Genomic DNA, 57,671 nt, shown 5'->3' on the forward strand with positions numbered 1-57,671 from the left:
AAAGCAAAGCTTCGAACTAAATGGTATTGATAAGATCGTTTCAGTTCTAGAAGCATTTGATGGTGTTTATCATCTGAGTGTTCCAGATGAGTTTACTTCAAAAATTATTTGCGATAGCTTGGCCAAGAAAGCTAAGAAGCTTTGGCCTCATGAATTTAGTCTCGACTTTATTGAACAAGAACTTCTTGCTGGTGGTGGTTTGTTTGGTCCATCAGGGCCATTCATTGTAATTGATGCTCAAGATATTAAATCAAATGCATTTGATACATTTAATAATAATCGTCATTTAATTAATGAATCAATTATCTTTATAACGAAGGGAAGGCTACCTAAGGGATTTCCTAAAGATGACTTAACGGCACTTTCTTTAAGTGCTCCTAAGCCATGGCATTTTGGCCAATACCTTGATGTTTTTGCAAAATATTTTGGTTTTCAGATCTCTGCTCAGATTAAAAACTTTATTGAAAAGTCTGTGCCTGAAAATGCTAGTGATTATTTCAACTGCTGCCATATTCTTTCTCACCATGTTGACGAGAGTGGGATGATATCTCTCGATAAGGCCAAGACTCTTATTAAGATTAAGAAATTGGATTTTTTTGATCAGGCAGATTTATTCAATCAATCAAATCTTAAAAGGTTTTATTTGAACCTTCTTCTTATTGAAGACGATTTTGGAATATATCTCGATTTTTTCCGCTCATTCCAGGGGCATGTAAATAAGGTTATTGATCCTTCATATTTGGCTGCGAAAAAAACACCTAGTAAATACGATAGGGGAATTCAGCTTGCTTCTCGTAAATGGGATTTCCAAGAATTAGTTAAATTTCAACAGAAAATGATTGATTTTGAAATCATGGCAAAGTCAAAGGACTTTTGGTTGAGAGACAGTCTACGAAGAGAATACTTAAGTCTATAGGATTAACTTCAAATAAGTACAAACACAAAAAGCGGAGAAATATCTCCGCTTCTTATATATTCAAACTTTCGAAAAAGATTAAAGTTTGTTGATTTGACCAGCAAGTCTAGATGTTTTTCTACCAGCAGCGTTACCTTTGATAACTCCGTGCTTAGAAAGACGTGAAAGAAGCTTTTGCGCTTTAACTAGTAGAGATGATGCCTCTTCTTTGTTACCTGCTTCAATAGCATTTCTTACGTTCTTTACAGCTGACTTAACAGCAGTTTTTCTTGCAGTATTTCTTTCGTTTCTAACAATTGATTGTCTAGATCTTTTCTTTGCAGATTTGTGGTTTGCCACAATCGACTCCTACGTTTAACTTGTTCAACATCTAATTAATAAGCCCCTTTTTATAATCTGCCAAGGGCCTTTTTGCAAGTGAAAAGTTAAAATTACACGATAAGTCACTATATTTTGTTGTTTTTGTTGGTTGGGCCATAGGACCAAATAAGGCCCTATTAACCAGTAATTTAATGGACGATCCCTTTTAAATTAGGTACTTTCAATGCCAATACAAAGGAGACACAATGATTAAACAAATTGCCGTTATTGGAGCAGGGCAAATGGGGCGTGGAATTGCTCAAGTTGCTGCTATGAATGACTATAAAGTTTTTATGTACGATATCAGTGCCGAGGGTCTTGAGTTCGGTCACAACTTTATCAAAAAGCAATTAGACAAAGGTGTTTCAAAGGGGAAGTGGGAGCAGTCTTACGTTGAGGCGACTCTTGCAAATCTTACGACAACTTCTGATATGGCCGACCTTAAGGATTGTGATCTATTCATTGAAGCTGCAACTGAAAACAAAGAAATCAAATTTAAAATCTTTAAACAATTAGATGAAATTGCAAAACCTGAAGCGATTCTTGCTTCGAATACTTCTTCAATTTCAATTACTGAAATTGCTGCTGCAACTTCTCGCCCAGCGAAAGTAGCAGGAATGCACTTTATGAATCCAGTTCCTGTAATGAAGCTTGTTGAAACAATCACAGGGCTTGAAACAAGTTCTGAAACAATCAACGCTGTGGAAGAAGCTGCTCAGAAAATGGGGAAGACTGTTGTACGCGCAGACGACGTAGCAGGCTTTGCTGTAAATAGAATTCTTATGCCAATGATTAACGAAGCTTTCTATACACTTTATGAAGGTGTTGCTGAAGCTAAAGGTATTGACGATGCAATGAAGCTTGGATGTAACCAGCCAATGGGTCCATTAGAACTTGCTGACTTCATCGGTCTTGATACTTGTCTTGCAATCATGGAAGTTCTTCACGATGGTCTAGGTGATACAAAGTATCGTCCATGTCCACTTCTGAAAAAATATGTAACTGCTGGGCGCTTCGGACGTAAAGTAGGAAAGGGTGTTTATGAGTACTAATTTTGAAACAATCTCATTTGAAAAAATGGGTGATATCGGAGTTTTAAAAGTAAACCGTGAGAAGAAGTACAATGCTCTTAACTCACAAGTTCTTCATGAACTAAAAGATTTCCTATCTTCACTAAGCGAAAATCATGACCTTAAAGGGATGATTTTTACAGGTGCTGGAGAGAAAGCATTTATTGCTGGTGCCGATATCGCAGAGATGAGTGATATGAGTGTTGATGAAGGACATGACTTCTCAACTCTTGGACAAGATGTAACGCTACTTTTTGAAAGTCTAAATATTCCAGTTATCGCATGTGTAAATGGTTTTGCACTTGGTGGTGGTTGCGAAATGGCAATGGCATGTGACTTTATCTATGCAACTAATACTGCAGTATTTGGTCAGCCAGAAGTTAAGCTAGGTCTAGTTCCAGGCTTTGGTGGAACACAAAGATTGTCTAAGCTTATTGGTCGCAATCGCGCCAAAGAAATCATCTATACTGGACGCAATGTAGATATTAATGAAGCAAAAGAAATTGGCCTTGTTGTTCGTTCATTTGAAACTCAACAAGAAATGCTTGATGAAGCAATGAAGACACTTGAGTCTATTGCAAAGAACTCACCAAATGCTGTAGCCATTTCAAAAATGCTTATGAATGAAGGAAACGACCTTACTGTTGAAGAAGGTCTAGATATTGAAGCTCGCCACTTTGGTGATATCTTCTCTTCTTACGATATGAAAGAAGGGACAGCTGCTTTTGTTGAAAAAAGAAAACCTGTATTTAAAGGGGAATAATAAATGATGTTAAGTGACTACCAAGAACTTAGAGACCTAGTTTCTAAATTTGCAGACAGTGAAGTTGCGCCACTTGCGGCTTCTATTGATAAGAATGAAAAAATTCCAACTGAGCTTGTTGCTAAGCTTGGTGAAAACGGATTCCTAGGTTCATATGTTCCAGAAGAGTACGGTGGAGCAGGTATGGATTACGTTTCATACTCAATTATCGTGGAAGAGATTTCACGTGCTTGTGCTTCAACAGGGGTACTAATCTCAGCTCACACATCTTTATGTGTTTATCCAATCTTAAACTTTGGTAATGAAGAACAAAAGAAAAAGTATCTTCCAAAGCTTGCTACAGGTGAGCATATTGGTTGTTTCTGTCTATCTGAACCAAATGCAGGAACTGATGCTGGTTCATTAACAACTTATGCAGAAGATAAAGGTGACTACTACGAGATTAGTGGAACTAAGAACTTCATTACAAATGGTAAAGAAGCGAATATCGCTGTTGTTTTTGCAAAAACTTCTAAGACTGATAACTATAAAGGAATCTCTGCATTCATCGTTGAATGTGACTCAGAAGGTTTCGAAGTTATGAAATGTGAAGATAAGCTTGGGATCAAAGGATCTTCAACAGCTCAAATCGCATTTGATAAAGTTAGAGTTCCAAAAGAAAATTTACTAGGCGAGTATGAAAAAGGTTTCAAAATTGCGATGAATACACTTGATGGTGGACGTATCGGTATTGCTGCTCAGGCCCTTGGGATTGGTGAAGCTGCATTCCGTTATGCAAAGCACTACTCAAATGAAAGAGTTCAGTTTGGTAAGCCACTTCACGCTCTTCAAGCGATTCAATTTAAACTTGCTGATATGAGTACAAAACTTGCTGCGTCTCGTCTTCTAATTTGGGAGGCTTCTCGTAGAAAAGATAATGGTGAAGAGTATTCACTACAATCTGCTCAGGCAAAGCTATTTGCAGCTGAATCGGCAATGTGGATTACAACTCAAGCGATTCAAGTTTGTGGTGGTAATGGTTATACAAAAGAGTATCCGGTTGAGAGATTCTTCCGTGACGCTAAAATTACAGAAATTTATGAAGGGACTTCAGAGATTCAAAGAGTGGTTATCGCTGCTAATGAGCTTAAGAGCTTAAAGTAGATAGTTGTTCAATTGAAAGAGAAGTGATACGGTTTTAACTTGTTATGTTAAAGAAAATCTTGGAGAAAGTAGGCATGGCCAAAAAAACTACTAAGAAGAAAACAGCTAAGAAAGCTGCGAAAAAAGTTGCGAAAAAAACGACTAAGAAAACAACTAAAAAAGCAGCACCTAAGACAGCTAAGAAAACAGCTAAGAAAGCTGCAAAAAAAGTTGCGAAGAAAACAACTAAAGCAGCAGCTAAGAAAGTTACAAAAAAGACGGCCAAAAAAGTTGCCAAGAAAGTAACAAAGAAAGCGGCTAAAAAAGTAACAAAAAAAGTGGCCAAAAAAGCTGAAAAGAAAGTCGCTAAAAAAGTTGCAAAGAAAACTACAAAAGTAGCAGCAAAGAAAGTTGAGAAAAAGACTACTAAAGCTGCAGCTAAAAAAGTTGCAAAGAAAACAACTAAGGTAGCAGCTAAGAAGACAACTAAGAAGGCTGCAGCTGAGAAAAAAACAACTGCAAAGAAAGCAACAACAAAGCCAACAAAAGCGAAAGCAAAGAAGGAAGAGGTTGTTGTAGAAGTTGAAGAAGAAATCGTTGAGGTACAACCAGAGCTTTTTGATGAAGATGAAATCGAAGAAGAAGAGCTTGAGGTTGCTGGTGAAGACGAGATTTTAGAAGAAGAGGACGAGGAAGAAGAAGTAATTAAAAAGACTCCACTTCCGGCAACTGAAGAAGAAAAAGTTGAAGAAGTATTCAGACTTGCTGAAACTTTAGACTACTTCCTAGGTGATACAGATGAGTGTTTAGCAAAAGGATGTGATAATCCTGCGACTACAGCTGGTTTCTGTCGTCTTCACTATATTGGATATTGGAAAGAAATTAAGAATAAGATCTCAATTCTTGAAGAAGGAATGCTTCAGAAATATGTAAAAGAGATTATTGGTAAGTACCCGATAAAAGTTATTGATGAAGTTCTAAAAGATCTTAATGATGATAAGGCATTCGTAGATGTTCTTCGTGAGATGGATATTGAAGCGGATGAGAGCTTTGACGAAGTTGATGATATTGATGCAGAAGACGATCAGGATATCGCTTTTGAAACTAAGTCATCTGTTAAAGCTATTATGGATGAGGAATAGCGTCATTGTTTGCCCAAAGGCAAACTATTGGACGCTATGCCAGCTCCCCAATCTTTAGCTAGAAAACTAATTCAACAAGCCGGGTTCAAGCCCGGCTTTGTTGTCTCAGGAGCAATGGGAAAACTACCGCAAAGAAAACGATATTTTCACAAAGTGAAAATGAGTAAATATTCTTTCTTACATGACCGAAACACGCGAGCTACGCTCTTTGTTTCTTAGGTCACATTCATCTCTGCTTCAAAACTGCCCTTTGGGGCACTTTTGCCGCAGGATGTGTCTCAGGAGCAATGGGAAAGATGTCGCAAAATAAAAGCGACACTTTAGCGAAGCTAAAGTTAGCGAATAATCTTTCTCATATGACCGAAACACGCGAGCTACGCTCTTTGTTTCTTGAGTCACATTCATCTCTGCTTCAAAACTGCCCTTTGGGGCACTTTTGCCGCAGGATGTGTCTCAGGAGCAATGGGAAAGATGTCGCAAAATAAAAGCGACACTTTAGCGAAGCTAAAGTTAGCGAATAATCTTTCTCATATGACCGAAACACGCGAGCTACGCTCTTTGTTTCTTGAGTCACATTCATCTCTGCTTCAAAACTGCCCTTTGGGGCACTTTTGCCGCAGGATGTGTCTCAGGAGCAATGGGAAAGATGTCGCAAAATAAAAGCGACACTTTAGCGAAGCTAAAGTTAGCGAATAATCTTTCTCATATGACCGAAACACGCGAGCTACGCTCTTTGTTTCTTGAGTCACATTCATCTCTGCTTCAAAACTGCCCTTTGGGGCACTTTTGCCGCAGGATGTGTCTCAGGAGCAATGGGAAAGATGTCGCAAAATAAAAGCGACACTTTAGCGAAGCTAAAGTTAGCAAAACTCTCGCAATGAAAAGCGACACTTTCACGAAGTGAAAGTTAGCAAAAAAATTTACTTAAAAAATCAGAATTACTTAGAAACCTACTCACCCTTAAATAAACTTAAAAGATAAGTGTTAATATCACCAACATCTAGTGTGGCATCATCATTTGAAGATTCAGAATAGTCCATTCCTGTGGTCGCAAATTTTTCATTAAGATCATCTGCAGAGTAACCAATCGATCCTAGATCAACTCCCATCTCTTTGTACTTTTCACGATTCTCTTCCGAAAGGATAGAGTTTTTCATCTCCATTGCTAGAGCACGCGTGTTTCGTTGAGTATCTTCGTTTTCGTCTCCACTACGAATTTCCAGGTATGAAGAAACGATATTATTAAAGTGTACGAGCTTAGAGAAATTCTCGGCTTTTTTCTGCGTTTTTTCTGCTAGTGCCGCTATGGTTTCAAGATCTTCAATTTCGCTAAATTCATCACCCTTTGTTGTATGTTTTTTGATTTCATCACTTAGAGATTGAAGAATAGCATCTTTCTTGGCCTCATAACGTTTTGCAATTTGATCCTTTACACCTTGAACAGTTGCAAGATTCTTAGCTTCATCCTCAGTGTAACCTTCTTCAATAAGAAGTTTTGCAACTTCCTCTGGATTATCTTCGATATCTTTTAGTCTTTGTAGTGTAACTTCTTCTTGTACCTTTAGCTCTCCAAGAAGAGAGTACTGTTCTTCTCTATTTGATGAAAGAAAGTTTTTACATGCCTCTGCATCAACGATCTTGCCATCTTTGTAACATTCTTCCATTGCTGCAATCTCTTCTTTTTGTCCTTTTGCAACAGCGTCCATTGCTTCACCAGAAGAAATCGTTGTAAGAGCATCAATACTCTCGTCTGACTTTTCTCGTGAATCATACATTTTTACATTTGATAAGCTATCTGTGCCTTGAAGTTTTTCAAACTTCTTTGCGATACCATCTGTTGTTGTAATACTTTGTCTTGCTAACTCAATATACTGAATGACGTTACAGGCTCTTGGGTATGAGTAGCGAACAAGAGAATCACACTTATCAACTTTTTCGTCACTATCTTTACCTGAAACATGTTTTGCACAAGTATTTATGATATCTGCACGAACGATCTTTTTCTCGCCTTGTGTGTTATTCGGGTCGGAGTTGAAAACTTTGAATTCTCCACCGGCAGCACCTGCGTAGCAAACAGCGTTGATATTACCAATACATGCTTCCCAGTTACTTGCAGATTTTAGAACTTGTTTTTGTTCACCGGTATTTGGATCTGTTCTTATGATAGTTTCATTTAGGCCAACGAGGTTTTCATTTTTAACTTTTTCTCTTACCGATTCATCTTCAGAAATGAGAGGGTAACCATAGTTCTTTGATTCAATACAGTAGCTCGTTGCTGCTGAGATAATATTTTTACCAAGTTGCGTTTTATATAATTCAAAGAATGTTTTTTGACTTGCGATTTTATCGTATTGGCCAGTTTTACTATCAAATTCTCCGTAAAGGGCCTTTTCAAGCTTTTCGATAAGAAATTGTTTTAAGGTTTCAAGTCCTTTTGATGTTCCTTTGGCCGTATCCATTGTTGTACGATAGCGCCCGGATCCATCTTTTCCACTCTGCTTCTCAACTAGTTTGTTGATTTGCTTAAGTGTTCCTTCATCGGCTTGAATTTTTCCCCATAGACAATTTCCAACTTCAACACCATTAAATGATGTTTTCTCTGATTCCTGTCGATAGCATTCGGAATACATATCCTTGACACCAGGAACACTCATGGCACTTTCAAACATCGGGTTCTGACTTGTTAGAACTTGAAGATAACGTGCTTCTTGATTGTCATTGCTATTTTTTGCAACGGCACTAAAGCTTAAGCTCGTTAGAATGAATAGGGTTTTTAACCTCATAACCATATTATACTACTCGGTTATTTGGGCAGATAACTTTAATTCAATTTGATTTAATTTAATGTGATTTTAGTAGTTTAGGAGATTAAAAAAGAGAGGTGAGTTGCAAAGAAATTGAGGACTTAGCCGTCCTCTCCAATAGCTTCTACTGGGCATGCCTCAAGAGCAGACATACACTCTTCAAGTTCAGCATCATTTGAAGGCTGAAGCTTAACGAAGGCATGGCCTTCGTCGTCATTCATTTCAAAGAAGCGAGGAGCCTCCATCACGCAAGCATCACAGGCGATGCATTGGTCATCAACATAGAACTTTCCATCTACATTTTGATCAAATTTTGCGCTTTTGTCGGCCATCTCACTTCTCCAAATTATTTAAAATTACTGTGGTAATTGTGCGTATTTATTTTGCTTAAAAGTATATTCTTTTCCTAACTTATCTAGCAGAGTTTTTAGAGTTTGTTGAGCACTAATATTAGTAAGTGCGTTCACATCATAACCCTTTGAATCTGTTGATTTTGCAGGAGTCGTAGCAACAATTGTTGTTTGTGTAGCGTCTTCAAAAGTAAATAGACCCGAGTCTTTTGTGAAAACTTCAGCAACTTGTTTCTCATCAAGTTCACCTGTTGGTCCAGCACCTTCAAGTTTATTGATATTGATTTCTTTAATACCAAGTCCGTACTTCTCTTCAAGTGACTTAAGTGCTTTTGAGTTTGAAGCTGCTTTTTGTACTTCTTTAATTGCTGTTGCCATTAGAGGAGCAACATCTTTTTCTTTTTGAAGAATTTCTTTTGCAATATCTCTTTGGTGATCTTCAATTTTTGCAACTACCGCTTCTTTACGATCTTGAGCGTAAATGATGTGGTAACCATATGAAGTCTTAACTGGCTGAGAGATTTCACCTTTCTTAAGAGCAAATGTTGCTTTTTCAAATTCTGGAACCATTTGTCCACGCTTAACCCAGTTAAGGTCTCCACCGTTCGTTTTACCTTGTGGCTCTTGAGTATATTTCTTAGCGAGAGTTACAAAGTTCTTAGTGTTAACTTCTTTTCTGATCTTGTTTGCTTCTTTAAGTGCTTCTGCTTCATTTCCATTTTCAGTAGAAATTAAAATATGTCTTGTTCTAACTTGCTCAGGTTGACTAAGTAGAGGCAGCTTGTCTTTAAATAAAGATTCTACTTTAGCCTTATTAGCTTCTTCTTTTAGAAAAGCTGTAATATCTGAAGATGAGATTGTTACAAGCTTTCTTACGTTTGCACTTTTGATTGTAATAATCTTTGCATTTCTCTTGTCATTGTAAAGTTCATTTAATTCTTTAGTAAGAGCTTTTGAAACAGGAACATGTTGAACAATGTTTTGTAGTTTCGTCAGTGCAATTCTTTCTTTTTGTTCTTCTTCATAATTTTCTGGAGTGAACTTGTTATATGAAAGAAGAGTTTTATATTTATTGATATCGAACTGCTTATTTGTTTGGAAGTAAGAAGTGTTTTTAATTTCATTAATTACTTCATCTTTTGAAACAAGAATCCCAAGATCTTCAGAAAGAACAACTCTTAGTTTTTGGAAAACTAAATTTCTGATCGCGTTGTCATAAACTTTATATTGGCTCATTTGTTGAGAAGTAAGAGGTTGGCCTCCACCAATAAACTTTGAGTAAAAATCAGATTGTCTTTGTACTTCCATGTTAAAGTCGCGAACCTTAATATCGTGACCAGCAACACTACCAATTGAATCAGGTGTTCCCGTATTGAAAAATGGGCCTGAAACCATGAATGAAATAACGATAATTCCGATGAAAAGAGTCAGGAATATCTGCGATGATTTTTTCTGAAAATTAGATGACATTTTACCACTCCATGTAATTTTAATTTTCGTTATTATCACTTAAATATGCTACTCCGTAAAGAATATTGGCAGTTTAAATAATCCTGTGTACTCTTTTAATATAAAAAAAAATAGCAACTTAGGATTAGAATGAAGCTAATTGCATCGGAAGGATCTCGAACCAAATTAATCATAAACCTAGTTGTTCTATCACTTGCATTTTACGGCGTGTCAAAGCGTAAGGCACCTTACAAAGAAGCCTCAATTTTTGAAAATGTTATGATGGACACGTTGGCACCTCTTCAAAGAGGCATTTCAAATGCATACAAGAATGTAGCTTCGTTCTTTGAAGACTATATGCTTAATGTTAATGCGTCGAAAGAAAATGTTACTTTGAAAGAACAAATTGGTTCGTTAAAGCAGGAAGTATTTGCGTTAAAGCAATTAGAACAAGAAAACCAACGCCTGCGTCAAATCTTAAATTTTGGTAAAAAAATTAAACATGAAATGATTTCTGCTCAAGTTGTGGCATGGGACTCTTCAAGTGACTTTAGAGTTATTCGTATTGATAAAGGTTTCAAGGATGGTATTAAGTTGCAATCTACAGTTGTAACTTCAGATGGAATCGTTGGCTACGTTTATCGTTTAACAGATCACTTTGCCGACATTCTAACAATACTTGATCCAAGTAACCGCGTTGATGTTATCGTAAATCGCACACGTTCATACGGTATTCTTGAAGGTTATTCTGGATGGCGTACTGTGATGAAGTATGTGGTACGTACAGATCCTGTTCGTTTGAATGATCTTGTTATTACTTCAGGACTTGGAAATATTTATCCTCGAGGAATCCCTGTTGGGATTATCACAAAGATTGAACGAGAGAGTTATGGGATTACTCAACACCTAGAAGTAACTCCAACTGTCGACTTTTCAAAACTTGAAGAAGTCGCTGTTCTTGTTCCTTCAGAGGACCAAGACAAGAAACGTGTGGAGTGGGAAGCTCTAGAGAATAATGCTCAACAAGGAGATGGGAGATGATTAAGTCTTCAGATATCCCAATTCGATTATTAATAACTGTATTAATCCTAATTGTACTAGAAGTTTTGGCCAGTGCTTTCTTACCACTATTTGGCCTTAACAAATACATGATTCCATTTAATGTTCTTCTTGTTCTTTATATTGGTTTTAAATTGGAAACTCCGTATCTTGCAATTATCATTTTAATTCTTCAATTAACTCATTCACTTTTTTCAATTGAAGGGTGGGAGTACGGAACAATTTCGGGAATCTTAATTTGTATTGTGATTGGATACCTAAGAGATCTTCTACACTTTACAAGTAGCTTTATCACGATGCTGACAGTTTTTCTCTTTCAGGTTCTGTGGTTTTTTATCAGTTCATCACTACTATATTTAAAGTTTGATAGCTTCGATTATATTGTGCAGAAATTTTGGCGCTTTATTCCTGAGAGTATTATTTTATCTTTATTAGCTCCTATCTTCTTTTCATTACTTGATAAAGTTTGGAGAACGAAGAGTGAAGGCCTTATGGGGAATAATGTCTAATGTTTGCTGAAGAAGAAGTAGTTCGGTCTCATAAGACTAGGGCCGACATTCTATTTACTTTAATTACACTCGCGTTTGCGATTATTTTAATACGTTTATGGTACCTTCAGATTTACCAAGGTGATCTACTGTATCAATATTCAATTCAAAACCGCTTAAGAAAAGAAACAGTTAAGGCACCAAGAGGAATGATCTTTTCACGTAATAATCAACTAATGGTTGATAACGTACCTCGTTTTGACTTAGTTATTATTCCACAATACTTAGACAATAAGAAAGAGACGATTAAGAAGCTTGCTAAAATTCTTGAAATGACTGAGAAGGAGATCTACTCAACTCTTAAGAAATTTCGTGGGCAAGCACGCTATCGTCCTGTTCGTATCAAGAAAAATATTTCTAATAAAGAAGTGGCCATCATTGAAACAGAAAATGAGAAGCTTCCAGGTGTTCAAGTTGAAACATTTATTTCTCGCGAGTATCGAGATAAGGAAGTAGGCTCACACTTGCTTGGTTATATCGGTGAGATTTCTCAAAACCAACTACCTCGTTATCGCAAAAGAGATAATATTGATTACAAGCTTGGAGACTTTATTGGTCAAGCAGGTGTTGAAGAAAGATTTGATCAGGACCTTCGAGGAGAAGATGGTTATCAAATTATGGAAGTAGATGCTAGAGGGCGTATGCGCCGTTCTATTGGAACTAGTAATATTCTTGCGGGCATTGAAAATAAGAAAGCAACACCAGGAAACAACCTAAGATTAACAATTGATCGTGATATGCAAAAAACTGCTTATAAATCCTTAGAGGGGAAAGTTGGTGGTGTTGTTGCTGTTGACGTTAGAAATGGTGAAGTCCTAACGATGGTATCTCGTCCTTCATTTGATCCAGGGCAGTTTTCTAAGGGGCTAACTTCAGAGTATTGGAACTCTCTTATTAATAATCCTGACCGTCCACTTCGAGATCGTACAATCCAAGATCACTATGCTCCAGGTTCTACATTTAAAGTTTTTACAGCGATTGCTGCTTTAGAAGAAGGCATCATTAAAGCTAAAGATGAAGTTATGTGTGGGCCACGCTTCCGCCTAGGTCGTCGTACTTATAATGACTGGAAAAGATCAGGACACGGAATAACTGATTTATACAAATCTCTAAGAAGATCTGTTGATGTTTATTATTATAAGATCGCAGTTGAATTGGATATTGATGTACTTGCAAGATATTCGAGAATGTTTGGGCTTGGTGAGAAGACAGGTATTGCACTTCCAAGAGAAACAACAGGTCTAATTCCTACTCGTGAGTGGAAAGAGAAACGCTTTGGAGAAAAGTGGCAAGATGGTGAAACGGTAAGTTGTGTTATTGGACAGTCTTATGTTTTAACAACTCCACTTCAACTTGCTGTTTCTTATGCTGCGATTGCAAATGGTGGGAAGGTTTATAAGCCTCAAATCGTTAGAGAAGTTTTTAATAATAAAGGTGATATCATTAAAAGCTATAAAGAAGATCTAGTTCAAACAGCAAAGGTGAGTGAACAAACTCTGATTGATGTAAGACAGGGTCTTTATGAAGTGGCCAACCACCCAAGAGGTACTGGCTGGTGGGTTAGAGGTACTGGTGTAAAGATGGCCGGTAAGTCTGGTACGTCTCAGGTTATCTCGATGAGTACAACTGAGCTATTTCAAAAATGTTCTGAGAAACCATATAACCAGAGACACCACGGGTTATTTGTGGCTTTTGCTCCATATGAAAATCCTCGTGTTGCAGTTGCAGCTGTTGTTGAACACGGTTGTTCTGGATCAGGTGCTGCAGGACCTATTGTTCGAAATGTTCTAACGACATATATGAAAAAGTATATGCCAGATCTTCATAAGATTTATGCCAAGGAAGATCGCAAAATCATGTCAGACTTCTTCGCTGATAGAAGAAAAAAGCGTGAAGAAGCGGAAAGACTTAGGGCCGAAAAAGAAAAGAAGAATGAAGATTCTGATGGTGATGACGAAGGTCAAACTGAAGACTAAAAAAGTGAGAACTTAATGGATTTATCAAATATTAAAGAATTTTTTAAAAGATATGACTTCTCATTCTTTCTTTTGAGTTCAGTTATCTTTTTCTTCGGAATTCTTAATCTATATTCAGCAACACATGCGTCTGCCTCTACTGCACATGCTAATTTATTTAAAGTACAAATTGGATGGTATGCTCTTTCGATTGTAATTGCTTTCGTTATTAGTTTTATTAATCCACAAAACCTTTATCGTTTCGCATGGCCTATTTATCTATTCAATATTGTTCTACTAATATTGGTTATTGTTCTTGGTCATAAAGGAATGGGGGCAAGACGTTGGCTAATGATTGGGCCAATTAGATTCCAACCATCTGAGTTAATGAAAATATCTGTTATTTTCGTACTCGCTAGATACTTTAGAAATTATGCTCCTGATAGTGAACTTGGACTCAAGGATTTAATTAAGCCTGCTATCCTGGCATTTATCCCGACGATCTTAATTGTAGTTCAACCGGACTTAGGAACAGGACTTCTTATTCTTCTTATTTTCTTTACGATGGTTTTCTTTAGAAAACTTAAGTGGAAGACACTTTTAATTCTCGCTCTTGTTGGTCTTGTCAGTGGTGGAGTGATGTATCAATTCGGTTTAAAGGAATATCAAAGAAATCGTATTAAAACCTTTATTAATCCAACTGCGGATGCAAAAGGGACTGGCTATAATGCTATTCAATCAAAGATTGCTATTGGGTCTGGAAAAATATTCGGGAAGGGACTTAGAAAGTCCTCACAGGCTTCCCTGAACTACTTACCTGAAAACCATACTGACTTTGTATTTTCTATTTATAATGAAGAGCATGGCTTCTTTGGAGCAATCTTATTAATTGGGTTATATCTTTTCTTGTTTTTTAGATTTGTGTGGCTCTCTGTCAACGTCAGTAGAATCTTTGAGTCCGTCACCATTATCGGGGTCATGAGTATATTCTTCTGGCACACCTTTATTAATATGGGAATGGTCATGGGGTTATTACCTGTTGTTGGTCTGCCTCTTCCTTTAATGTCTTATGGTGGTTCTTCACTTTTGACATTTGGGGTTTGTATTGGAGTAGCGACTTCTATTTCAAATACAAGACGCTTCTTTTAGAGGAGCGGGATTTTGGCATCGATAATGCATCTATATTAGTAAAACAACTTAATATGGAGCAAATATGCTAAAAAAGATGATCAATTTTTTAACACTTGTCTTAATACTATCCGCGCCACAGGCCTTTGGTGCTGGTTTCGATAGTGAGTTCGAGTTATTTGATCGCCTTAAAGAAGATATGTGGAATCTAGGTCTAGATTTCGAATATGTGCATACAACTGATATGAAAATTCCGAATACTGATGTCATCGATGGGGGAGCTCAAGGGAGCGAGGATCAAATTATCGTGAAATCAGTACCTTATGAGTTAATTCACCGTTTTGAGAGAACATTTTAAGATTTGATTAAAATAGTACTAATATTTGACTATGTCTTTTTTATCTCGCTACAATATTCGTGTTAGTGAGGTATGCAATGAAGCACGTATCTGCAATTGGAAGTTTACTGAAGAAGATCTATCGTATCTACAGTAATCACATTCTTAGTTATCTACAAGACAAAGGCTTTACAGACTTAAGGCCAAGCTTTCTTGAAATTCTAGTTTATATTTGTGAAAACGAAGGACCAACTATCAAGGAGATTGGATCTTCTTGTGGCCTAAAAAAACAAACAATGACAAGCCATCTAAATGAATTACAAAAGCGTGGCTATATCGTTCGTAAATCTTCAGAAGTTGATAAGCGTGAACAACGCGTTTACTTAACTGAATATGGTGAGAAGTTTAAGTTCTCTCTCTTTGATGTTCTTGAATTAATTGAAGGTAATTATTCGAGAAGAATTGGAGAGGTTGAGCTTGAAAGAATTCAGTCTACTCTTGAGAATATGCACAACAAATTAAGTAATGTTGAAAGGCAAACTCTAGAGTCGAGAATTCAACTCAACCTATCTCTCGATTTTTAAGAAGTTTAAGCTACTTTAACTACAACTGAACCTTGAGTTGCCGGCCAAAATTTATAGCCGCCGGAAACGTTATTTACGTTAAAGAAACCTTTCTTTACTAGCTTTTCGCATGCTTGTATTGATTTAAGTCCATCCTCACTAATCACTAGGATAGGTGTTGTCTTATTTGTAATCTCAACATAGCGGTGATCGAGTTCTTCATACGGAATATGAATAGCACCTTCAAGCTTTACAGGTTTTTCATAATCCTTAGGTGTGATATCTAAAATAATATAATCCATATCCTTATCTTCGTAGACATCAAATGCTTTGCGAGGAGAAAGGTCATTATATGGAAGTCCCATTAAGATCATATTATCATCGATGAATTCACCATTTTTTACGCGAATTAAATGATTTCTTTGAAGTGAAACAGAGAAGTCGACCTTTTCGTCAATCTTAGCAAGGTTGCGTTCAATATTAGTTAGTCTAGTATTGATAAAATCTAGCATTTGAAAATATTTTAAATCCACGAAAATCCTCCTCGTTCCAATTTCTTATCGGCCAAATAAAAAGTGGAATGAAGGACTGTACCCTTATTTAGAAGAGAGGGTAAAAATTTCCGTAATAGATATTCCCAGTAATAACCGTTGTTAAGAAGCATGAAGTGAAGAGAATTGCACCTTCATAAATACCATAACCAAGTTCAACACTAAGGTTTGAATCGTCAGTATCATCCTTCTTAAGCTGTAGATCATCTTGAATTGAGAAGACCCAAATAAGGCCTTTACGAATAATTGGAATGATAATAATAGAGAGTAGGATTTTTAAAATAACTTGAATCGTGTACCACTTAATATCTTGCAGAGAGTGATCAAGTGATGATGAAATAATCGTACAAAGCCCTAAAATAAATCCCATGTATGAGATGGCAACCGCCAAGCTTTTTTGCACAAGTAGTCTATTAAAAGAGAGCTTTGAAATAATCTGAAATGTCTTTGAACAGAATCCAATGAGAACCACAGCAAAGAGCCATAGAAAAAGCGTCATAATAAGAGAACTATTTGAAACCTTAATAACAGTTTTTAAAATATAGGCCAAAGAAATTGAGTGAGAAAAACATATAATAGCGTAAGCATAGTTTTTACGACGTAAAATTTCATCAGCATATTCAAAGTTATAAAGAACAATACTTTCTAAAATATACAGTGAAGCTAGGTAGAGTGCGATTACCATTATCGACTCTAAAAATAATTGTCCAAGTGCAAAATACATTCCATCTGAAACATTTATTACAATATTCGAATAAATTATTCCGATTCCAATAATTCTTCCAAATAGGTGAATTGTATCAGTGGAGTTTTTTGATGGAGAGAATTTCTTTAGAATTTGATGTTTAATTGATGGAAAGAGAATTAAATGAGCTTGCTTATAAATATAAATAATAAAGCAAATAATTAGTGCAAAAATAATTCGAATAATTAATTTATCGTATAACTCATTCATTCTTTTGTTCCCACTTAGGTAAACTTGTATATTTCTTAAGTATGTCTTTTAGTGTTGTTTTATTTTCACTTTTTTTCTTGAACGCATAGTGTGCCGTAGTCACTGTTCCGTTTGTCCCAAATTCATTGTTTAGGCCATAGAAAGGAGAGCTTGCCTTTTCTAAGACAATCATTCTGCGATAAAAGTCATATGTTGGAGTAAATTCACCCCAGTGAAAGATTTGAGGAAAGTTTTTGTAGGTGCGGTGAAAGCGCCATACTTTTTGTCCTGAATCAGATGTTCTCCATGTTCCATAAGCAGGGGAGCCGATATAGATTGAACCCGGAGGCATTGGGACTGTTGAGCTTTCATCATTTTCATATCTTCTAAATAAAGACATCCCAATATTATTTTGATTCTCCAAGAAGAACTCTCGAGAAATCCTGACGTTAATTCTTTGGGGTGCTTTGAAGGCATGAATGATTTGGTATCGATGGTGATAAGTCTTAATCAGAGCACCAGTAGAAAATTCTCTTTCAAGAATAACTGAAATTGGTGAGCCCTTAAATATATTTGCATACGCATTCGCATTAGGAACAAATATTGTTCTCTTCTCAGACGGAGAAAAACTCTTCGATATACCGAGATAAAGCAAAATTAATAGCACATAAAGTGAAAACTTATTCATATCTATTTATTATAGACGGGCCCCATGAGGCTAGTCCAAAGATTCAAAGATTAATTTGAAGAAATAATTTTATTAATTTCTGCTAAATTCTCTTTGCTTAGTTTGTCCATGTCACAATGAAGTCTATTAATTGCGTGAGACTTCGAAAATTTATGGAATAGATCAGTTGCTTCGTTAATATCGAAGTATTCAGTCATTCCACCCATTTTTGAATTCCTTACAACTTTCATCGTGTATTGCCCCTTGTCCTTTGGTCTATCTGCTGCATAATACTTAGATAAACGTCCAGTTGAAGATGAGCGAATAACTTCCAGATTGATAGACTCTAGATAGGCTTGAACCTTCTCAAGAGTTGCCAATTGTGAAGAGTTGAAAGATTCAAAAATCTTTTCAGGCGTTTGATTGTTAACAATGGCCTTTGCGTAAGGATTATTTGAGTGTCTTAAAATCTTCATAAGGTGATAATCGTCGTGCTCAATATATTTTTCAATATCTGCCGGGATTAAATATTCATATGGAGAAGTTTTAAAATAGCGTTGTAAAAGTTTTTCAAGGCAAACTGCACGGTAGTGGAAGTAAACCATGATGAACATGTGGTAGCGACTTAGTAGGAAGTCATCAAAAGTAATAACTGCTCTTTCTGAAATACCAAGTGTAGCTTGGCCATCAATAATTGCAGGCTCAAGATTATCAAGAAGCCAGTCAAGATCGTAAGAACCATAACTAACTCCGCAGAAGTAACTATCTCTTAGAAGGTAGTCCATGCGGTCGCAGTCAAGTTCACTTGAAACTAATTGATGGAGAAGAGGGAAGTAGCTAATTCCATCGATTTTAAAATAATCGTGATCACTAGTTTCACCGCGAATTAAATCAGCAATATACTTTCTTTCAACTCCAAAGACTCTTTCAACTTCTTTTAGGCTATGAGCAAGGGAGCTATCTGCGATAGCTTTGATTGTATAATCTTCGTGAGTCGCTTGACGCTCACTATTTTTATCGCGATCAAGAAGATACTCTTGAGGAATTTTAAGATCAGTAAGCTTTGGCATTACGACTTCTGTCGAGTGACTTAAGGGCGCGTGGCCAATGTCATGCAGAAGGCAGGCAAGCTTGAAAGTTTCTTTAATCCTTAAGTGTTCTTTTGTGATGATTTGATTTTTGAAGAGACGGTCAAATGCCATTTCTCCAACTTTCATTACACCGATCGAGTGGATGAGGCGAGTATGAGTGGCACCTGGGAAAATATATTCAGAAAATCCAAGTTGCTTAATATTGCGAAGACGTTGGAAAAAGTCCGCGCGAATGATTGGCTCTTCTTCTTTAAGAATATGAATTGATCCGTGGACCGGGTCTCTTACTTCCATTAAAAATTCCTCAAAAATTAATTAATCTTATCTTTATTCGCAATCAGCCAATTAATGATATCTTGAGATTCGAACATCGGCTTATCATCGATATAGAGACATGGTACAGTTCTTCGTCCTGTAGTATTAATATGCCTTTCTAGGGCCGATGTGTCATTCATTATATCGCAATAAGTTAACTTAATCCCTAATTGATCAATAACATCCATAACGCGATGGCAAAATGGGCAGCCTGTATAGTAAAAAAATTCTAGTTTCATAATTTCGTTCCAAATAGAAAAAGCGGCAAAAGCCGCTTTTCTTATATTTATATTCGATATCAATAGATTTTAGTAAAAATCGTCCTCGTCTTCTTCCTCAGATGAGTCAAGGCCAAGTGCATATCTCTCATCTTCGTCAAGTTCTTCAGTAGAGATTTCTTCTTCTGGTGAGTCAAATGCATCGTTGTATCCCCAGCCAAAGCTAAGGTCATCTTTCTCATCTTGCTCATCATCAGGATTATACTCTTCTTGTAGGTTTGGTCCTGGCTCGTTGTAATCTTCCGCAGCTTCAAGTCCTACACTATCTTCAGTCTCTTCGATCGTTTCAAGCTTTGACTGTTCTGCCACTGCAAGCTTATCTTCTAATTCATATTCTTTTAGAGAGTCTGCTAATTGAGAATCAAGAGCATCTTTGTGCTTCTCTTTGTATTTTGCAATTGCTTCTTCGCGAGAAAGACCTTTGTTATCGGCAGATTTTTTTACAGTTTTCTTAGCGACTGTTTTGGCCGTTTTTGGAGCGGCTTTCTTTGTCGTTTTCTTTGCAGCTTTTTTTGCAACTTTCTTTGTTGCTTTCTTTGCAACTTTTTTTGCAACTTTCTTTGTTGCTTTCTTTGCTGTTTTTTTGGCTACTTTCTTTGCTGCTTTCTTTGTCGCTTTTTTAGCCGCTTTTTTTGCAACTTTCTTTGTTGCCTTCTTTGCAGTTTTTTTAGCTACTTTTTTTGCAACTTTCTTCGTTGCCTTCTTTGCAGTTTTTTTAGCTACTTTTTTTGCAACTTTCTTCGTTGCTTTCTTTGCAGCTTTTTTTGCAACTTTTTTTGCAACTTTCTTTGTTGCTTTCTTTGCAGTTTTTTTGGCTACTTTTTTTGCAGCTTTCTTAGTTGTTTTTTTAGTTACTTTCTTTGCCGCTTTCTTTGTTGCTTTTTTTGCAACTTTCTTCGTTGCTTTCTTTGCAGTTTTTTTGGCTACTTTTTTAGTTGCTTTCTTTGCAGTCTTTTTGGCTACTTTCTTCTTTGCCATATATACCTCGCGAAAAAGTTATAAATCGTCCTTAGTATATAAAAGAAATTAAAAATTTCGCAAGTTCTTTTTTATTTATAATGGCCCATTTAGGGCCATTTTAAAGGGGACTTGGTTAATTTAAGTAAAGTGATTAGAAGTATAAATTCGAACCAAATTCTTGCAGTTCAGTTCTTGGCAATGGGTTAGAAATGACATCTCCCGTGGCCTTAACATCTTCAGGGCTTCTTGGAGTTTCACCTTCTGGCGAGAAGCCTGCTTGAAACTCCATGTAATTTGATTCATTCTTCGCGTAACCTGACGCAGTATCTGTAATCGATGTTAGGCTAATAAGCTTTGTTGAATAGGCGTTACGGCGATGATTCTTATTTTTACTGGTGAATGGATTTACTGAACGTCCATTATTTTCCCCGCCATAATCTTTCCCAGGAGCATATGCCGTCCTTAGGGAGTTATTATTTAGTGACGGTGAAGGAGGGTTCGCTTCATTGTTCTGGCGGTAAGTCGTAATGTAGTAGAGGTTAGACTGTGTTTGTTGAGCCTTAGTGTTAATATACGTCTTTACGGCCCCTAATAGTGGGATCGTTTCACAGTTGTCTGGCTTTGCTTCTTCATCCTTTCCTAGAATGAAGTAAGTGAAGCGTGAGGCAATACTTTGTTTTTGGCACTGCGGAATCGGGAGGGCAACAGTAGTCGTTGTTGGGTCGCCATCAACATCTGGATCAAAGATTGCCTTTGAGGCTTCAATATAGGCCGTAGGATCTTGAGCACTAGTATTTCTTACTTTCGTTGCATAGAAATCCAGGGCCTTGCGATAAACGATAACAGCATCACTTAGAGTATCAATATAATCAGTTAGAACACCAGTCAGGGCCTCCCTGTCCTTATAAAGTAAAGTAGAGTGGAAGAGTGGTGCAAAGTAACCAATAGTTTTGGCCGCTGGATCAATATAGCGCACTGATGGAAAGTGATCGGCCGTCATATCTGTTTCTAAGCTGTTAACTGTTGGAACTAAGTAATTGAGAACATCATAATTTGTCGGAGCACGAACATTTTGAAAAGCTTCGATAAGATTTTGTGCTGTCACCCCGGCCTGATTTACCGTGTAGTTCGGAATATTTGCCCTTAAATCAACAAATTGCTTTGTTGTGAAAAGCCCTGCTTTCTCGCCAGTGATATTACTTGGGTTAGGATTGTAGGCAAGGGTTGGAAGGTCTGATTCCGAAGTCGTTTGCGAATTCAAATTATAGATCATATTCGGTATCGTAAATTTCACATCAACATTTGATGGAATCCCACCAATTGCAGCAGTTGTGTCAGCAGCATCTAGAAAAAAGTCTGAGGTTGCCGGTAGTGGTAGGCCCTGAATTTTTACACCATCAGTAGGGTCATCTGTTGTTCTTGGGTCACCAGTTGTTGTAAAGCCCATAATGAAGTTAGCACTTCTTGAACCAGAGGCATTTGCAATACGCGCTGAATTTGAACTCGATTCAGCATAATCTTTTCCAACTGTTGGTGAAACGAGGGCCGGCCCAATACGGCCACCAAAAGGCTTTGCTGCCGCATATGCTGCCATATCGATAAAGCCATTATTTTCTAGGAACGAAAATGGATTAAGTAAACCAAGGTACTTAGCTTTGGCCTTAACTGCATAATATGTCACAACTTTTGGATTCTTATAGAAGCCTAGAATATAGCCAGGTACAGGTAGTGAAGTCTTTGTCGATGCACATGACGCTTCTGCAGCTGTTCCGCTTGAATCAGGAACAGCAATCGTTGAAATCCCTTCAGTTGTAGGAGCAAAAGTTGTAAAGAACGTCGTGAAATTCATAATCATCGGTACAAGATCAAGATAGCGCTTTGATGAAGCAACTAGCTCACCGCCGTTATAACTGGCATCTTGTGGGATTAGGAAACTAGATAAAGATTGTGGTGAAGGTGTGAACGTCTTTGGAGCTAATTCATAAAGCACTAAAGACTTTGCAAATGCACCGTCGAATGTTGTTTTAAAAATTCCACCACCAAGAGTTTTTGCCGCGGCCATATAGGCTTTCAGTGGTCGATCGTTAATTGGAATTCCTGTCGATTGATTCTCCATAAATAGTTGCTCAGGGTTAACGCAACCAGTGGCAGAACCACCACCACAAATTCCTTGTGTAATAGGTGGGCGGTTTACGATCATCTCAAGATTTCTAATTCTAAGAGCAAGCTCCATTGATTCAATCCACGCACCTGTTCGATCTGCTGCTGCAATAGGAACATCATTTTGTGAAACACCGGCAGCAAAAGCGTAATTCTTTGCGGCCGAAAAGTTATAAGTTGAACGAACCATACAGTTCTTTGCTTTTAAATTAACAAAGGCATCCATTGTTCTTTCAAATTCTTCACTAACATCTGGAATCCCTGCGACGTGAAAGCGAGGAAGACCAGGGATTTGATAAATTGTACAAAGGTTTTCGTTATTACCAGAGCCAAAGTGAAGACAAATAGAGGGAACGTTGTAATGGTCACCCTTAACACCACTACTAAAGTCAGATCCACTTTCATCAAAGCGCTTCAAGGCAAAGTTCATTGTTGTTGTTGAGTTAGCATGAGTGTTCTCATTCGCAAGTTGGCCAAGAACGTAGTACTTAAACATCCACTCTTTATAAGTATTTCTCATCTCCCAATTAAGGTGAGCAATATTTGTTAGTTGTCTAGCTTGAGAAGCGGCTCCCGACCAGGCAGCAGTATCAACTGCATTTTGCAGATTGATCTTGGCCTTTACGAAGAGTCCAACATTCACCACAAATGCGATGAATGAAAAGATTGCCACAAGTGTAACTCCAAAGAAGATACTAATTTGGCCTTTCGTGTTCTTAACTAATTTTTTCGAATGTGAATGTTGTGGTTGTGTCATAATGCCTTATTTTTCCGGTAACTTAATGCTACCGAAAGTGGCATTTATGCGTCAATTGATATGAACACTTTCTATTTCTAGTTAGTTGCACCGAGTTAAGTTGGCATTGAACTTGTAATAGAAATAGGTACCAAGGATATGGTGCCTAATCCCTGGAGTAGAACGTTTGTACAGGCAAGGCTAACCACCTTAACCATGGCCTTTCGGTCATCTTTAAGTACTTGTTTTTGTGAGTACTTATCTCTACCAGGCTTATGGTCTTGTTCGAATCACGGATGAATAAGAACAGGGCCTGGTACCTTTTTTACCTGCTTAATTCTCAGCGACTAAATTGGTAAAATTAAGGAGTCGAAGTATGTTTACTTTGTCGATGCTTAGGAGGGCGATAATTGAAGACATTGAATTCATTTAATCCATTAGAGACGCGTACTTACAAATTTAAGAAAGCGCATATTGAATTCTTCTGTCCTCTTTGTCGCACTCAAAGGGCAGTTGTCACAAACCCTCACATGAATGCAAAAAACTACCTTCAGGTATTCATGCTTACAGTTGCTACAACTGGTGTACTTTATCCATTTATTAGCTTTGCAGGAATCTTTTCTTTCTTTCTATTCTGGGCAGGCTTTGAAGCAGCGCTTAGACTAAACTTCAAAAAAGAAATTCCATGTCCTCACTGTGGCTTTGATGCTGCTTGGTACAAGAAGGATGTGCGTATCGCGAAATCAAAAGTAAAAGAGTTTTGGCAGACTAGAGGTGGCCATGCTCAAATTGCTCCAGAGAATGTTGAGCAAGCTTTTGCAGACATGTATTAAAAAAATTTAGAACCTTCAATTTTTAATGAATATCATTTCAAGCTCTTGACGCAAGTTGTCCTTTTTTTTGTATTTGCATAGCTATTTATGACTTCTCGATAGGGGAAAGTCGTATTATTGTAGTAATGTATTCAGGTAATACTCAACCTTGCGGTTATAGCTGAATTCTTAAGTATTGTTTCAGCTATACGCGAAGAAAATTGGAGGAACAAATGAGTGTAAACAAGGTTATTTTAGTAGGACGTTTAGGACAAGATCCAGAACTTAAGTACACACCATCTGGGATGGCTGTATGTAACTTCTCACTAGCAACAGGTGAGTCTTGGACAGATAAGAACGGACAAAAACAAGAAAGAACTGAATGGCACAGAGTTGTTGTTTGGGGAAAACTTGCTGAATTATGTGGTCAATACCTAGCAAAAGGTCGTCAAGCTTACTTAGAAGGTCAACTTCAAACAAGATCTTGGGAAGACAAAGACGGTAACAAGAGATACACAACAGAAATCAATGCTAGAACAATTCAATTCCTTGGTGGAGCAGCTCCATCTGCTGGTCAAGGTGCTTCAATGGGTCAGTCTAATAACAACAACTCATTTAACCAAGAAATGCCTCAGCACGATGATATGAACCAAGGTTACGATATTTCATCGAACGCTTCATTCACAGCTGATGACATCCCATTCTAGAGATTAATTTAAATTTCTATATATGACTAAGGCCTGCTTTTGTGGGCCTTATTTATTTCTAAATACCTGAATTTTAAAGTAAACATAGAACGACTAAAGAAATCTTAACTTCGTGGCGATAAGTGAGTTGATGAGTCAGTTAAGATTTTTAACATTTCTAGTTATTCTTGCTTCATGTGGTTCTTTTGAGCAGCATGGGGGCCTTCTTCCTCTAAGCAAAGTTGAAAGTAATGAGATGCTTTTAACTGAAAGTGAGGAAGCTGAGTATCGTTACCTTGCAGACCTTTATGGGATCTCTGAAGAGAAACTTGATATCAAGGGGGACACTCCTAAGCGAGTTGTGCAAACAGAGAAAGACTGGCAACTTGAAGATATTAATCTTAATGAAATTGAAAATAGCTCATTTGTTATTAGCGACTACGAAGTAAGCTTTGTTGAAGATAAGTTTAAAAATGAAGCTCAACTAGTTGCAGAGGCCAAGGCCGCTGAAGCTGCTAAAAAAAGAAAGTCACGTGGAATTGCTTCTGTTCCAGAGGTAAGCTTAGTTCACAAGAAGAGAAGGCCAGCTTCACTCTTTGCTATGGCAAAGAAATCAACACCTGAATCAATTCGTTACTATATTGCTAAAAAAGGCGCTGATGTAAATGAGAAGAATAAGAGAGGTGATACTCCACTTCACATTGCTATCAAGAATAAGCGCTTCGATAATGTCCGTGCTTTATTAGGAATGAAGGCCGATCCAAATATTCCAGATGCGAACGGGAAGACTGTTGCCCAATATGCACAAGAGTTAGGAATAGAATCAATTTTAAAATTAATGAAGAAGAAATAAAAAAAGCTCCCTTCGGGAGCTTTTTTTTATTTTGTATATTCTTAGAATTTCTTTGAATTTATTTTGCAGCAGGAGCTGTTTCTTCAGTCGCTGGAGCAGTTTGTGCTGGAGCTGTTGTATCAGAGTTAAGTGGAGCTGCGATTGGCGCTGCACTATCAAGTAGTGATTTAGACTCTTTACCAGATTGAATCTTAGCAAGAAGAATACAGTTACCTAGGAAAAGAACAGTAAGTACAACTGTAATTTTACTTAGGATATTTCCTTGTTGGCTACCTGTGAATACGGCTTCTGAAGCACCACCTAGAAGACCTGCTTCCGCACCCTTACCAAATTGTAGAAGAACTACGATGATTAGAAGTACTGAAACAACACCGTGAAAAATCATTAAACCAGTAACCATAATTTATTTCCTTTCAATATAAATAGATAAATTAACAACAATTTATATCAACACATCGAGGCCATGACAAGTACTGTCTATGACCTGATGAGTTAAAAAATTATGATTTGATAATTATTTAGTTTGGACAACCAGTGAAAATTTGCTTTTCTAGATTGAAAAGATAGCAGTCACGTTTCTTGTAAGCGTTTTTAAAGAATAGTGGTGCTGCATTTGAAACGGCCTTTCTTACTTTATAGATTTCAGGCCAAGTAAGGGAAACAGGCATCTTTGTGTGAAGATAAATATTTCCGTTGTACGGTTTAGCGACGCGATCCCAAGCTTCTTGAGAAGGCTTATCATTGTCATCTCTATTTAGGAACCAAAGATTATCGAATTCACCTTTAAAGTCCTTAAAAAGCTGTGCAAATACTTCACCTTTATACGTGAACATATTGTCGAATTGAGTAAGCTCCGCTGTTTCTGAAATATTATATGAACCACTCATAAGGTTTGTCTTAGAGAAATCACTCTCATCATAATCAAAGATCATGTACTTGTGGTGATTAAGGGCCCAGTGACGAGGAGATGGTGCATGAGAGTAGTACTTAATTCTTACTGGTGCGACCTTATTCTTATTACCTGGAAGCTTCTTCCAATTGTAAACAAAGTAAGGAGTCATCTCTTTTGATTTTGTGCTTGTTTTATATTCTTGATTGTCGGCAACGATCTTAACATCAACACCTCGCTTAACAGCGTCCAAAAGTGCATCTGCTACATCTTTAATTACAAGGTGATTAACATTAACCAGAATATTCTTTTGAGATTCATTGATTAGCTTAATCATAGCATCGCGAACTAACCAAGTTTTCTGACCAGCTACCTTTTTAGGAGACATTCCTAAGTAGCGTCCAGTCTTGTAACTTTTAGAGCTTGGAGCATATTCTTTGTATGTGAAGTTCATTGAACTTGAAACGAATGAAGGATTCTCTTCTTCATTTGGAATATTCTTTAGATCTAAAAGATCAAGTGAAGCTAGGTTTTCTTCACTAACTTGTGAAGTGTAGATATCTTTTCCTGAATTCCAAAGAAACTTAAATTCTCGATTTAAAGTTTTAATTGTAGTACGACCTTCTTCAGAAGAGTCATTGTTGAAAATAAAGTTTTCAGAGTAACGAGATTTTGCACCACCTGAAAGGTTCGCACTAGAGTTGAATGCCCATTTATCATCAACGATTGAAAATTTCTCGTGCATTTTTTTGTAAGCGAACTTAACACCGCATCCGGCATCTTCAATTGATTTGGCATAATCAATTACGCGAGAACTACTTTTTAAATTAGGGTGAAGAACAACTTTTACATCGACACCCGAAAGGCATGCAACTTCAAGGTTCTTTGTTACTGTTGAGTCTGACCAGCTGTATACCGTTAGCCAAACTTTCTCTTTTGCGCCTTCGATTGCTGTATAAATTTGATTAAATGCTTCTTCACCTTGGTGTGGTGAGAAGAGGGCCCAGAAGCTTGTCCCAGCGAAGATATTACTTGCAATTAATGTCGTAAATAGCAGTTTTTTCATTGAGTCTCCCTACAGATTTGAGCATGGTGTATCCCACGCGATGCAAAATGAGAAGGTTATAAGAAATAATTTCAATAAAAAAGATGGTCACAAAGTGATATCAGTAACTTAAATAGATAATTTTTTTGACCTTCGGTAATCCCTTCTTTACCATTTTTATATGGGAAGAATTAAGAGACTTTGGCCATGGCTGGCCTGTGCTGCAGCGGTATTTTCGATCTCTGGAAATAGCTTTGCGAGTAGTTTAAAAATTACAACATTCAATCTACGTTGGTACGGACTTGGGGGAGAAATCTCTGGTCAAAGAACTGACGAATATCGTGATCCTTTTATCAAAGAATTTTTAAGCACGAAGTATATCAATACAGATATTTTTCTTTTTCAAGAAGTTATCGACACTGAACGATTGGGACAATTAATGGATGGCCTAGGTCACCACTGTGTTTCTTATCGTCATGAACAATTTAATCACCAGCACTTAATGATTTGCTTAAAGAAGTCACTTGATATCGTTCCTGAAAAAGGTGATGACGATTTTACTTACTCTTTATTAGAAAATCGTCCGTTTTTAAGACCTGCTCTTTATGGAAAGGTTATCGATCGTTATTCAAAACAGCCGCTTATTCACTTAGTTGGTCTTCATTTAAAAGCTGGCCCAGATGGAATTAGTGAACGCTTAGAGCAAGTTAATAACTTAAATAAGAGAGTACTAGAATACCGTGAAGCTAATTTGCCTGTAGTCATTGCAGGTGATCTTAATACTTATAGAAATACTCGCTATGAAGATAAAGAATCTGACTTAGTCGTTTTAGGTGAAGCATTCAATACAATTAATGTGACAAGAAGAACGAGTGACTATGATTATACTTATCGTAATGGTGGCTCAGGAAATGTTTTTGATCATTTCTATGTTTCAAATACAGTTGAAACAAAGTACGTTGAAATTTGGCGTGCTTGTAGTGGAAGTAGTCGAAACACAAAGAGACTTGAGAATCTTTCATGGTATCAGCGATTTATCTCAGATCACTGCCCAGTTTCATTAAGAGTTGATATTCAGTAGAAAGCTTAATTGTTAGTAAATTTTAACATTCGAATTTAACTTTAATTAGGCCTAACTGTTCATTTTTTTATGCTACTTTTTGTGGCATGAAAGCTTTAATTATTTTATCACTTACTGTTTTAACGTTTGTTTCTGCGCATTTCACGTATGCACAGGATGTGAAACCAAACGTTGTTTTATTAACCTCACTAGAAACACCAAAGGTTTGGTATCGTCCAAAAGGTTGGAAGATTGACCCCAAACTTGAAAAAATCTTCAAGAAGCACTTTAAAAAATCAGGCTACAATATTGTCATAAAGCATAGTGTGGATTTTCACGAGCTTCGCCGACAACTTCATAATCCAAATAATATCGCTGTTTTTTGGGCGTCTCATGCTGCAGGAACAAGTCAGAATACGACAGGTTCAAATAATATGGGAGCTGTCCTAAGTATTAACGGAAAGGATGTTAAGGATCTATTTAAGTCAGTCCATCCTAATATTCGCTACCTTGGTCTCGTTGGTTGTGATGCTCAGGGAATCTTAGATGAAATTTCACGTGAAGGACATTACCGTTATAATCCAAACCTAAAGACTCATTCATTTACAGAGAAAATCGATGCTAGAAAAGGACTTAGAACTTCACTAAAGGCATCGGTTGGACAACTCGGATATACAAAAAGAAGACTATTCTTCTTAAAAAAGAAGTCTCTTATTTTCCGTCACGATTTTTATGGAAGAGAGGATTTATTAAAAGTTAATCAATACTTTCATTGCGCAAAAGAGAATGGATATCTTGTTAAAGGTGTTCGTACATTAACTCAAGATTCGATGGAAGTTGCTATTACGAACCCTCAAGGTATTCTTAAAATTCTTCCGGCAGGAAAAGCTGGAGATCGCCAAGAATTTCAATTCTATCTACCATACCACCCAGAGTTTGCTCGTCGTGATATGAAAATTAATGTGGATAGTCTCATTTATTTTGGAGAAGAAAGAAAATATTTAGGTGAGTTTGATTTTTCAACAGAATGGGGAACAGACTGGCGTGTCTTTGCTAAGCCCGACGGAACGGTCTTAGGAGTTACTAAAAATCTATACTTACCAAGGGGAAGTTTGCCATCATTCGATGATGTTCAAACCTACAAGGAACTAAGTTGTAACGATACTGAAGAAATGAAAGTTCACGTCTTTTAATTAAGCGTGCAGACCCATGTAGCTGTCCGCTTGTAGGGCAGCTCCACCAACAAGGCCTCCGTCAATGTCTTTGCATGATAGGAGGTCTTCTACATTTGAAGGCTTAACTGATCCACCATAGAGAATCGATGTTTTATTTCCATCAATTGATAGATTATCATTTATATACTGACGTATATAGGCATGAGTTTCTTGTGCTTGCTCTGGAGTTGCTGTTACTCCTGTTCCTATTGCCCAAACTGGCTCGTAAGCAATAATAACGTTTTCACTGTCAATATCAGCAAGACCTTTACTTAACTGCTCTGCTAAAACCTCTTCGACTTTTCCGGCTTCTCTTTGCTCAAGTGTTTCACCAATGCAGAAAATAACTGTTAGGTCGTTGGCCAGAGCAATCTTTGCTTTTGCATTTAAAGTTGCATCGTCCTCATTGTAGATAGAGCGACGTTCAGAGTGTCCAATGATAACAAAATGTGCACCGATATCTTTTAGTGATGCAGGTGAGATCTCTCCCGTAAATGCACCGCTATTTTCTGTTGCACAATTTTGAGCACCAATTTTAAAATCATCAGTATTTTGCAGACAAATAGGGATGTGGATTGCTTGTGGAGCAATCCATGCTTCATGACGAAGTTTCGCGCTGTCGATAGCATCAAAGAAGGCGATAACGTCTTCAGTATTCTGATTCATCTTCCAGTTTCCTACGATATACTTCGTTCTCTCAGTCATATTTACATCCCTTATTATTACTTATTTATTCAACACCAAATTTTAGAGCACTAATACCTGGAAGGCTACCTTTCTCGATAAACTCAAGAGAAGCGCCACCGCCAGTCGATACATGACTCATTTTATTCGCAAGACCAGACTTATTAACTGCACTTACTGAATCACCTCCACCAACAAGAGTGTAGGCATTTGACTCGCTTAAAACTTCAGCAATAGCAAAAGTACCTTTTGCATATTCTTCATTCTCAAAAATACCCATTGGTCCATTCCAAAGGATTGTCTTTGCTTCACGAAGAATAGAGCTGTACTTTGCAATTGTTTGCTCACCGATATCTAAACCCATCTTTCCATCAGGGATACCAACTTTATCAACTGCTTCCGGCTTTCCACCAAACTCACTTGAAACGATATGGTCAATCGGAAGAATGATTTTATGTGCCGTACTTTGAGAAAAAATCTTTTTAGCAAGGCTTACATCTTCGTCACTGCAAAGTGAAGTTCCAACCTCATTTCCTTTTGCTTTTAGGAAAGGGTAGGCCATAGCTCCACCAATAATAAGATTAGAAACACTTGAAAGAAGTCTTTCAATGATTTTAATCTTGTCACTAACTTTTGCACCACCAACGACTGCAACAAATGGTGTCTCAGGTCTTTGCGTAATTTTTGAAAGAGCTTCGATTTCTTTCTTCATAAGAAGTCCTGCATAGGCCTTGTTTTTGAAGAAAGCATTAATTTCATAAGTTGAAGCGTGTTTTCTATGAGCAGCTCCAAATGCATCGTTAACATAAATGTCAGCATACTCAGAAAGTTTACGTGCAAACTCACGATCGTTTTCAGTTTCTTCTTTGTGGAAACGAAGGTTTTCAAGAAGAATGATCTTATTTGAGTTTAAAGTTAGAAGAGTTTTAATTCCGCGATCAAGACATGACTCAGTTAACGTTACTTCTTCACCCAGTTTATCTGCAAGGTAAGTTGCAACAGGCTCAAGAGAGAAGTCTGAGTTTACTTGTCCTTTAGGACGTCCAAGGTGAGACATCATAATTAACTTAGATGCTCCTTTGTCTAGGATTAGCTTGATTGTTTCAAGAGCATTATCAATTCTTGTTGTATCAGTAATCTCTTTAGTTTCTTTATCTAGAGGAACATTGAAATCAAAACGAACAAGAACTTTCTTGTCTTTGATTTTTGAATCATCAATGCTGTCAATAAATTGTAATGCCATAGTTTTTCCTAATTTTTTTTATTAAAGTTGGCTACCGATGAAACCTGCAAGGTCGATAACACGGTTAGAGAAACCTGCTTCGTTATCATACCAAGTAACAACTTTTACACTCTTTCCATCAATTACTTTTGTTAGATCAGCGTCTACACATGAAGACTCTCTCATACCCATGTAATCAACAGATACTAGTGGTTGTTTTTCAAAACCAAGAATACCTTTTAGAGTTGTTTCACTTGCTTCTTTTAGAGCTGCGTTTACTTCTTCTTCAGTAACTTCTGTTTCAACATTTACAGTTAGGTCAACAAGAGAAACGTTTGGAGTTGGAACGCGAATTGCGAAACCATCTAGCTTTCCTTTAAGTTCAGGAATAACTAGACCAACAGCTTTTGCTGCACCTGTTGTTGTTGGAACCATTGATACTGCTGCTGCACGAGCACGACGAAGGTCTGAGTGTGAAGCATCTAGAAGACACTGGTCACCAGTGTAAGAGTGAACAGTAGTCATGTGACCGTTGATTACACCAAACTTATCGTTTAGTACTTTTGCAACTGGTGAAAGACAGTTAGTTGTACAAGATGCATTTGAAACAACTGTGTGTTTTTGAGCATCATAAGTGTTTTCGTTGATTCCCATTACAATTGTGTTATCAACGTCTTTACCTGGACAACATAGAATAACTTTTTTAACAGTTCCTGTTACGTGCTTCATTAGTGATTTTTGATCTTTGAAAACACCTGTTGCATCGATTACGATATCAACTTTATCTTGTGTCCAAGGAATTTCACTTGGGTCTCTATACTTGTGAAAAGAAATCTCTTTTCCGTTAATGTGCATTTTGTGTGATTCATCTACACTTACTTCACCATTGAAACGACCAAATACTGAATCGTATTTGATAAGGTGAACGTAGTCGTGGATATCACCTGGTGAGTTAACAGCAACGACTTCTAAGTTTTCAATGTTGCGGTTAAAAATTTCTCTAAGAACTGTACGACCAATACGGCCCATACCATTAATACCAACGCGGATCTTTCCAGACATACCTGACTCCTGTGCTTAATTATTAAAAAAAATACCACTGTAATATGCCACAATCGAGAGAGATTGCCTACCGAAAGCACATATTTCTAGGAGGATGCGACGTTTTTGCTCACTGCCCAAAAAATAGCTGAACAGGCTATAATTTTACTAATGCAAACAAGTTCAAAAATGCCATCAAATATTATTCACTACAAATCCAAAGCGGATTATGAAAGTGGTGTTAAAAGCGAGGCCCCTGTCCCTGAAAAGCTTGTCAAAAACGCAACGAAAGTTGTGGAGAAAACTGCCAAGGTTGCCGAAGCCGCTGCCAAGGCATCAATCTCAACAGATGCTCTTGCAATTGCTCAGGCCGGAAAGAAGTTGGCTGTAGATGCTGTGACAACAGTTGCAAAGTCTGCTGTTAATGCACCTGAAGAAGCTAGTGAAGTAAAAGAAGTTAGTCCAATTAAGGAGCTACTTCCAATAAATAAGCCTGCAATTTTCTTTTTAGAGGGACTTCATCTTTCAACTCTAAGTTCTAAAGGAGGACTTGAGGATATCGCCAAGTCATTTAGTGATGGCGAATTTGTAAGTTGGAGTGATGAAGATAAGGTTTTGGAAGAAGTTTTAAGAAGGCCAAAGGATCAGCCAATTATTCTCGTAGGTCATTCTTTAGGAGGGGACGCTGTTGTTAACCTCGCTAATCGCTTAAATAGTGCGGAAGCAGGATTTCGAAGTGTGGATTTGCTCGTGACACTCGATTCAGTTGGCTTTGATAATGATATCATTCCAAAGAACGTCAAAAAGAATCTTAATTTCATGCTAGATCGATCTTTTATTTTCAATGATGGCCCTAATGTCGCTCGTGATTTTAAGACGACTGATGTGATTAATATCCTACGTCCTGAGGGGCATACGAAAATTGATGAAGCCCCAGATGTGCATCGCGAAATTTTTGAAGAAATCACCCAAGTTTTAGACCAAAACTATCTGGCCAAGAGAAAGCAACAACTTGCGGGCCTTTATCGCGCCTTCTATGAGATGAATCAGCAAAATAACTCATAATCCTTTCTAGTCTTTATCTTCTGATTATGCTATGAAGTGTCATGATTCAGACTCTTTTGTTATTATGTATCGCTTTGGCCAGCTCTTGCTTTGCAATTGTTGGGGGGGAAGCTGTTAATAAAGGAGAGTATCAGAGTGTCGTTGCTCTCGTTAGGCTTGGCCGTCCATTTTGTACTGGAGTGGCATTAACGCCTACTCATGTCCTTACTGCCGCTCATTGTCTTGAGAATAAAAATTACAAATCAATTCGTATCTATACTGGAGCAGGAAAAATTATGACTGCGGCTTCTTCAAAAGAGAACCTTGATGCTCAGTATAGTGTGGCCGCAGTGGAGCTTCATCCGAGCTTGAAATTCAAATATCCAAATGGACCTCTAGCAGACTTGGCCAGCTTGAAAACAGTTGATCTTGCTATCTTAACAACTGATGCTCCTCTTCGAGTGAAGAAATTCTACTCTCTTTTAACTGATCCCAAAGAGATTCTAGAAAAGATCGCTCCTGGAAAGCTTACGACAGCGGTTGGATTTGGTTATACTGGCGAAATCGGCTTTATGCCAATGGACTCTGCCCATGCTCATATTATTTACGGTCAAAAGAGAAAGGCCATAATTCCAATTTTTGAAGTCTTCTTTAACGAGATTGATATGAGAAACAAGCAAACAGATACTTGTTATATTGATAGTGGTGGACCTGTCTTTGTTGATGTTAACGGAGAACTAAAAATTGCTGCCATTGTATCTGCTTCATTTGGCTTTTGTGCGGAAGGCAAGTACGCAACACTTTACTCTCTTGCATACCACTCTGTTTGTTGGATTAAGAAGGTTACAGGTATCTCTGATGAGCATAGTGGCTTCCACTGTGGGCGAAATATAAAAATAGCTCAAGAATGTTACGGAATTAAGAATGAGGAAGATCTTCGTAGTTGCGCAGATAAGTACTCTGATGAAATCCTTCGAAGCTATCCTTAGCTGAATATTCAGTAACTTAGAAGATCAATTCATTTTGTTAACCATTTATAAAGATTTTTGTGAATTATATCTCGCGGGCCGCGTGTTATAATCACGCGATGGAAAAATCAAATCTCTCTAATATAAAGAAGCTCTACGAGCACAAGAAAAAAGTTTGTCATGATACTGAAATCAAACCTGAGGTTATTGAGGATTTCGTTGAAGAGGCCCTCAATATAATTTTGCCAGGTTCTGTGCGAATGCAATTTCTAAATTATGAAGACTTTGAATTGTATTTCAATCGCCACATCATTAATACGGATCAAATTTTTAATCATTTGAAACTTGATGCGCATGTCAGAGAAAAGTTAATAGCGTCGTATAGCGAAGAATTAGTGACGTTGGCAAAGAAAATAGAAATTGATGCTATTGCGCTCTTAGAAGGTGATCCTGCAGCACAAAATATCTGTGAGGTTGTTCTATGCTACCCAGGACTTTTTGCAATTGCCTCTCATCGTCTGGCCCATTTTTTCTATGAAAAATCTTTAACAATCTTTCCTCGAATGATTGCAGAATATGCACATAATAAAACAGGTATTGATATCCATCCAGGTGCACAAATTGGAGATTCATTCTTTATCGATCATGGAACTGGTGTCGTTATAGGGGAGACCGCAGTTATTGGTAATCGAGTAAAGATTTATCAAGGGGTAACATTAGGTGCTCTCTCAGTGAGTAAGGACTTACAAAATACGAAACGCCATCCCACTATTGAAGATGATTGTGTGATCTATGCTCACGCAACAATCTTGGGAGGAACGACTGTTATTGGTGAGGGGTCAACGATTGGTGGTAACGTTTGGCTAACACAAAGTGTGAAGAAGAAGTCTATTGTTTATCATAAAAGCGAAGTTCACTTAGATGTGAAGGATCGACAATTCAATATAGAGGAGCTTACATATGAAATTTAATAATATTTTGGAATCTGTTGGAAATACACCACTTGTAAAAATAAATCGTCTCTTTCCTGAGGCAAATAAGAAAAATATAACTATTTATGCGAAGCTTGAGCGCGCAAACCCTGGTGGTTCAATTAAAGATCGAATCGCAAAGAGAATGATTGAAGACGCGCAAAAGAAGGGCCTTGTCAAAGAAGGAACGGTAATTGTTGAGCCTACTTCTGGTAACACTGGAGTTGGTCTTGCAATGGCATGTGCTGTTCTTGGTTACCGCTTAATCATTACAATGCCAGAGAGTATGAGTTTAGAGAGAAGGCGTCTTATGGCACTTTTTGGTGCAGAGCTAGTTTTAACTCCGAAAGAAAAAGGTATGAAGGGAGCGATTGAAAAGGCCCAAGAAATTTGTGAGCAAGAAGCAAATTCATGGATGCCAATGCAATTTGATAATCCATCAAATGTTGATGTACACAGAGATACAACGGCCAAGGAGATTCTCGCTGATATTGATGGAAGTATCGACTACCTTATTACTGGAGTAGGTACTGGTGGACATATTACTGGTGTATCAGAGGTCTTAAAAGAGAAGTTTAATAACCTGAAGGTTGTGGCGGTTGAACCTGCGGATTCTCCTGTTCTCTCTGGAGGTGAGCCTGGGCCGCATCCAATACAGGGAATAGGTGCTGGTTTTGTACCTAGTGTTTTAAATCGAGAACTTCTTGATGAAGTTGTGACAATTAGTAAAGATGAAGCCTTTGAATTTGCAAGAAGTGCTGCCCGTCTTGAAGGCATCCTTCTAGGAATTTCAAGTGGTGCTTCACTAGCTGCAATTGAAAAGAAAATTAGTGAAATGCCAGAAGGCTCAACAGTATTAACATTCTGTTATGATACTGGTGAGCGCTACTTATCGACTGAAGGATTATTTTAATTTAAAGAATAGATTTTCGGCGTTGCTATTAGCAACGTCGATTAATTCTTGAGGATCAATTCCTTTATGAGTTGCAATAAAATCTGCAACACATGGAAGATAGAACGGAGCATTCTCTCTTCCTCTAAATGGAACAGGAGTAAGATACGGAGAGTCCGTTTCTAGTAGCATTTGCTCGACTGGAACAATATCTAAAACATCACGAACGTTAGTAGCATTCTTAAATGTAACAATTCCATTAAATCCAATATGAAAGCCTTCACTAAGGCAAAACGAAGCAAGCTCAATTCCTGAAGTAAAAGAGTGGATAACTCCTTTTCTTTTTAGTGTAGTTGAGAAGTTTTTTAAAATGGCCTTAGTATCTTCATCTGCTTCACGTGTGTGAATAACAACTGGCAGGTCACTATCACAAGCAATTTGCAGTTGCCTTTCAAAAGATTCTTTTTGAATGCTCGGATCTGAAAATTCATAGTAGTAATCTAGACCAATTTCTCCAACTGCTACAATCTTAGGGTTTGCTAAGTTGTCTTGAATTTCTTGATAAGTTTCTTCTGTAATGTGTTTGGCCTCGTGAGGATGAATTCCTTGAGTACCATAGACGATATCATTGGCCGTAAGCTCTCTAACTTTTTTAAGATTGTCTGGAGATACTGCAATTGTCACAACTTTATTAACACCATATTCCTGGCATTTGTTAAGTGTATCAATTAATTCTTGGCCTTTGAGATAGTCGAGATGACAGTGGGTCTCTATTGGACCCACTGTATATTTAGGAATAATTCTTTCTTTTTTTTTACTCATTAGTTCTTAGCTTTATTTTCTTTAAGAAGGTGATCCATAATCGCTGTGTAATCACTTAGTGGCCTAACACCTTCAATTTTTACACCATTAATTAGCTGAGTTGGTGTTGATTGTACATTAAAAGAATTTGCCTGAGTGATCATATCCACGACTGCCTGCTTTGTTTCAGGCTTTGCCATACACTCAGTAACTCCAAATTCCTTACCTTTATCGCTAATCCATTCAGCAGTAAGGTTTGCTTGGTTTTCAAAAATTGCATCATGTACTGATTTAAACTTTTGAGGTCCTACACAACTTGCAAGATAAGCAGCTTCACAAGCTAGTTGATGAAGTGGTCCACTCATTCCCGCATTACAATTGTGATCTAGTGGGTAAAAGAAATATTGGATATTAATTTTCCCTTCATACTTTTTTTCAATCGTTGGAAGAACTAAGTTAAGTGCGTTACAGGCCGGACATTGAAAGTCTGAAAAAACAGACATCTGGATTGGTGCATCTTTAAAGTCCTCTGAAGAAGAAGCTAGACGGTAAGGTGATGCTTTTTCTGGAGTACCTAAATTATTTAGGTTCTTAAACATTGCAACAATTTGTGCGCTTCTAGCAGTTGAATTTTCAACCTTTGAATTTGTAAACGCATAACCAATTGAACCACTAATAAGCATACAGACAGCAGCAGTTGCAAAGAATTTAATATCAAAGTCACGAGCTGCCTTATATTGAAACATCAAAGCTAATGCTAACCAAGAAGCAACGTAGTAAAGAGTACAGAATGGACAAAGTGTACCAAGCATTACAATTGAGTAAATAAATAGTACTAAACATCCAATACCGTTTAGAAGAAGGAGAAGAAATAAGCTTCCTTCTGCATGCTTACTATTTACCATATAAAAAAGCATAACCATGGCACCCATAACAATTCCGAAGATTGAAATAGGAACGCCTGCAATATTTGAAAGAGGTGAAAGTGTTGCAGCATCACATGTTAAGAAAGAGTTGATGTTACAGGCCGAAGCCGAACCAAATCCTACCGGAAACTTAATTTGGTAGTAGTGGTTTGTTAGATAAATTGAAAGAATAAACATCGACAGACCTGCGATGAAGAATAAAACTTTCTTGTTAAAATTTAGGCGATTTAAAAAACTATCAGTCATATTTTAATTCCTTTTTAAAATATTATAATTTCTCTTGGTTGTTTGGTTTCTTCTAAAGCTATTATAGTTGAGATTTGCGAATGTGCATATATTGGTAGATATGACATAGGCCTGTGGAAAATGTTCAGCAATTTGCTTCTTCACCTCCATCTCTAAGCTGAATGTTAATCTGCCTTCTACCATGTCAAAAGCTTGGGAGTTAGGAAAATTTTGTTTAAATTCTTCGCTAACCTCATAATTTACAGCACTTATATGAGGTCCAATGAGAATAATGTGAGGCTCTATTGCCTTAACTTCTTTATTTAGAATGATTTCTTGTGCAACTCCACGCCATCCAGCATGAAGATTGGCCACGCCAAACTTTCCTATAATGGCAATTGGTAGACAGTCAGCAGTTTTAATGGCCAATGGTTGGCTCAGTTCAAGTTTAGAGACAATCCCATCGGCCTCAATACTATTTGTGGTAGGTGTTTTAACTACAATATCCGAATGGATTTGCTTTACTTCATCAAATTCAAAGTCTGGACGATCATCGTAGGTCTCAAAGAGAAAATCACCAATTTTTTTTTGATAAAGTAGCTGTGCCATTTCTACTCCGAGTCTGATTCAAGAAAGTTTAGAACCTCTTGAAATACTGGTGGGGGAGGCTCTTCAAAGTAGAGCTTCTGTTTCGTAATTGGATGAACAAATCCAAGAATTTTTGCATGTAAAAATGGATGCTCGTAATCTTTGATAATGGCCTTAAGTCGATTATCAATTCTTAGAAGGTCATTCTTTGGAACACCGTAAAGTGGGTCCATTAGAATGGGAGCATTTAGTAGCTGGCTTAAGTGAACACGAATTTGATGTGTTCTTCCCGTTTCAAGCTTTAATTCAACATGGCTTAGATTTTGGTAATATTTTAGTACTTTAAAATTTGTAATAGAGTTCTTTCCACCTCGTACATCAACGGCCATCTTTAAGCGATTATTTGGATGACGTCCTATAGTTGATTCAAGTCTTCCTTCTGGTGGAATTTTAGTACTGACGCTTATGCATTGATAGTAGCGGTCAATATCGTGGGCCTGAAATAATTTTACAAGTTCTTCATGGCATTTCTGGTTTTTTGCAATCACCATAACACCACTTGTTCCTTTATCAAGTCGATGAACAATTCCTGGACGCTTTTCATCTCCAACACCTTGAATGTCTTTACAGTGATGAAGAATAGCGTTTACAAGAGTTCCGGTATAATTACCTGGGGCAGGGTGGGTAACCATGCCAACTGGTTTTACAACAATGGCAAGATGCTCATCTTCAAAGAGAATTTTTAAAGGAATATTTTCTGCTTTTGCTGTAGCCTCTCTTGGAGGAGGTATATCAATAGTAACTTCAGTACCTACTGGAGGCATTTTTTTTAATTCGATTTTATTATCAGAAGTAATGGAGCCTTTTTTAAAAAGCTCCTTAAGAAAACTACGAGACTGTTCAAGCTTACTCGCAAGAACTTGATCGAGCCTAGTAAACTCATCATGGTCTTCTTGGGTGATCGTAATAACAAACTTAGAATTTTGATCACTCATGACAGCTTAGTTGCCTTCTTTTAAAGCTTTAACTCTTTGTAGATAAGAGTTTGCAACTAAATCTGGATTAAGTTTTAGTACTTTCGCATATTGATAAACAAATCCTCTAACGTAAACGATAGCAGGCATCTTATCAACTTCTTCATTTTCAATATACTGTAGGAAAGTTTTCGATATTTTTGTCATATCAGACATACGACTTACATCTACTTTCTTGTATTCACGAACTTTCTTTAAGAATTCACCAGTATACTCACTACATTGCTCAATTTCTTTTTCAAATTCAGCATTTTGCTCGTATTCAAGTCCGTAGCGTTTTTTGGCAACGAGACGATTCATTTGATTCGTTACTTTTATTGTATTTTCATCAGCAGGCTTTGACGTTGGAATATAATTTGTATCATCTTCGATTACAATTCCACGAGCTTGATTGTATTTCTTTCTTTTCGTTGGATTGCTTAAAATATTGTAAGCTTCCTCGATAAGTTCAAGTACTTTATGTGCCTCTTCTTCTGATAGGAGAGAGTAAATGGCCAGACTATCTCCACTATAGGCTGCTCTTGCGGCCGCATATGCTTTTTGAATATCGTCTGCCGAAGCATTAGGTGCTACTTCTAATACTTCATAATAGTTCTTCTCTTTACTCATTTATTCCTCATTAATATATTAAACAATTTTCTTCGTTAGATTTAAGATTCTGTTGATTACGTGCTCAAAATTCTTTACTAGTGCAGAATTAGGAAACTCAAGAATAAGAGGTCTCTTCTTCTTCACACTTTGCCAAACTGTTGCATCGTACTCAAGAAAGCCAACGTAATCTAAGTTAATGCCAAAGTATTTCTTAGAAATAATTCTCATGGCAAAACCAATATCGATATCAGCTTGAGTTCGGGCCTGGTTAATAACTAGTTTCGGAGTAATTGCTTCAATTTCTCTTTTTAGTTTTAGACCTTGAGCTTCATTTATTTGCATGGCCTTTTCAATAATTTCAGATGGAGTGCGGTTTTCACCTACTTTTCCATTAAGAACTTTATCAATAAGTGGTCCAAGCTCTAGGAAGTCATCAACTGATTGCAGCTTGCGATGATATATTGACTTGATAAAACGATAAGTGTTTTCAATTGATGTTGGCTCTGGAAGAGTTACTAAGATTCCTTGGTCAGCTCCTAGGAAGAAGTCCAAAGTATTATTAGTTGTTCCCGCACCAAGATCCAGAAGTATATAGTCGGCATCAAGTTCACGAAGATCATTTAAAACTTTTGATTTATGAGCGGCTTTTAAATTGGCCATTCCTAGATTATCTTGAGCACCACTAATTAAACTTAAATTCTTAAGTGGAGTAGGAGTAATAAGATCAGAAAGTTTTGTATTTGGTTTTGTGAAATAATCACTTAAAGTTTTTGATGGAACATTTACGCCAAGACATGTGTGAAGGTTAGCACCTCCAAGATCCATATCAATGGCAATTACCTTCATTCCCATAAGGGCAAGGCAAATTGACAAGTTTGACGTAACAAGACTTTTACCTACGCCACCTTTTCCGCCACCAATGGCCCAGATTTTCTTGCCATTATTTGATGCACCTAGATATTGACCAGCATCTGCTAAATGTGAATTTGTACTATTATTCAAAATACGTCCTTGTATTACTTGCTTAACTTTCCATCATTATAGCCAAAATTAAAAAGCCTCGAAAAGGTCTTTATTTTATTTTTCTAAAATTATATATTGTTGTAATGGAAAGTATTTATAGATTCCCAAGTAAGTTTGAGCCGCACTTATTACGAAAGTTAGTTCATATTTTTGCAGGATTGGGAATTGCCTCAATTTATCTAATTTCAAATCTAGATTCATATAGGTTTTCAATTATTGTTCTTAGTGCAAGTGCCGTGTTTACTCTAATTGAAATTCTTCGATTGAAATTTGATGGAATTAATCAGGTATTCGTTAACTCTTGCCGAGGAATCTTAAGAGATACTGAGGTTAATGGATTTACAGGAACTCCTCTTTTTCTTTTGGGGATCGGGCTTTCATTCTTTCTCTTTGATGAACAAATTGCACTTTTAGCAACTCTGATTCTTTCATTAGCTGATCCGGCATCTTCATTTGTTGGAATTCGTTATGGGAAGAGAAAGGTTATGCAGGATCGTACTTTTGAAGGGTCTTATGCGTGTTTCCTGACAACATTTTTGATTGTTGCATTCTATGGCCTATTGTATTTTCCACTGAGTCTGAAAATTGTAATCTTTGCTTTTTTTACTGCAATTGCGACAGCTTTTGTTGAATTGTTATCAACTAAGATTGATGATAATTTTACACTTTCATTCTTTAGCGCATGCGCGATGGCCTTAATCAATATATTAGTGGCCCTTGTTTAATTGGCCTGCTTAAGCTGTAGCTTTTCACTAACAAACTCTTCAAAAGCTTGGGCCACGATTGGGTCCTCGTGATAGATGTGCTCATCAGTAATCAAAGAATTTAAAATCTTGATTTTATCATTGATATTATTTTGTTCTAAGAGAAGCTGTCTAATTTGACGACTCTTGATGATAAAGGTTGCCACGTAGTTAATAATTTGATCTGGCTTGTTAAGTGTTTCGATAAAATAGTCGCGATCCTGATCGTTGGGAATATTTGTTTCTAACCAGTTATAAAGGATGCTTTCAAGACGATAAAATTCATCAATATTACTCATCACACATTCATCATCCTTTAAAATAGTCACATTATACATTGGATATGGATTTGATTGAGTAGGGTAATTGACTTGGCATTTGCCAATACAGCGAACGAGTACTTTCAAAGTGTTCCCATCGACTCTCTCAATCATAAGAGGCTGTCCCATTCCAAAAACTTCACATGGATAAGCAAAGTATGTTTCGAAATCTTTTTCCATTGCCAATGAAATACCAACGGGATTTCCTGCACAAGTAGCTTCTTCAAAAATATCTTGAAAAATGTCATCAACGACATATAAAGGAAGAGATGTTCCCGGGAAAAATACTATATTGGGAAGAGTGATAACAGGAATTTCAATTCGTTCTGGAAAGTTTAAAGTCATGCTTTATCATAGCTTTTATAGGCTCTTGAAGCTTATTAAACCTTATTAATATTGGTAAATCTTCTTTGCTCATGCTGTAAAGTACGATAGCATATACTAATGATTCTAAAGCAAATTCCACATTTAGTTACCACTGTTTGGGGTGGTGAAAAGTTAAAAAAATATAAAGACCCTGAGGGGATATTTGAAGGTCCATTGGGCGAAACATGGGAAGTTTCAACTTTAGAAAATGGCCTATCTCTTTGTGAGAATGGCCAAAGCCTTGAAGAAGTTCTTGAAGGAAAAGTATTAACTTATTTAATTAAATTTATCGATACAAGCCAAAATTTATCGATACAAGTTCACCCTGATAATGAGTACGCTCATATTCATGAAGATGCGCTTGGAAAAGATGAATGTTGGTATATATTAGACGCCGAAGAAGATGCAGGGATTTATCTCGGTCTTAAAGAAGGTGTCACAAAAGAAAGACTACAAGAGGCCATCGAAAGTGGAGAAAATGTAAATGATCTCCTCAATTTCATAAATGTTCAAAAAGGTGATTTCTTTAATATTCCTGCTGGATCAATCCATGCCATTGGTGAAGGAGTAACTCTTGTCGAAGTTCAACAGAACTCGGGCGTTACCTATCGTGTTTGGGATTGGAACCGTATGGGTCTTGATGGTAAGCCTCGAGAACTTCATGTGAAGAAGGCCATGGATGTTATTAATTTTAATCCAAACGCTAATGTCGCGGAATATTTTCAATATAAGAATCTTGATAAGAGTGGACTACTAACAAGCAATAACTATTTTAATGCTAGAGTGAAAGTTCTAGGAGCAGGAGATGAGAGTGTTCTGTCGTTAAATGGTATAAGTTCAATTGTCGTTTTAGAAGGTACTTGTGAAATTGATGATACTGAAATTAAAGAGTATGGGTCTGCGGTAGTTAAGGATATTGAGTCCGCTATCTTGAAGGCAACAACGGACTCTAAGGTTTTAGTTGTAAAACAAGTTTAGATATTATTACAGCTCAGTGGGTAAGTTACTTCGTGCCCATTCTTTGTACGAATAGAAATATAAGTATTCATCTCATTTGAGTTCGTTACATCATCAAAATGAATTTGATATTTCTGGCCAGCAAGTTGGTAGTGCTTTGTTACAGAATTTCCAACTTTGTGAGTGCGTCCGATTAGGGCCTGTGCAGGAGTACGACCTTCTACTTGAATCTGATTTCCCTTTAGATTGAATTCAATATTCTTGCGCATAGTTGAACACTTAAAGTTGACTGCCGCGTGAGCAGAGGCCGTAAAGACTAGTGAAAGTGTAATTAGGCTAAGTAGTTTCATATTCCCTCCAAGATTTAGACAATCTATTAAGAGCAGGAATGATGCCAAGTAATTATTTGTGATATCAGTATGTTAGGTGTCCTAAGAAGGTAAAATGATTTTGCAACTGTCTAAAACTTATTCAAAATCCTTAAGGTAATACTCTGCTAAGTCCTCGTCAGATACCTCTTCATTCAAATCTTGCTTTCTAAGTTCTAGAGGAATATTGCTCGAGTCATCATCAGCTTTTTCGTTAAAGCCAAAAGGGCAATGAAGACAGCCACTTTCACAGCAGTAGCCACGACGTAAGTGGAATTCTTTTGTAAAAACAGTATTACCGTCTTCATTAATATAGAAATCTTTTTTGGAATCGTCGTGAGAGTTTGTCATAGGCTCTAAAAAAGTAAGGCCCCTAATTCAGGGGGCCTAAAGTGTGTGTGGTGTTTTGCAAAACGGTCACTCTTATATCTAATAAAATTTATTACATCAAGGAAATTTTCAAATTTGATCACTATAATGCAACACGCATTTAGATTCCGTATTGTAAGTAGCTAAAAATTAAAATACAATAAAATCTAGACTAAATTTATTAATAGTAACAAATGGAGCTGTCCTGTGACTAAACCTTGGCTTAAGCACTACCAAAATGGTGTTGCTGAAGAAATTAATCCTGAATTATATCCTTCAATTCCAGCATTATTAGATGAGAGTTTTACTAAATTTGCTAATAAGCCATCCTTCCATTGCATGGGAAAGACTCTAACTTATAAAGAGATTGATCATCTTTCAAAGAAATTTGCTTCTTATCTTCAAAATGATCTTGGGCTTAAAAAAGGTGACCGTGTCGCTATTATGATGCCTAATATTCTTCAATACCCTGTTGCTCTTTTTGGTATTCTTCGTGCAGGTATGGTTTGTGTAAACGTAAACCCTCTTTATACTGCTAGAGAACTTGAGCACCAATTAACGGATTCACAATCAAAAGTAATTATCATTTTTGAAAACTCAGCTTCTGTTCTTGCTGAAGTTGTAAAGAATACGCCAATTGAGCACGTACTTGTGACTCAAATTGGTGATATGCTTAAATTTCCAAAGTCACTACTTGTAAACTTTGTTATTAAGCATGTTAAGAAGATGGTTCCTTCATGGGATCTTCCTGGCGCTAAGTCATTTCTTGAGGCACTTGATAAAGGTGATGAGTCAAAATTTAAAAAGCCAGAAATTAATAGTTCTGATCTTGCTTTCCTACAGTATACAGGTGGGACAACAGGTGTTTCTAAAGGTGCAGAACTTATCCACCGTAACATCGTTGCAAACCTACTGCAGGCAGGCGAGTGGATTTCACCAGTTGTAAAAGAAGGTGAAGAAATTATCATTACTCCTCTTCCGCTTTATCATATCTTCTCACTTACAGCGAACTGTTTTACGTTCTCTAAAATTGGAGCACTAAACGTTCTAATTACTAACCCTAGAGATATTCCAGGATTTGTAAAAGAACTGAAGAAGTGGAAATTTACAGCATTTACTGGTGTAAACACACTATTTAACGGTCTTTTAAATAATGAAGACTTTAAATCAGTTGATTTTTCAAAGCTAAAATTAACTCTTGGTGGTGGAATGGCTGTACAACGTGCTGTTGCTGAAAGATGGAAAGAGGTAACAAAAACTCCATTAATTGAAGCCTATGGATTAACTGAAACATCTCCAGCTGCTTGTATCAACCCAATGGATCTTAAAGACTACAATGGAATGATTGGTATCCCTGTTTCATCAACTGATGTATGTATCAAAGATGATGATGGAAATACTCTGAACGCTGGTGAGGTAGGTGAGATCTGTATTAAAGGTCCACAAGTTATGAAGGGTTACTGGGGACGTCCTGAAGAGACGGCAAAAGTAATGACTCCTGATGGTTATTTTAAATCTGGTGATATTGGTGTGATGGATGAAGAAGGTTTCTTCAAAATTGTTGACCGTAAGAAAGATATGATTCTTGTTTCAGGATTTAATGTTTATCCAAATGAAATTGAAGAAATCGTAGTTACTCATCCTAAAGTTTTTGAATGTGCTGCAGTTGGTGTACCACATGAAAAATCAGGTGAGATCGTAAAACTATTTGTCGTAAAAAATGATCAGTCTCTAACTGAAGATGAGCTTCTAGCATTCTGTAAAGAAAACCTAACTGCTTATAAGAGACCAAAGATTATTGAATTTAGAACTGAGCTTCCTAAGTCAAATGTTGGGAAGATTCTAAGAAAAGATCTAAGAGGACAATAACCTCATTAAAATAAAAAGGGAGCTAATCAGCTCCCTTTTTTATAACTTTAAACTTTTTAATTGTCTGATTGTATCTTGATTATAAGTATTAATTCTCAACGTCGAATAAGCAGCTTCCTTCACAACAGCATCAACAAATTCTGGCTTTGTCGCTCCTGTTAATGCATCCGTCATATCAGTTGGATGTTTTACTTTTTTAAATACTTCAGGATTGATTCCAATAAGTAGGTGTAGGCGATTGATATCATCGACAGTCATTGGTTTGTGAAACTTTTTAGTTAATCCTGCCTTAGATTTCAGCTTTAGAAATTCATACTTCGTGTTGTAATAGAGTGTAAAGATCACAGGTAGACATGCACTATTACATCCTGTCGTCGTATTTACTTCTCTAATAAATCCAAGCTTTTTACCATTTTTATCATAAGCTATTTGAATCGTAGTATTTATGGGATTCTCACTAATCGTATCAGTAATACTGGTCTTCTTCAGGTCTTCTACACTTGGGAAGATCTCTTTGTGGAAACTAATATTATTTGCAAAAGAAAAGGAGAATGATAAAAAGAAAAGAAAAAATATCTTAAACATAGGCTCCTCAATGAGATTTTTGTTATTAGCGTTAATTCTTTTTCATTCTATGACTTTTGCCCAAAAAGTGCAACGTGACGTTAAGGCCTCAACAGGCCTCGATGAGGGACAATTCGTCATTGTTCCAGGTCCTTCTTATATGCCAAGCACTAAACTAGGACTCGATCTTATTGGGATGTATCTCTTTGATGCAAATAGCGGAAAGTATAAGAATAGTACAAAGACTGTGCCACCTTCTATTATAGGTGCTTATGGAAAGATTACGACAAATGGAACCGCAATGGGGGCTATTGGAACGAAGCTTCATCTCGGTGAAGATAAGTGGCGTATCACAGGTGGTTATCTTGAAGGAAATATATTAAGTCAGATGTTTCAAGCTGAACTTGAGCGATTCCTTGATACATCTAATAAGATTCGTGCTGTTATTGTTAATGTTAACTATCGAGTGTGGGGTGATCTCTTTATTGGTGGTGGGATCATCTGGAATGAGGTTATTTTTAAGGCCGATATAAATCCTGAGAATTATGCAACAAATACAGGTCTTAAATTTAATTTATTCTATGATACGAGAGATAATACATTTTCTCCAACTAAAGGCTTTTACTTAAATACACGAACGAATTTCTATCGAGAAAATCTTGGAGGAGATGATAATATCACTACGCTAGAGGCAACTTTCTCGCATTATATTTCTCTGGCAGAAAATACGAATCATTTGTTTTCATGGCTATTTGATTCAAGCTTTAATCTAGGTGACACAAATCCTAATTATAATTATAACTATGGTTCACGAGGACCGCGAGGTTACACTGGAAAAGTGTATGAAGGTGCTAATATGATACGCTTTGAAGGTGAGTATAAGCACTACTTCCAATCGATTATGGATGGAAAGTTTGGTCTAGCTGGATTTGTCGGAGTTGGTTTTACATTTGGAGGAGAGTCAAGAGTTGGAAACCAGATTCCATCAGACTTATTTGAAGCCGATCCACTTACACATATTGGGACAGGAATTCGTTACAAAATTCTACCTAAGCAAAATCTCAACTCGAGAGTCGACATCGCCTATGGCCGAGAAAAAGAATTTACGATGTATTTTGCCTTAAATGAGGCGATCTGATCGAATCACATGAAGTAGACACTATGTTCATTTTTTAGACACCATGTAATACTGTAAGTAGCCAAAATTATTGATCTTTTGTCCCAGTTAGTTGGCACTGTGATTGCACTATATAGGGCATGAAACTAAAAAAGCTAATCTCATTCATTATTATTTCTCTTTGTTCATTCCAAATGGCGTTTGCTCAGACGATCGAAAATGCTCGATCTGTTGCAAGTGTTTATGACCTAGAGGAAGTTCTTTCAGAGCTTAGTGAAATTAAAAAGAATCTTCGTGGAAATGTTTCAAGTGATCTTTCTGAAGAAGAGCTTGGTCAAATTGCACAAGGCTTTCAAGCACAAAGTGCTCAAGAATCAGAAGGTGAAGCTGAGTTTCAAACTGAATTTATTACTTTTCTTGATTCAATCAAGAAGAATTCTTGTGGTGTAAAAGATTATCAAGATGAGCAAAGAGCACAAGAAGCAAAGAAAACTTCTCGTGGAGAAAACCTTTTTTCAAGCATTGCTTCTGTTCTTGCTGAAGTTGAAGTTGATGCAAAACTAAATCGTACTCAAAATAGAAAAATCGATACTTACTCTAAGCAAGCATTAAATTACTTCACAAGAGCGAAGTCACTTAAGACAAAGATCGAAGACATTATTAATAACACAAATGAAGCTTATGCTGATAAAGAGCAGCTTCTACTTGCTTATAACGATTCAGTTGTTAAGGGCCTATATGATATTAAGGTTATCCTTTCTCCTTTTAGAAATGTGTCTGAAATCAAAATGGATCAAATTCTTCCAAAGTTAACGACTGACTTTATTGAAGAAGAAACTGAGCTTTATAATTTTCTTGTTCACGGTGAAATGAAAGATAAGATTTTCTTCACTGTAAATATTGATGGAAGTGATGTTGAACTAAAGCTTAATTCATTTTTAAATTCTAAAAGAGATGTTGTAACAGTCAATGAATCTCCAAGTGCAAAGAGTTATCTACGTGCTTTAAGAATTCTAACGATTCAAATGATGGCAACTCAAATTAAAAACTACGACCTAATGATCGAATCTGAAGAAGATAAGATCGTGATTCCTAAGAGCTGTCGTAGTGAAGTTAATGGTTCATGGCCACAACTTTTAGAACTAAAAGTTGATGAATCAGTTGCAAAAACTTACCTAGATAACCTTATTAATAACTCTGGCCTTTCATATGATGAATCTAACCTTGAGCTTATGAGCGTTAGAGAGGCTGAGCAACTTAATCCTTTAGCTGAAACAATGGTTGCTTCAACTACTGTTGAAAATTTTCTAAGAGCGGCAAAGGGAAAAGAAGCTACAAACTTCTATCAAAAATATTTGAAAGCAGGTTTTGATGAAGTTAATGCATACAATAAGTTTGTTGATATGAAGATGGGTGAGATCGCTCAAGCCTATAAGAAAAATATCTACTCTTATAAAAGAGGTACAAGAACGCAAACTTCTAAGCAAGTAACAACAAAAGATATTGGCCTTATCAATGATATTATTGGTGTTGTTCCAGAATCGAAGACTATTGAAGTTGATATTTACGAAGGTGACCAGAAGTATGTTGAAAATATTTATCCTTCAGCAATTAATGCTTCACCATACCTGGCTTCTAAAATGGCACAAGCTAGAACTGAGAATTTAGAAGATATTATTAGTGATTCAATTAAAAATGAATTAAAGAACAATAAAGTTGTAATTGAGTTTCCTTCTCTCTATTCTCAAGAGTCATACCGTAACTGGGGACTAAATACTCTTTATCATAAAGCTCTTGAGCTTCAAGATTCACAAGAGTTTAAGGTTGGTTCTCGTCACAATACAATGCTTTTTGGTTTTTGTTACAGAAATCCAGCTCAGATTTGTAAGGGACTTTCAAGAAAAGATAATGTTCTAAAGAGAGTTGTAAGCTATATTGACTCTTTAAAGATTGATGGAAAATTCATTCCTGTTGCACGCCTTGATCAATCAAAAGTTAAAGAGAGTTATGTTACTCTTGCTAAAGTATTTGATTACCTAAGAACTGGTCCAAAAGTATTTTCTGAGCTTGTAACAAATGAATATGATTACTTACTTGACCAAATGCAGGCCCTTAATCCTCTTGCAAAGGTACGATTAGGATACTTAGTTGCTCGTGAAGAGCTGCAAAATATCAGAGATGGGCAGGTTAAGACATATAAGAAAACTTCTCGTGGAATGAGAGTAGATTATAGCTATAAATGTTTTAATAATAATATGAAGGCTTATCTTGAAAACCTTGAAGAGGCAGCTGAAATTCTTAAAGTAAACCGTAGCATCAAACCTAACTTTCTAACGAATGAGTTAAAGAAAGATGAATATGCGAGACTTTGGAACACAATATTTGATGAGTTCAATAAAGACACGACTCAGATCATGACTGCTGAACTTAACTCTGGAAAAAAAGCATTTGAGTTAATTGACTCTTTATCAAATAAAGTAACTCTAGATCGTAATCAAATTGAAGATGCTGCCAATGAGACAATTGATGGCCGTCTTCTATATCAAACAACTGAGGATATCAACGAGCGCTTACAAGAAGAAGATGTAGAGAAAGTAGCATTCTTTAAAGAAATCTTAGCTGCTAAGTCACACAAAGAAAGATCAGCAATTTTTGATTCTCGTCCAGATAGTATTGATATCTTCGATGACTATGAATTAGTACATAACTTTCTAAAGTTAAATATGGATCTTAAGACTCCTGTATACAAAGAAATCTTAAAAAGATCTGCACTTAAGCGTCAGCAAGATACTTATAAGAAGCTTAATAAATTCTGTCAGATCGATGAAGATGATATCGATAGTTTAAAAGAAAACTTTTATGCAACAGTTAAGATCCAAGATCAACTAAATCAACTACTAGGTATCCCAGCTGTACCTAAAGAGTTAATGGATAGAATGGATGACTGGAATAGCGACGAGAAGTGGGCAATGTTTAATGGTGTATTTGGCTTCCTTTTAGGTATGGGTGCCGTACTTGCTGCAGGTTCATGTACACTTGTAACTGGTGGCCTATGCGGTCTTGCTATTGCAAGTGCTGGTGCAGTTGGATTTGGTATGCAAGCAAATGCCATTCGCTTAGAAACAAAAGTAAAATTTCGTGCCGATAGAAGTGAGGAATACGTAGGTGAGATGGCCGAGCTTGGTTACACAGATTCAAACTCAACTGAAAACGTAGCAAAAGGATGGATGGCCGTAGCATTTGAAGTCATTGGAACGATTTCAATGATCTCAATTCTTACTAGAAGTGTTTCAGTTGGTTCTAAGATCTTTAAAGAATCTCTAAAAGCAATTGTTAAGAATCGCTCTCAACTTGGTATTAAAGAAGCCTTAAAGCAGTCTGGTAAAGATGCTTCGGTTATCGTAAATGAGTCTGAGGTTGAATTTGCAAAGCTAGTTCTTGGTCTTAAGAAATATAGTGATGTATTTAAGAAAATGCTTTCATCAAAGTCGATGGATGATATTGCTCAAAATCTAAGAAATCTTGATCTTGATGAAGAATTTGTCGAGAAAACTCTTAAAAAAATGGACCGTATTGAAGCTAATTACACTGCTGGGAAGCTTTCTCAAGCAAGCTATAACAAAGCAATTAAGAATATTGTTGCAAGTGTTGAAGAAGCAATTACTCGTTCACATGGTGGAATCTACCGTTATACTAGTGATGTTGCTGTTAATTTAAATTACTCTCAAGTAGATGAAGCACTTGGAAGTACAGTTTCAAAGCTATTTAATGGAAGTCCATTAGAGCTTAGACACTATATGGGAAGTTATGTGAAGAGACTTAACTCTACAACTTTCAGTAACTCTTCTAAGGCAGCTCGCTCTAAGCTAAGAGTGAGAAAAGCAGACCAAGGTCACTACATGAGAGGGACAAATTGGATCGTTCGCGCTTGGAATGAAAACACTGCAAACCTTGCTAAGAATCGTCGCCAATTCTTAAAGATTTATGATGAATTACAAAGACTTCCTGAAGCAGAGCTTGCTGATTATATTGCAAAGAATGCTGATACTCTAACTGAGATTTTTGTAAAGATTCCTCTTAGAAAGAGAGACTTTCCATACATGCTAATTCAAGGTGCTCCTCACACTGGTGGATTCTTTGGAAAAAGACTACCTGTGATTTCAGCAGTAGGAGAGGGTGTTCTTATGAGAAAGATCTTTACTGCTCGTGCAAGACTTATTTCAGAAGTTGCTCGTCGCTCAGCACGTGAAACTTTAGGAATGAAGAAAGTTCTTATGGCCGAAACAGTAGGAGATATTTACCGTGGACTTGAAGTTTCAGTTCTTGAAGCTCTTCCTAAGATGAGTAAGAAGGAAGTTACTGAAGTTGAAACGATGATTGCTACTGTTAAAGAAAAGGCTATCTCTGGAATCGTTAGAAACCTAGAGAATGACCGCGCAGCTGTTAAATTCATGAATAAGTATAATGTAAGCTTTGATGGATTAACTCCAGAACAAACATTTAGTGAACTTAATAGAATTCTTTATTCTCCAAATGGAACAGTTGAGAACACTCTTTCACGCTATCTATGGGCAAGTGCAGATGTTGAAGGACTATTTAAGTCTCCAGAGTTTTCAGGATTAGCCTATAAAGTTATGAGAGATACAATGAAAAAAGAAAATATTGGAAGCTTACAACGCTACCTAAATGCTCTCAAAGTTCTAAAGATAAAGGACAATGGATCACTTGGTAGCGTCGAAATTTTTTAATTATTTAGAAAAACACTTAGTATCAGGATCTCTTAAATATTCAATTAATGCCAGCTTCTTTTGACGAGTTGCTGGTGTTCTCGCTTCATCAGCTTCTCTTTGAAGTACATCAAAGAATGCATCCATCGTACCTTTTTTAGTCTCTTTCATTTCATCAGAAGTTGCTTTAAGAAGACGAGTTAACTCCGTCATTTCTGCATCGCTGAATCCACTTGATAGAAACGAATAGAACTTATGTCCATTTGTATTGCTAAATAGGTCAACCTTTCCACCACTAACTGAAACATCTCTAATTGCAGAGATTAGATCTTTCTGCACTGGTGAGCCTACTTTTTCGGCAGTTAAGAAATATAGTAATGATTCTTCATCCGTTGCATTTAGCATTGGTGTACGGCTTGACCATTTTTGTGTCTTTACGGCAGAGTTTATCTGACGAGACATTTTTACTGGTGAGCTATAACGAGACATCACTTTAAAAATTCTTTGAGAATAATCATCTTTCATTTCAGATAAAACAAAGTTGAAACCAGCATCAGATAAATTTTTGTTCACACAAGGTGCACATGAAAGGATACCACTTTTGTTATACCCATAACGTTGTGATAGGTAGACAAAGTTATTGATAGCATTTTTGATTTCCTCTGGAGACGCGGAATCTTTTGTAAATACTTCTTCCATTCTCTGAAAACGGGCCTTGTCCTGCGATCCCGAAACCATCATCTTAAGGGTATTCATACTAAAGTCTTCTTTCTTTCCAGTGTGAGAAAGATCCTTCATTGCCAATTCAATATTATTCGCAACAACAGACCTCACTTCTTGGTCTGCGATTCCACTCTTAATCAAAAGCTCATCTAGGCCGTGACCTGCTGACTTAAATACACTGAATACCGAACCAAATGACAACTGGCTCGTAAGCATTAGGAATACTATTTTTGATGATAATTTCATTCAAACCCTCTTCTGATAATTTCTTAACTAAAATATCGGCTAATTTTGATCAAATATTTAGTAAGATGCTATGTGTCGGTGGGGAGAATCCTCAAAATACGAAGGAAATCAGGATGTTATGAAGATGAACAATCCTTGAATTAAGAGAATCGCTTGGGTACAATGACGCCTCACTTTGGGGAACGTATTATGGTAAACTTATTTAAGGTATTAGTTTTATCTACTTTTTTACTGCCAAATTTGGCCGTAGCAAGTATCGATGGAGCAACAGAATCTGAAATTGAAACCTGTCGTCGTCTAAGAACTTTCCTCGCTGGTGGCGTTGGTGAAGTTGAGTGCCAAACTGAATATCAAATCTATTCTAAATTCGTTGGAAACTATAATCGTCAAAGAGTTAAGAAAGAGTCCAAGCAAGTTCGCATTGGCGCTTTTAATTTATTTAAGCCAGGTGCAACTCAAACTGAATACAAAGATCACGAGTTAGTGGCAGAGATAATTAATCATTGGGATGTTGTTGCTGCTGTTGAGTTAACTTCAAATAATGGCCTTAGTAAAAGACACAATGATGCAATTGTTGAGTATTATACAAATCGTCTTGCTGAGCTTGAAACAACTAACACAGATGTAAATGCACTAACAACAAGAAATGAACTTGCTCTAATTCGCGAGCAATACGATTTTCCTGGATATATTCTTCTTTTAAAAGAGCTTCAGAAACTTGATTCTTCTTGGTCACTTGTTCTATCTGGTAAACAAGAGGGAAGTGAGAATGCTACAGTAAAGGAGCTAACAGGTTACTACTATAGAAGTAGTGTTGTTGAGCTAAAGAAGACGGATTACTGCAGCGATCGTTACGGCCGTAATGGTAAATTTGGTTGTCTTCCAGTTTTAGATGAAAAGACATTTGGACGTGATGTTGATGGTCTTTTTTCACGTAGGCCTTTTATCTCGACATTTGAATCAGGGGAGTTTGATTTCACTCTTCTTTCAACTCACGTCATTCACAATGCTCCATCAGATGAAGCACTTCAAAAGAAGATTTTGAATAATGTTTTTGGTGTTGATGACTATAAAGATATTGGTCCAGGTGTAACACAACTTAAATACGCTCGTTTTGCGGAAGTAAGACTAATGGCAGAATTTGTTGATTACCTAAGAAAGTCTTACTATGAGCAAGACTATATTATTTTAGGTGACTTTAATTTAGAAAGTTCAAATAATTACTGGGAAACCTTCTTCAAGGATTTCAATAATCTTGAAATTAGAATTGAGGGAGCAACTTCAATGGCCGTTGGTAAGAGTCTTTCTGATGGGACGATCACTCATGGGACAAAGAGTAACTATGACCACTTTCTATTTGATCCTAAAGAAACGACAAATTGCCAAGGTGATGGAGCTGCTAAAATCTTTAACTTCATTGAAGGTGATTTTTCTCGTCTAATTAATAGAAGATACCTAATTCGCTCAAATGCAATGTACTACTCAACAACAAGAGAAAAAGATATGTACCGTCTAAAAGCAGGCGGACGTGAAAAAGTTGAATCACTTGTTAGTAATTATGTACGTTCAATTGAAAATAAAATGACAGTTAAAAGCGGTCAGCTTGTTAAAAGATTTGATATCGAAGAAAGCAAGCAAGAGTTCTACGATCGCGTGATCGATTCTCAGTTATTTGATAAGACTTATTACAGCTATCTAAAAGAGGTAATAAGTGATCACTTACCAATCTACATGAATTGCTCAAATCAATACGACAACGACTAAATTTATCAGTGCTTAGGCATTGGTCGAATTTGGGGAACAACGAAATAGAAAGCCTCCGTATGGAGGCTTTTTTTATTATCTAAGTACTTAAAAATACATTGCTTTGGGCCGTATTTATCCTAAACGGCCTATGAAATATGTTCACAATAGAAGATATTTAGCCTTATTCGTTCTAAGATCAATTTATTAATCAACTTAATGAAAGGTTTTACTATGAGCAAAGCTAAAGAACTTATTTGTATGACAGCGCTACTAATGGGGCTGACTTCTTGTCAAAATGACAGTGCAACTATTGAGAAAGTAGTCGAGGCAAGTAGTAGTAATATCATCATCGGAAATGATGATCGAAGATCAACGATTGATAATTTAAATAAAACTTTCTATCGAAAAGTTGGCCAGTTAAGGTCTGATCTGAAGCTTGGAAACTCTGGAATTAAAAAAACTGCAACATGTAGCGCGACACTTATAAAAAATAAATTTGTTATTACAGCAGCTCACTGTGTATACCTCTCAGATACAAGTAACTTACTTAAGAATACATACTTTTATCCAGGGATCGATGGTGTCGATAATTTTGATAGCGGACGTTATCCAGTTGTTCGTGTCTATCATCCTGAACTTTATGATAATGAGAGTTTTTCTTCTTCTGAAGATATTGCAATACTTGAGCTTGGTGCTGGCAGTGATGGACAACACGCAGGGCAAAGGGTTGGAACACATGGCTACTGGGGAACAGAATCATTCCCAAATGGTGAAACACTAACAATCGGCTATCCAGGAGATAAGCCGAGTGCAAAACAATTTTATGAAACAGGTTGTGATATCACTAATAGTAATTATAACCATCTTTCTTTAAATGTAGAATGTGATGTTTTTAAAGGACAAAGTGGTTCTCCAATTTTTGTCTACAACTCACAATACGATAATTTCTTTATTCATGGTGTAATCACTAGTGAGAGTCCTAGAATGAACTTTGGAAGTTTCCTATCTAAAGAAAGACAAAAAATCATTAATACAATTTTTGATGGAAGCTTTTCGACGAGTAATGAATTTGAAGAAAAGTGGATAACAAAGAAAATTGAACAGGATCTGCTAGTTCGCATCCTTGTTAAAAATACTTGTAAGAGTAATGAGGCGAGAGTCGCTTTAAATTATAAGAATATTGAAAATGAGTGGAATACAGTAGGCTTCTACACTGTTGGTGCAGGTGAAACAAAAGAGCTTGCAGTAAGTCCAAACGGAGTTTTCTACTTAGCTGCTAAGAACAGAAGCTGGAAGTCAATTATCAGCGGTTCTTACTCATTTGATTTACCAAATAGTGGAGTCCAGAAATTTAATAAGTATTCAACTCAAAAGTATGGGGACTACGTTGTAACAGTACCGTGTTACTAATATCGAGTGGCTTAAAGAACAAAGAAGTATGCCTTAGCACTAATAGCTATTGGCCTCAATAAAAAATACTTTTAATAGCATTTCATGTACCCTACAATAAATTAAGTTTTAATTTACTTAAGGGTTTATTTTGAGAAATCTTCTTTCTTTATGCTTACTTGTCTTAATTTTATCGTCATGCACAGAGAGTGACATCGTTGTAGGTGTAGATGTTAATCCTCTGGAGAGCCTCTCTGTTGAAGAAGCATTCTATGCTCAGGCCATAGGTACTTGTACAAATAATACTCGCCAGCATAGGGCCTTGATGTTTACTGGAATT

The 57,671-nt window shown here is 36.8% G+C and carries 55 protein-coding genes (2 of these 55 cut by a window edge); 28 read left to right on the top strand and 27 right to left on the bottom strand.

What is annotated here, in order from left to right; all coding sequences use genetic code 11:
- Positions 1 to 916: the 3' portion of a hypothetical protein gene (locus C0Z22_RS08050; RefSeq protein ID WP_146037839.1), read on the top strand. The gene continues 53 nt to the left of window position 1, outside the view; only the last 916 of its 969 coding nucleotides appear in the window; the start codon falls outside the window, past its left edge; its stop codon occupies positions 914 to 916.
- A gap of 78 nt (positions 917 to 994) precedes the next feature.
- Here C0Z22_RS08050 and rpsT read toward each other — a convergent pair whose 3' ends face one another.
- On the bottom strand, positions 995 to 1,255 hold the full coding sequence (gene rpsT, locus C0Z22_RS08055; protein ID WP_103217846.1) for a 30S ribosomal protein S20: 261 nt from the start codon (positions 1,253 to 1,255) through the stop codon (positions 995 to 997).
- A 227-nt stretch (positions 1,256 to 1,482) separates the two neighbouring features.
- Here rpsT and C0Z22_RS08060 point away from each other — a divergent pair, with 227 nt between their 5' ends.
- The 4 genes from C0Z22_RS08060 (at position 1,483) to C0Z22_RS16100 (ending at position 5,373) form a co-directional block, all read left to right on the top strand.
- Positions 1,483 to 2,328 carry a 3-hydroxybutyryl-CoA dehydrogenase gene (locus C0Z22_RS08060; protein ID WP_103217847.1) on the top strand — a complete coding sequence of 282 codons (846 nt, stop codon included), beginning with the start codon at positions 1,483 to 1,485 and terminating at the stop codon, positions 2,326 to 2,328.
- On the top strand, positions 2,318 to 3,109 hold the full coding sequence (locus C0Z22_RS08065; RefSeq protein WP_233189710.1) for an enoyl-CoA hydratase/isomerase family protein: 792 nt from the start codon (positions 2,318 to 2,320) through the stop codon (positions 3,107 to 3,109). Before C0Z22_RS08060 ends, C0Z22_RS08065 begins: the two co-directional genes overlap by 11 nt.
- Before the next feature lie 3 nt (positions 3,110 to 3,112).
- Positions 3,113 to 4,252: an acyl-CoA dehydrogenase gene (locus C0Z22_RS08070; protein WP_103217849.1), complete on the top strand. Its 1,140-nt coding sequence runs from the start codon at positions 3,113 to 3,115 to the stop codon at positions 4,250 to 4,252.
- Positions 4,253 to 4,326: 74 nt separating this feature from the next.
- Positions 4,327 to 5,373 carry a hypothetical protein gene (locus C0Z22_RS16100; protein WP_199177539.1) on the top strand — a complete coding sequence of 349 codons (1,047 nt, stop codon included), beginning with the start codon at positions 4,327 to 4,329 and terminating at the stop codon, positions 5,371 to 5,373.
- Between the two features lie 950 nt (positions 5,374 to 6,323).
- Here the strand turns inward: C0Z22_RS16100 and C0Z22_RS08085 are convergent.
- From C0Z22_RS08085 to C0Z22_RS08095, 3 genes are all read right to left on the bottom strand, one after another.
- Complete coding sequence (locus C0Z22_RS08085) at positions 6,324 to 8,156, bottom strand: hypothetical protein (protein ID WP_146037840.1); 1,833 nt, start codon at positions 8,154 to 8,156, stop codon at positions 6,324 to 6,326.
- 122 nt (positions 8,157 to 8,278) lie between these two features.
- The gene (locus tag C0Z22_RS08090; RefSeq protein ID WP_021268351.1) at positions 8,279 to 8,509 is read right to left on the bottom strand and encodes a ferredoxin; all 231 of its coding nucleotides are present in this window, start codon (positions 8,507 to 8,509) and stop codon (positions 8,279 to 8,281) included.
- 24 nt (positions 8,510 to 8,533) lie between these two features.
- Positions 8,534 to 9,997: a SurA N-terminal domain-containing protein gene (locus C0Z22_RS08095; RefSeq protein ID WP_103217852.1), complete on the bottom strand. Its 1,464-nt coding sequence runs from the start codon at positions 9,995 to 9,997 to the stop codon at positions 8,534 to 8,536.
- A 129-nt stretch (positions 9,998 to 10,126) separates the two neighbouring features.
- Here C0Z22_RS08095 and mreC point away from each other — a divergent pair, with 129 nt between their 5' ends.
- The 6 genes from mreC to C0Z22_RS08125 all read left to right on the top strand — a co-directional run bounded on the left by mreC (position 10,127) and on the right by C0Z22_RS08125 (position 15,587).
- Positions 10,127 to 11,017 carry a rod shape-determining protein MreC gene (gene mreC, locus C0Z22_RS08100; RefSeq protein WP_103217853.1) on the top strand — a complete coding sequence of 297 codons (891 nt, stop codon included), beginning with the start codon at positions 10,127 to 10,129 and terminating at the stop codon, positions 11,015 to 11,017.
- Positions 11,014 to 11,544 carry a hypothetical protein gene (locus C0Z22_RS08105; protein ID WP_103217854.1) on the top strand — a complete coding sequence of 177 codons (531 nt, stop codon included), beginning with the start codon at positions 11,014 to 11,016 and terminating at the stop codon, positions 11,542 to 11,544. Before mreC ends, C0Z22_RS08105 begins: the two co-directional genes overlap by 4 nt.
- A complete protein-coding gene (mrdA, locus tag C0Z22_RS08110; protein WP_103217855.1) occupies positions 11,544 to 13,559 on the top strand; it encodes a penicillin-binding protein 2 in 2,016 nt (671 codons plus the stop codon). Before C0Z22_RS08105 ends, mrdA begins: the two co-directional genes overlap by 1 nt.
- A gap of 15 nt (positions 13,560 to 13,574) precedes the next feature.
- Positions 13,575 to 14,687 carry a rod shape-determining protein RodA gene (gene rodA, locus C0Z22_RS08115; RefSeq protein ID WP_103217856.1) on the top strand — a complete coding sequence of 371 codons (1,113 nt, stop codon included), beginning with the start codon at positions 13,575 to 13,577 and terminating at the stop codon, positions 14,685 to 14,687.
- A 64-nt stretch (positions 14,688 to 14,751) separates the two neighbouring features.
- Positions 14,752 to 15,024 (top strand): hypothetical protein, encoded by a 273-nt coding sequence (locus C0Z22_RS08120; protein WP_103217857.1) that lies wholly within the window; start codon positions 14,752 to 14,754, stop codon positions 15,022 to 15,024.
- 77 nt (positions 15,025 to 15,101) lie between these two features.
- Positions 15,102 to 15,587: a MarR family winged helix-turn-helix transcriptional regulator gene (locus tag C0Z22_RS08125; protein WP_103217858.1), complete on the top strand. Its 486-nt coding sequence runs from the start codon at positions 15,102 to 15,104 to the stop codon at positions 15,585 to 15,587.
- Between the two features lie 5 nt (positions 15,588 to 15,592).
- Here C0Z22_RS08125 and C0Z22_RS08130 read toward each other — a convergent pair whose 3' ends face one another.
- From C0Z22_RS08130 to C0Z22_RS08160, 7 genes are all read right to left on the bottom strand, one after another.
- Complete coding sequence (locus C0Z22_RS08130; RefSeq protein ID WP_103217859.1) at positions 15,593 to 16,099, bottom strand: rhodanese-like domain-containing protein; 507 nt, start codon at positions 16,097 to 16,099, stop codon at positions 15,593 to 15,595.
- A gap of 67 nt (positions 16,100 to 16,166) precedes the next feature.
- Positions 16,167 to 17,072, bottom strand: coding sequence for a hypothetical protein (locus tag C0Z22_RS08135; protein WP_103217860.1), 906 nt, complete (start codon positions 17,070 to 17,072; stop codon positions 16,167 to 16,169).
- Positions 17,065 to 17,739: a hypothetical protein gene (locus C0Z22_RS08140; RefSeq protein ID WP_103217861.1), complete on the bottom strand. Its 675-nt coding sequence runs from the start codon at positions 17,737 to 17,739 to the stop codon at positions 17,065 to 17,067. Before C0Z22_RS08140 ends, C0Z22_RS08135 begins: the two co-directional genes overlap by 8 nt.
- A 50-nt stretch (positions 17,740 to 17,789) precedes the next feature.
- Complete coding sequence (locus C0Z22_RS08145) at positions 17,790 to 19,103, bottom strand: HD domain-containing protein (RefSeq protein WP_103217862.1); 1,314 nt, start codon at positions 19,101 to 19,103, stop codon at positions 17,790 to 17,792.
- A 17-nt stretch (positions 19,104 to 19,120) separates the two neighbouring features.
- Positions 19,121 to 19,363: a glutaredoxin gene (locus tag C0Z22_RS08150; protein ID WP_103217863.1), complete on the bottom strand. Its 243-nt coding sequence runs from the start codon at positions 19,361 to 19,363 to the stop codon at positions 19,121 to 19,123.
- Between the two features lie 69 nt (positions 19,364 to 19,432).
- Complete coding sequence (locus C0Z22_RS08155) at positions 19,433 to 20,380, bottom strand: histone protein (RefSeq protein WP_103217864.1); 948 nt, start codon at positions 20,378 to 20,380, stop codon at positions 19,433 to 19,435.
- 133 nt (positions 20,381 to 20,513) lie between these two features.
- Positions 20,514 to 23,279, bottom strand: a complete 2,766-nt coding sequence (locus C0Z22_RS08160) for a Tad domain-containing protein (RefSeq protein ID WP_103217865.1) — start codon at positions 23,277 to 23,279, stop codon at positions 20,514 to 20,516.
- 389 nt (positions 23,280 to 23,668) lie between these two features.
- Here C0Z22_RS08160 and C0Z22_RS08165 point away from each other — a divergent pair, with 389 nt between their 5' ends.
- The 3 genes from C0Z22_RS08165 (at position 23,669) to C0Z22_RS08175 (ending at position 25,609) form a co-directional block, all read left to right on the top strand.
- Positions 23,669 to 24,091 carry a hypothetical protein gene (locus C0Z22_RS08165; protein WP_103217866.1) on the top strand — a complete coding sequence of 141 codons (423 nt, stop codon included), beginning with the start codon at positions 23,669 to 23,671 and terminating at the stop codon, positions 24,089 to 24,091.
- 212 nt (positions 24,092 to 24,303) lie between these two features.
- Complete coding sequence (locus C0Z22_RS08170) at positions 24,304 to 24,777, top strand: single-stranded DNA-binding protein (protein WP_103217867.1); 474 nt, start codon at positions 24,304 to 24,306, stop codon at positions 24,775 to 24,777.
- A 130-nt stretch (positions 24,778 to 24,907) separates the two neighbouring features.
- Positions 24,908 to 25,609: an ankyrin repeat domain-containing protein gene (locus C0Z22_RS08175; RefSeq protein ID WP_103217868.1), complete on the top strand. Its 702-nt coding sequence runs from the start codon at positions 24,908 to 24,910 to the stop codon at positions 25,607 to 25,609.
- A gap of 58 nt (positions 25,610 to 25,667) precedes the next feature.
- Here the strand turns inward: C0Z22_RS08175 and secG are convergent, their stop codons facing one another.
- Both secG and C0Z22_RS08185 read right to left on the bottom strand, forming a co-directional pair.
- On the bottom strand, positions 25,668 to 26,009 hold the full coding sequence (gene secG, locus C0Z22_RS08180; RefSeq protein WP_103217869.1) for a preprotein translocase subunit SecG: 342 nt from the start codon (positions 26,007 to 26,009) through the stop codon (positions 25,668 to 25,670).
- 118 nt (positions 26,010 to 26,127) lie between these two features.
- Positions 26,128 to 27,564 carry a phosphatidylserine/phosphatidylglycerophosphate/cardiolipin synthase family protein gene (locus C0Z22_RS08185; protein WP_103217870.1) on the bottom strand — a complete coding sequence of 479 codons (1,437 nt, stop codon included), beginning with the start codon at positions 27,562 to 27,564 and terminating at the stop codon, positions 26,128 to 26,130.
- Positions 27,565 to 27,724: 160 nt separating this feature from the next.
- On the opposite strand from C0Z22_RS08185, the gene C0Z22_RS08190 reads away from it, so the two are divergent.
- Positions 27,725 to 28,624, top strand: a complete 900-nt coding sequence (locus C0Z22_RS08190; RefSeq protein ID WP_103217871.1) for an endonuclease/exonuclease/phosphatase family protein — start codon at positions 27,725 to 27,727, stop codon at positions 28,622 to 28,624.
- Between the two features lie 86 nt (positions 28,625 to 28,710).
- Complete coding sequence (locus tag C0Z22_RS08195) at positions 28,711 to 29,796, top strand: hypothetical protein (RefSeq protein ID WP_103217872.1); 1,086 nt, start codon at positions 28,711 to 28,713, stop codon at positions 29,794 to 29,796.
- On the opposite strand, the gene tpiA is transcribed toward C0Z22_RS08195, so the two are convergent.
- Genes tpiA through gap form a run of 3 tightly spaced genes read right to left on the bottom strand, consistent with a single transcriptional unit; the run spans position 29,797 to position 32,785 of the window.
- On the bottom strand, positions 29,797 to 30,522 hold the full coding sequence (tpiA, locus tag C0Z22_RS08200) for a triose-phosphate isomerase (RefSeq protein ID WP_103217873.1): 726 nt from the start codon (positions 30,520 to 30,522) through the stop codon (positions 29,797 to 29,799).
- 25 nt (positions 30,523 to 30,547) lie between these two features.
- Complete coding sequence (pgk, locus tag C0Z22_RS08205; RefSeq protein WP_103217874.1) at positions 30,548 to 31,744, bottom strand: phosphoglycerate kinase; 1,197 nt, start codon at positions 31,742 to 31,744, stop codon at positions 30,548 to 30,550.
- A 21-nt stretch (positions 31,745 to 31,765) separates the two neighbouring features.
- A complete protein-coding gene (gene gap, locus C0Z22_RS08210; protein WP_103217875.1) occupies positions 31,766 to 32,785 on the bottom strand; it encodes a type I glyceraldehyde-3-phosphate dehydrogenase in 1,020 nt (339 codons plus the stop codon).
- Between the two features lie 150 nt (positions 32,786 to 32,935).
- Between gap and C0Z22_RS08215 the strand changes: the two genes are divergently transcribed.
- The 4 genes from C0Z22_RS08215 (at position 32,936) to cysK (ending at position 36,660) form a co-directional block, all read left to right on the top strand.
- On the top strand, positions 32,936 to 33,829 hold the full coding sequence (locus tag C0Z22_RS08215; protein ID WP_146037841.1) for a hypothetical protein: 894 nt from the start codon (positions 32,936 to 32,938) through the stop codon (positions 33,827 to 33,829).
- 41 nt (positions 33,830 to 33,870) lie between these two features.
- Positions 33,871 to 34,797: a trypsin-like serine protease gene (locus tag C0Z22_RS08220; RefSeq protein ID WP_103217877.1), complete on the top strand. Its 927-nt coding sequence runs from the start codon at positions 33,871 to 33,873 to the stop codon at positions 34,795 to 34,797.
- 98 nt (positions 34,798 to 34,895) lie between these two features.
- Complete coding sequence (gene epsC, locus C0Z22_RS08225; RefSeq protein WP_103217878.1) at positions 34,896 to 35,747, top strand: serine O-acetyltransferase EpsC; 852 nt, start codon at positions 34,896 to 34,898, stop codon at positions 35,745 to 35,747.
- Entirely contained in the window at positions 35,737 to 36,660 is a 924-nt protein-coding gene (cysK, locus tag C0Z22_RS08230; protein WP_103217879.1) for a cysteine synthase A, read from the top strand. The genes epsC and cysK overlap by 11 nt, the downstream gene beginning before the upstream one ends.
- On the opposite strand, the gene C0Z22_RS08235 is transcribed toward cysK, so the two are convergent.
- Genes C0Z22_RS08235 through C0Z22_RS08260 form a run of 6 tightly spaced genes read right to left on the bottom strand, consistent with a single transcriptional unit; the run spans position 36,652 to position 41,806 of the window.
- On the bottom strand, positions 36,652 to 37,461 hold the full coding sequence (locus C0Z22_RS08235; protein ID WP_103217880.1) for a TatD family hydrolase: 810 nt from the start codon (positions 37,459 to 37,461) through the stop codon (positions 36,652 to 36,654). The genes cysK and C0Z22_RS08235 overlap by 9 nt on opposite strands.
- The gene (locus C0Z22_RS08240) at positions 37,461 to 38,612 is read right to left on the bottom strand and encodes a thioredoxin domain-containing protein (protein WP_103217881.1); all 1,152 of its coding nucleotides are present in this window, start codon (positions 38,610 to 38,612) and stop codon (positions 37,461 to 37,463) included. Before C0Z22_RS08240 ends, C0Z22_RS08235 begins: the two co-directional genes overlap by 1 nt.
- Before the next feature lie 3 nt (positions 38,613 to 38,615).
- Positions 38,616 to 39,200, bottom strand: coding sequence for a polyphenol oxidase family protein (locus tag C0Z22_RS08245; RefSeq protein ID WP_103217882.1), 585 nt, complete (start codon positions 39,198 to 39,200; stop codon positions 38,616 to 38,618).
- A 2-nt stretch (positions 39,201 to 39,202) separates the two neighbouring features.
- Positions 39,203 to 40,174, bottom strand: a complete 972-nt coding sequence (locus C0Z22_RS08250) for an RluA family pseudouridine synthase (RefSeq protein ID WP_103217883.1) — start codon at positions 40,172 to 40,174, stop codon at positions 39,203 to 39,205.
- A gap of 6 nt (positions 40,175 to 40,180) precedes the next feature.
- Positions 40,181 to 40,822 (bottom strand): helix-turn-helix transcriptional regulator, encoded by a 642-nt coding sequence (locus C0Z22_RS08255; RefSeq protein WP_103217884.1) that lies wholly within the window; start codon positions 40,820 to 40,822, stop codon positions 40,181 to 40,183.
- Positions 40,823 to 40,840: 18 nt separating this feature from the next.
- Entirely contained in the window at positions 40,841 to 41,806 is a 966-nt protein-coding gene (locus C0Z22_RS08260; protein WP_158246858.1) for a P-loop NTPase, read from the bottom strand.
- Positions 41,807 to 41,910: 104 nt separating this feature from the next.
- Between C0Z22_RS08260 and C0Z22_RS08265 the strand changes: the two genes are divergently transcribed.
- Positions 41,911 to 42,552 (top strand): diacylglycerol/polyprenol kinase family protein, encoded by a 642-nt coding sequence (locus C0Z22_RS08265; protein ID WP_103217886.1) that lies wholly within the window; start codon positions 41,911 to 41,913, stop codon positions 42,550 to 42,552.
- Here C0Z22_RS08265 and C0Z22_RS08270 read toward each other — a convergent pair.
- A complete protein-coding gene (locus C0Z22_RS08270; protein ID WP_103217887.1) occupies positions 42,549 to 43,235 on the bottom strand; it encodes an LON peptidase substrate-binding domain-containing protein in 687 nt (228 codons plus the stop codon). The genes C0Z22_RS08265 and C0Z22_RS08270 overlap by 4 nt on opposite strands.
- 99 nt (positions 43,236 to 43,334) lie before the next feature.
- Between C0Z22_RS08270 and C0Z22_RS08275 the strand changes: the two genes are divergently transcribed.
- Positions 43,335 to 44,234 (top strand): type I phosphomannose isomerase catalytic subunit, encoded by a 900-nt coding sequence (locus C0Z22_RS08275; RefSeq protein ID WP_103217888.1) that lies wholly within the window; start codon positions 43,335 to 43,337, stop codon positions 44,232 to 44,234.
- Here C0Z22_RS08275 and C0Z22_RS08280 read toward each other — a convergent pair.
- Positions 44,231 to 44,563, bottom strand: coding sequence for a hypothetical protein (locus C0Z22_RS08280; protein WP_103217889.1), 333 nt, complete (start codon positions 44,561 to 44,563; stop codon positions 44,231 to 44,233). The two genes, C0Z22_RS08275 and C0Z22_RS08280, sit on opposite strands and share 4 nt — an antisense overlap.
- A gap of 117 nt (positions 44,564 to 44,680) precedes the next feature.
- The gene (locus C0Z22_RS08285) at positions 44,681 to 44,932 is read right to left on the bottom strand and encodes a DUF5522 domain-containing protein (RefSeq protein ID WP_103217890.1); all 252 of its coding nucleotides are present in this window, start codon (positions 44,930 to 44,932) and stop codon (positions 44,681 to 44,683) included.
- Between the two features lie 225 nt (positions 44,933 to 45,157).
- On the opposite strand from C0Z22_RS08285, the gene C0Z22_RS08290 reads away from it, so the two are divergent.
- Positions 45,158 to 46,819, top strand: a complete 1,662-nt coding sequence (locus C0Z22_RS08290; RefSeq protein WP_103217891.1) for a long-chain-fatty-acid--CoA ligase — start codon at positions 45,158 to 45,160, stop codon at positions 46,817 to 46,819.
- 39 nt (positions 46,820 to 46,858) lie between these two features.
- On the opposite strand, the gene C0Z22_RS16015 is transcribed toward C0Z22_RS08290, so the two are convergent.
- The gene (locus tag C0Z22_RS16015) at positions 46,859 to 47,404 is read right to left on the bottom strand and encodes a hypothetical protein (protein ID WP_103217892.1); all 546 of its coding nucleotides are present in this window, start codon (positions 47,402 to 47,404) and stop codon (positions 46,859 to 46,861) included.
- A 10-nt stretch (positions 47,405 to 47,414) separates the two neighbouring features.
- Between C0Z22_RS16015 and C0Z22_RS08300 the strand changes: the two genes are divergently transcribed.
- Positions 47,415 to 48,521, top strand: a complete 1,107-nt coding sequence (locus C0Z22_RS08300) for a BamA/TamA family outer membrane protein (protein ID WP_158246859.1) — start codon at positions 47,415 to 47,417, stop codon at positions 48,519 to 48,521.
- Between the two features lie 119 nt (positions 48,522 to 48,640).
- Positions 48,641 to 53,248 (top strand): hypothetical protein, encoded by a 4,608-nt coding sequence (locus C0Z22_RS08305; protein WP_103217894.1) that lies wholly within the window; start codon positions 48,641 to 48,643, stop codon positions 53,246 to 53,248.
- On the opposite strand, the gene C0Z22_RS08310 is transcribed toward C0Z22_RS08305, so the two are convergent.
- On the bottom strand, positions 53,249 to 54,196 hold the full coding sequence (locus C0Z22_RS08310) for a hypothetical protein (RefSeq protein WP_103217895.1): 948 nt from the start codon (positions 54,194 to 54,196) through the stop codon (positions 53,249 to 53,251).
- Positions 54,197 to 54,385: 189 nt separating this feature from the next.
- Between C0Z22_RS08310 and C0Z22_RS08315 the strand changes: the two genes are divergently transcribed.
- The 3 genes from C0Z22_RS08315 to C0Z22_RS08325 all read left to right on the top strand — a co-directional run.
- Positions 54,386 to 55,960 (top strand): hypothetical protein, encoded by a 1,575-nt coding sequence (locus C0Z22_RS08315; protein WP_146037844.1) that lies wholly within the window; start codon positions 54,386 to 54,388, stop codon positions 55,958 to 55,960.
- Positions 55,961 to 56,173: 213 nt separating this feature from the next.
- Positions 56,174 to 57,352: a serine protease gene (locus C0Z22_RS08320; protein ID WP_158246860.1), complete on the top strand. Its 1,179-nt coding sequence runs from the start codon at positions 56,174 to 56,176 to the stop codon at positions 57,350 to 57,352.
- Between the two features lie 130 nt (positions 57,353 to 57,482).
- Positions 57,483 to 57,671: the start of a hypothetical protein gene (locus C0Z22_RS08325; protein ID WP_103217898.1), read on the top strand. 336 nt of this gene lie beyond the right edge of the window; 189 of the gene's 525 nt are visible here — the first part of the coding sequence; it begins with the start codon at positions 57,483 to 57,485; its stop codon lies off the right edge, out of view.

It is taken from the genome of Halobacteriovorax sp. DA5 (assembly GCF_002903145.1).
In the GTDB taxonomy this organism is placed as follows: Bacteria; Bdellovibrionota; Bacteriovoracia; order Bacteriovoracales; family Bacteriovoracaceae; genus Halobacteriovorax_A.

Bases quoted from the DNA above. Each gene is read 5' to 3' on its own strand.
- C0Z22_RS08195 (WP_103217872.1), top strand. From the start codon at position 28,711: ATGAAAGCTTTAATTATTTTATCACTTACTGTTTTAACGTTTGTTTCT.
- C0Z22_RS08235 (WP_103217880.1), bottom strand. From the start codon at position 37,461: ATGAGTAAAAAAAAAGAAAGAATTATTCCTAAATATACAGTGGGTCCA.
- C0Z22_RS08095 (WP_103217852.1), bottom strand. From the start codon at position 9,997: ATGTCATCTAATTTTCAGAAAAAATCATCGCAGATATTCCTGACTCTT.
- pgk (WP_103217874.1), bottom strand. From the start codon at position 31,744: ATGGCATTACAATTTATTGACAGCATTGATGATTCAAAAATCAAAGAC.
- C0Z22_RS08065 (WP_233189710.1), top strand. From the start codon at position 2,318: ATGAGTACTAATTTTGAAACAATCTCATTTGAAAAAATGGGTGATATC.
- C0Z22_RS08190 (WP_103217871.1), top strand. From the start codon at position 27,725: ATGGGAAGAATTAAGAGACTTTGGCCATGGCTGGCCTGTGCTGCAGCG.
- C0Z22_RS08070 (WP_103217849.1), top strand. From the start codon at position 3,113: ATGATGTTAAGTGACTACCAAGAACTTAGAGACCTAGTTTCTAAATTT.
- C0Z22_RS08320 (WP_158246860.1), top strand. From the start codon at position 56,174: ATGAGCAAAGCTAAAGAACTTATTTGTATGACAGCGCTACTAATGGGG.
- C0Z22_RS08285 (WP_103217890.1), bottom strand. From the start codon at position 44,932: ATGACAAACTCTCACGACGATTCCAAAAAAGATTTCTATATTAATGAA.
- epsC (WP_103217878.1), top strand. From the start codon at position 34,896: ATGGAAAAATCAAATCTCTCTAATATAAAGAAGCTCTACGAGCACAAG.
- C0Z22_RS08310 (WP_103217895.1), bottom strand. From the start codon at position 54,196: ATGAAATTATCATCAAAAATAGTATTCCTAATGCTTACGAGCCAGTTG.
- C0Z22_RS08265 (WP_103217886.1), top strand. From the start codon at position 41,911: ATGGAAAGTATTTATAGATTCCCAAGTAAGTTTGAGCCGCACTTATTA.
- C0Z22_RS08060 (WP_103217847.1), top strand. From the start codon at position 1,483: ATGATTAAACAAATTGCCGTTATTGGAGCAGGGCAAATGGGGCGTGGA.
- C0Z22_RS08120 (WP_103217857.1), top strand. From the start codon at position 14,752: ATGCTAAAAAAGATGATCAATTTTTTAACACTTGTCTTAATACTATCC.
- C0Z22_RS08085 (WP_146037840.1), bottom strand. From the start codon at position 8,156: ATGAGGTTAAAAACCCTATTCATTCTAACGAGCTTAAGCTTTAGTGCC.
- C0Z22_RS08280 (WP_103217889.1), bottom strand. From the start codon at position 44,563: ATGAAACTACTTAGCCTAATTACACTTTCACTAGTCTTTACGGCCTCT.
- C0Z22_RS08215 (WP_146037841.1), top strand. From the start codon at position 32,936: ATGCAAACAAGTTCAAAAATGCCATCAAATATTATTCACTACAAATCC.
- C0Z22_RS08315 (WP_146037844.1), top strand. From the start codon at position 54,386: ATGGTAAACTTATTTAAGGTATTAGTTTTATCTACTTTTTTACTGCCA.
- C0Z22_RS08300 (WP_158246859.1), top strand. From the start codon at position 47,415: ATGAGATTTTTGTTATTAGCGTTAATTCTTTTTCATTCTATGACTTTT.
- cysK (WP_103217879.1), top strand. From the start codon at position 35,737: ATGAAATTTAATAATATTTTGGAATCTGTTGGAAATACACCACTTGTA.
- C0Z22_RS08250 (WP_103217883.1), bottom strand. From the start codon at position 40,174: ATGAGTGATCAAAATTCTAAGTTTGTTATTACGATCACCCAAGAAGAC.
- C0Z22_RS08155 (WP_103217864.1), bottom strand. From the start codon at position 20,380: ATGGCAAAGAAGAAAGTAGCCAAAAAGACTGCAAAGAAAGCAACTAAA.
- C0Z22_RS08150 (WP_103217863.1), bottom strand. From the start codon at position 19,363: ATGAAACTAGAATTTTTTTACTATACAGGCTGCCCATTTTGCCATCGC.
- C0Z22_RS08245 (WP_103217882.1), bottom strand. From the start codon at position 39,200: ATGGCACAGCTACTTTATCAAAAAAAAATTGGTGATTTTCTCTTTGAG.
- C0Z22_RS16015 (WP_103217892.1), bottom strand. From the start codon at position 47,404: ATGTTTAAGATATTTTTTCTTTTCTTTTTATCATTCTCCTTTTCTTTT.
- mreC (WP_103217853.1), top strand. From the start codon at position 10,127: ATGAAGCTAATTGCATCGGAAGGATCTCGAACCAAATTAATCATAAAC.
- secG (WP_103217869.1), bottom strand. From the start codon at position 26,009: ATGGTTACTGGTTTAATGATTTTTCACGGTGTTGTTTCAGTACTTCTA.
- C0Z22_RS08255 (WP_103217884.1), bottom strand. From the start codon at position 40,822: ATGAGTAAAGAGAAGAACTATTATGAAGTATTAGAAGTAGCACCTAAT.
- rodA (WP_103217856.1), top strand. From the start codon at position 13,575: ATGGATTTATCAAATATTAAAGAATTTTTTAAAAGATATGACTTCTCA.
- C0Z22_RS08220 (WP_103217877.1), top strand. From the start codon at position 33,871: ATGATTCAGACTCTTTTGTTATTATGTATCGCTTTGGCCAGCTCTTGC.
- mrdA (WP_103217855.1), top strand. From the start codon at position 11,544: ATGTTTGCTGAAGAAGAAGTAGTTCGGTCTCATAAGACTAGGGCCGAC.
- gap (WP_103217875.1), bottom strand. From the start codon at position 32,785: ATGTCTGGAAAGATCCGCGTTGGTATTAATGGTATGGGCCGTATTGGT.
- C0Z22_RS08135 (WP_103217860.1), bottom strand. From the start codon at position 17,072: ATGAATGAGTTATACGATAAATTAATTATTCGAATTATTTTTGCACTA.
- C0Z22_RS08145 (WP_103217862.1), bottom strand. From the start codon at position 19,103: ATGGAAGTAAGAGACCCGGTCCACGGATCAATTCATATTCTTAAAGAA.
- C0Z22_RS08090 (WP_021268351.1), bottom strand. From the start codon at position 8,509: ATGGCCGACAAAAGCGCAAAATTTGATCAAAATGTAGATGGAAAGTTC.
- C0Z22_RS08305 (WP_103217894.1), top strand. From the start codon at position 48,641: ATGAAACTAAAAAAGCTAATCTCATTCATTATTATTTCTCTTTGTTCA.
- C0Z22_RS08160 (WP_103217865.1), bottom strand. From the start codon at position 23,279: ATGACACAACCACAACATTCACATTCGAAAAAATTAGTTAAGAACACG.
- C0Z22_RS08105 (WP_103217854.1), top strand. From the start codon at position 11,014: ATGATTAAGTCTTCAGATATCCCAATTCGATTATTAATAACTGTATTA.
- C0Z22_RS08175 (WP_103217868.1), top strand. From the start codon at position 24,908: ATGAGTCAGTTAAGATTTTTAACATTTCTAGTTATTCTTGCTTCATGT.
- C0Z22_RS08170 (WP_103217867.1), top strand. From the start codon at position 24,304: ATGAGTGTAAACAAGGTTATTTTAGTAGGACGTTTAGGACAAGATCCA.
- C0Z22_RS08140 (WP_103217861.1), bottom strand. From the start codon at position 17,739: ATGAATAAGTTTTCACTTTATGTGCTATTAATTTTGCTTTATCTCGGT.
- C0Z22_RS08125 (WP_103217858.1), top strand. From the start codon at position 15,102: ATGAAGCACGTATCTGCAATTGGAAGTTTACTGAAGAAGATCTATCGT.
- C0Z22_RS08185 (WP_103217870.1), bottom strand. From the start codon at position 27,564: ATGAAAAAACTGCTATTTACGACATTAATTGCAAGTAATATCTTCGCT.
- tpiA (WP_103217873.1), bottom strand. From the start codon at position 30,522: ATGACTGAGAGAACGAAGTATATCGTAGGAAACTGGAAGATGAATCAG.
- C0Z22_RS16100 (WP_199177539.1), top strand. From the start codon at position 4,327: ATGGCCAAAAAAACTACTAAGAAGAAAACAGCTAAGAAAGCTGCGAAA.
- C0Z22_RS08240 (WP_103217881.1), bottom strand. From the start codon at position 38,612: ATGACTGATAGTTTTTTAAATCGCCTAAATTTTAACAAGAAAGTTTTA.
- C0Z22_RS08275 (WP_103217888.1), top strand. From the start codon at position 43,335: ATGATTCTAAAGCAAATTCCACATTTAGTTACCACTGTTTGGGGTGGT.
- C0Z22_RS08270 (WP_103217887.1), bottom strand. From the start codon at position 43,235: ATGACTTTAAACTTTCCAGAACGAATTGAAATTCCTGTTATCACTCTT.